The organism is Peribacillus sp. B2I2, from assembly GCF_041261685.1.
Lineage (GTDB): Bacteria > Bacillota > Bacilli > Bacillales > DSM-1321 > Peribacillus.
Genome location: NZ_JBGCCB010000001.1, coordinates 636,888 through 694,558 on the forward strand (window position 1 = coordinate 636,888; position 57,671 = coordinate 694,558).

Below are 57,671 nucleotides of genomic sequence, written 5' to 3' on the forward strand. Positions count from 1 at the left end.
TCTATTCCTTGTTATTCAGAAACACTAAACTTAAAAACAATGGTTCATACTCGTCCAATAGGTCTACATCCTTCTATAGAATTAGAACCAACAAACCACCCATTATCCTTAGAGCAAAGAGAAGGAATTGGATTTAAAAGAATAAAGCAGATAGCAGAAGATTTGTGTAATGTAGAAGAAAAATAATAACTCTGCTTAATGAACTCCCTCAGTTTAATAGATAATGCTCACGAATACTCGCTTATTCGCAGGATTTCAAACCACATGGTATAGGTTGCTTTAGATGAACGAAAGAGATAGGACCGTTTTGATAAGATGAGGGCAGATTGAAATAGGGGATCTGTTGAAAATCCCATATTATTACATATACTGCACGCATTCTCCACGCTGCCCCTGGAGGCTTTCCCTCCCATGTCTCAACGGGTCATAATCCTATGCCCTTTCATTCCTTCGTCATGCCTATCCAAGGGGTGAAGGCCGGTTTTGCTAACGGAACGGGTCATTGCCCTTTTGTTCATTACATCCAGTACTTCGTGCTTTCTTTGAAATCCTACGAATAAGCCAACTTTCGTTAAATAACAATGTGAATGTAAATTTACGCTGCTAGTTGTTCAAGTGGGAAGATCATTTCCGGTTTATAGGTAGAGCCATTACGAGCTATCCCTACTAGGACACGGGCGAGTTTTTCACAAAGTTTCATGATGGATTTCATTTTCTTAATCTTCTTCACTTTAACATTATTCGAGTGTAGGGCTTTAAATTCAGGGTTATTCATCACTAGACTCATGGTCGCAAGGAAGAGGTAACGCCGCAGGCGTGATCTTCCACGTTTGGAAAGAACAATTTGGCCTTTCCACTTCCCAGAGCTTGCTTCAGCGAGATGCAATCCTGCATGACGAAGGAGCGCATTCCCGTGAGCGAACCCACTCAGATCTCCAGCTTCTCCTAAGATTCCCGCTAGTGAAATCTCGCTGATTCCTTTAATGGCAAGTATTTGCTTAACGAATGGAATCTGTTCCAAGACCTTTGTGACTTCTTGCGTCACTCTTTCGAGTTGGGATGAAGCGAGATCGTATTCCTCTAATAACTGTCCCAAGTGAAGTTTATACGCATCAAGGGCTTGTTTCGTACCAATTGAACGCTTGGCCAATACAAGCAGGGAACGGGCTTTTTTATGCCGGAATGTCGCTTCATACATGATTTCCAACCGGTTACGATATCTTGAGGCTGTAAGGAACATAATTCAGCTGGGGTAGGAAAGAGGCGTAGGGTTGCGATTGCCCCTTTACATGATACGTCTTTAAACACTTGCCGGAGCTCGGGAAAGACAACATCTACCCAGCGATTAATTTGGTTGATGGAGCTAACAAGACGCTTAACGATCACATCTCGGTTAGCCATAAGGACACGAAGTTTTTCAAATGATTCTGAAGTTGAACAAACGAAGGCATAGTAGCCATTCTTCACCATATCAGCGATGACAAGGGCATCTTTTTTATCACTTTTGGATTGCGTATTATCACGATTTTCTTTGTTTCTTTTGACATGGTGAGGATTGACGGTGACGACATCTATGTTTTGTTTGACTAGCCACTTTGAAAGGTTTATCCAATAATGTCCGGTAGGTTCCATTCCGACTATCGTTGTGTCTAGGTTTTTCGTTTGTTTTAGTTCCTGGATCCAGTTTAGTAATCGAGTAAAACCCTCTTCGTTATTTTCAAAAGACAAGGGTTTCCCGACCACAATGCCCCGAAAGTTTACAGCACGGGCCACGTGTACGTGTTGGGCAATATCCACACCAACAACTAGATGTTGATCCGTAATTCTCTCAATTAGTTGATTTTGTTTGTTTTGCATTTTAAAATTCATAGTAGGGCTTCCTCCTTAAGACTTTGAGTTAGATTGGTCTCTATCTCTATACTCGTATCTTACTGAGGGGCTCTATTTTTTTCAAACCTGATATTTAACGATCTACAGGAATGCTAACGGGTGCATTAGTAAAAAATTGAAGGGTGATTAATAATTGAGAAATCCAGTAAAGATTCAGGCCATTATTGAAGAATTGGAAATGCAGTTTGATGAGTCTCGGACATTTTTAAATGTAAAAACTGGTGAAATCATTTCAGTAACTTTGGATGACTTGAGAGCAGCTGAAGATGAAGAAGAATTTGGGCATTTACCTGAGTGGGAACAAGAAGATAGAAAAGTTGCTAATGATGTATTTGAAAACTTTGAGAATTACAAGGAACTCCCAACAAAATATGAAGTAAATGAATATGAGATTATAGAAGACTTTTGCTTTACTGTTAGTGATGAAAGAAAGCAAGATAAATTATTAAGTTCAATTAAGGGGAAGGGTGCTTTTAGAAGGTTTAAGGACAAAATTATTGACTTTGAAATGGAGAACCAATGGTATTCTTATCGTGACGAACGATATAAACAAATTGCGATTAAATGGTGTCTAGACAATAACATAAACTTTATTGATGATTAGACTTTAAAAATGTATGGCACGAGACCTATGGCTGAACAAAGAGCTGTCTTTAAGGCAGCTTTTTCGTGCGCCCGGCAGGGGTGCAATCTATAGGGTGAAAGTCCCGAACCATGAAGGCAGTAGTAGTGGTTAGCTTAATGCAAGGGTGTCCACGGTGACGTGGAATCTGAAGGAAGCAAGCGGCAAACCTTCGGTCTGAGGAACACGAACTTCATATAAGGCTAGGTATCATTGGATGAGTTTGCGAAACAAAACAAAGTCCTTACTGCCGAAGGTGCAGATAGATGGAGGGAAAGATTGCACTCTTACCCGGGGAGGTCTGATGACAGCCAAGTACACTTGGTAACCTGTCCAGTGATGGACAGCTGAATCATCAGAAGTCAGCAGAGGTCATAGTACTTGTCTACTCGAGAAGATAAGGAAGGACCGAACAGATTAAGGAGGATGAATACTAGGCGTTCGTTATCTGCGAAGAAGCAAACAATTCCTAACGGAACTTATTTGAAGGAAGATGTGGTGAATACACGGGGAACTTCAAAAGGGTGGAGCAGATAAAGGCACAAATAGACCATTTATCCACGTAGAAAGGATATCAACGATGTTAATGGAACAGATACTAGAGAGGGAAAACTTAATACAGGCATTGAAGCGTGTAGAAAGAAATAAGGGAAGCCATGGTGTAGATGGAATGCCGGTTCAAAACCTGAGACCGCACCTCGCAACCGAATGGTACAACATGAAAACTGCCCTTTTACAGGGTACCTATCAACCGAAGCCCGTCCGTCGTATCGAAATCCCGAAACCAAACGGCGGAGTTCGGCTATTGGGTATTCCAACCGTTCTAGACCGTTTCATTCAACAAGCCATTGCCCAAATATTAACCAGGATATATGACTCAACCTTTTCGGAGAATAGCTATGGTTTTCGCCCTAACAAACAAGGGCACCAGGCGGTTCGAAAGGCAAAGTCCTATATAACCGAAGGTTATACATGGGTAGTGGATATGGACTTGGAGAAGTTCTTCGATAAAGTGAATCATGACAAGCTCATGGGAATGTTAGAGCGGAAAATTGAAGATAAACGAGTTCTCAAACTGATTCGTAGATTCCTTCAAGCAGGCATTATGATAGGCGGACTTTTTCATAAAAGTGAGGAGGGAACTCCGCAAGGAGGTCCGTTAAGTCCTTTATTATCTAATATCATGTTAGACGATTTAGATAAAGAACTAGAGAAACGCAATCTTCGATTCGTAAGGTATGCGGATGACAGTACTATCTTTGTGAAGACACGAAAAGCCGCCAAACGTCAATGGGAAATATCTCAAGCTTCATTGAAAATAAGCTGAAGCTAAAGGTCAACTACGAGAAGTCGAAGTATGATCGCCCTTGGAACAGAACGTTTCTCGGTTTTAGTTTCACGAAGTCAAAGAAGAACCCGAAGGTTCTACTGGCTAAACAAACGGTGAAGAGAGTAAAGAAACGAATCAGGGAAATGACCTCGAGAAAATTACCGAAACCCATGAAACTCCGAATAAATAAGTTAAAGCAATACCTTAGAGGTTGGATGGGTTATTTCGCCCTCATTGATACTCCGAACGTTTTGAAGAATTTAGATTCATGGATTCGAAGAGACTCAGGATGTGCCTATGGAAGCAATGGAAATTGCCAAGAACGAGAGTGAGGAAACTCAAAGGATTAGGCGCCCCATTTGGAAAAGCGTATGAATGGGGAAATAGCAGAAAGGGTTATTGGCGCATAGCGCATAGTCCTATTCTAGACAAAACCCTTAATAATGTTTATTGGCACCACCAAGGGTTAGTAAATCTATATGAACGATATACAAAACTACGTCAGACTTAAACTGAACCGCCGTATACCGAACGGTATGTACGGTGGTGTGAGAGGTCGGAGGCTAGGCGCCTCCTCCTACTCGATTTTATGGAACTAAAGGGACAGTTTAGTTGAAGTAGTGATAAAATAAAGGGGAAATTAGATAATATGAAAGAAGTGAAGGTTTTGATTAAATATAAATGCCTCCATCATGTAAGTCTTACTGTGACAGATTTGGAAAGAGCAAAAGAATTTTATGGTAAAACTCTATGTTTAAAAGAAATACAGCGTCCTGATTTTGATTTTCCAGGTGCCTGGTATGAAATAGAGGGACATCAACTGCACTTGATAGTCGATCCCTCTTCACAGACGATTCGTAAGGATAAAAGCTTATCCAGCAGAGAAGGTCACTTTGCCCTTAGAGTCGATAACTACTATGACACTCTTAAATGGTTAAAGCAGAATGAAGTTGAAATCCTTGAAAAACCATACGGAAAAAGTGGATTCGCACAAATTTTCTGTGCTGACCCAGACGGTAATTTGATTGAACTAAATGTTAATCAAAACAATCTATGAGTAATCTAAGATAAAGGCTGCCATTACTGAGTCTTTTCTTATTGAAGAAACGGGGCAGGATAGTGGAACAAAATGCCTTTTTTGAGGATGGAGGATAATGGGAACCAATAATGTAGAATCCATAAAAATTAGATCTATAATGATAGAGGATTAAAATTTTTTAAAAATAGACTTTGCCTTATTAAAGATAATAATAATGAAAGGAGGAACTAAATTGGGAGGAACTGAATTTGAATATGTTTTAGATCACGTTGGAATTGCTGTTAGAAGTATTGATGATGCTCTTCCCTTTTATCTTAATGTATTAAATGGAGTATTAGAGGACCGTTATACAAGCGATACACCTGGTGTTGAAGTACACGTTGCTGTTGTCAGAACTAATGATAAAGTAATTGAATTATTGGCACCAACCAACAAGAACTCTCCAATGGCTCGGTTTATAAAGCAACGAGGAAAAGGGGTACATCATATTGCATATCGAGTTGACGATTTGGACAAAGCAATACTCGAGGCAAGTACAAATGGAGTTCGTTTTCTAGAGGACACACTACGTACAAACACACGTGGAAGAAGGCTCATTTATGTTAATCCCGCATCAACTGATGGAACTTTGATTGAACTTTGTAACTATCCAAATAATTAAAGAAAATTTTTTATCTTAATTGGTAAAGGAAATTCAAAGCAACAATTGGGGAATTAACGTGAACTTTAAATAATCTATTACGCTGTTCAACTAACAGGTACGTTAACTTAAGATCAGAACTGTCTATAAGGCAGCTTTTTCATAGTCTACTATTAGGGCAGGATAGTTCCTTAAGAATGAAAAAACCTAAAATCACCATAACGAAGACTTATTTTTAGGGGGAAAAACATGAGCCTTAATCATGGTTTTATCTTATTTCCAAGACACCTGAAATAATAGATTTTTGGATGTAGAGAGAAAGAAAAAACAGTGTCATCGGCAGTGTTGTGATACATGATGATTTGATTCAATACATTATTGACTCATTAAAATGGATTCTAAGTAAAAAAACATCATTGCGATGGACTCCAAGTGGCTGAAGTATTAACTATCATGGAGTAACCCTTAAACGAATAGCAAAACCAGTTGAAATGGATGAAAGCATACCTTTTCTTTCATCCAATGTTTCGAATTACATATTGGGCGAAATCATCAATGTTAGTGGCGGAAGATGGCTTCTGATAATTGGGAGTTTTTCCGAATGCGTTATTATGCAAGCTGTAAAAAAGAGACCAAAATAAAGTGGTCTCTTTTATTTGTTCAAATATCATTAAAAAAGGTCTGTCCGGAAAAGTCGAATTCAGCCGAAATTGGGCCAGTCCTTTCGATCTTAATGCAGTGTTTTCACTTCTTCATATCCAGTTGTGAAAAGTACGAGAGCAGGTGATGAATTGCTATCTGCATCTTTTCTACCTGTTGCATCGATTATAAGTTGTGTAAGCTTCCAATAATCCTATCGGTCCTTGGACCCACCCTATGGGGTGTGTCCTATTAGGGATACCTGAATGTCCCTTTATGATAGCAGCTCGAAAGGATCAAATACGCAGTTTCATACTTGTTTTATTTTTACCATCACTTAAACAATATTAGGAAAAACATCCATAATTATTATTCAAAGAAAATAATATTTATTCTAAAAATTCATATTATAATACTTTATTCTTATGCTATATTATAGGGAGAATTATTTATTATCACGTATAATCTAAGAAGTGGAGTGATTTGAATGAAGAAACTTGGTTTACTTAGTATGTTTTTGATTTTATCTATCTTTATCTCGGCTTGTGGAACCAGTGATGAAAAAAATGCAGGTGAGGAAAAGAAACCTGAAAAGGTATATAAAGTTGGTGTTGATACAACTTATCCTCCTTTTGAATTTAAAGAGGGGAACGACTATAAAGGTATTGATATTGAGTTAATCAATGCAATAGCGAAAGACCAGGATTTTAAAATCAAATTGTCTCCTATGGATTTCGGTGGAATCATTCCAGCGATGCAAGCCAATCAGCTTGATGTGGCCATTGCGGGAATGAGTATTACGGAGGAAAGAAAAAAGGTAGTAGATTTCTCAACACCGTATTTTGATGCAGGATTAACAATAGTTGTTAAAAAGGATAATACAAGTACTAAAACGGTTAAAGATCTTAAAGGAAAGACCATAGCAGTGAAAAAAGGGACAACAGGTGCTAAATATGCACAGGATAATGCTACGAAACTAGGGATTAAAGTTGTTCAATTTAATGATAGTCCAGCAATGTTCCAGGAAGTGGCCAACGGTAATGCGGATGCTCTTATAGAAGATTACCCGGTTATCTCCTATGCAATCGCCCAAAAAGATCTTGGGTTGAAGATCGTAGGTGACCGTTTGAATGGTGATCAGTATGGGATTGCTGTATTGAAGGGGCAAAACAAGGATTTATTGAAGAAAATAAATGATGGTCTTGCCAATATTAAAAAAGACGGCACGTATGATGAGATTATAAAAACGTATCTTGGTGAATAAATTCATGATCAATAGGCGCGCATAAAGCGCGCTTTCTTTTTCAAAGGGGTGAAAGGAATGGATATAATTGTTGCGGCATTGCCTATTTTATTAAAAGGACTTCAGGTGACACTTTATATCTTTGTGATTGCCATTATCCTAGGTTTTTTGATTGGTTTAGTGGTGGCCTTGCTGCGACTTGCCCCGATCAAGATCTTGAACTGGATTGCAAAGGTTTATGTGGATGCTATACGGGGGACACCGTTCATTGTGCAGTTGTTTTTTATCTATTTTGGTGTAAATTCTTTAAATTTGATTTCTTTGAACAGTACAACAGCAGGAATTATTACCGTTGCAATCAATGCAGGGGCATATTTTGCTGAAATAATAAGGGCAGGAATACAATCCATCGATAAAGGACAAACGGAAGCGGCAAGATCCATCGGGTTCACGGGTACTCAAACAATGAGATATGTCGTGCTGCCGCAAGCCTTTAGAAGGATGCTCCCTACCATTACGAACCAATCGATCATCAGCTTGAAAGATACTTCTCTATTATCCGTCATTGGTATAGCGGATTTAACTCAGCAAGGTCAGATTCAAGCTTCGGCAACCTTTGAAGCATTCAAGGTTTGGCTGGCTGTAGGTGTGATTTACTTTATCATCATTTATTTGTTAACCCTTATTGCTAATTTCATTGAAAGGAGGGTACAAGTTCGATGAGCATCATTACTGTAAAAAACCTGAGAAAATCATTTGGAACTGTCGAGGTTTTAAAAGATATTAATGCAGAAGTGCAAGAAAAGGAAGTAATTTGCGTAATAGGCCCTTCCGGATCTGGAAAGAGTACATTCCTGCGTTGCCTGAATCTCCTTGAGGAGGTTACGGGCGGTGAGGTGGTCATTAACGGACATGATATAACCGATCCTAAACGGAAAATCAATATTAACAAGGTCCGGCAAGAAGTTGGAATGGTTTTTCAACATTTCAATCTATTTCCTCATAAAACGGTGATGGAAAACATAACGTTGGGCCCTATTAAAATTCGTGCCACCGATAAAGCGGAAGCGGGAAGATTAGCGCTTGAGTTATTGGATAAGGTTGGTCTCAAGGAAAAAGCAAATAGCTATCCAGGGGAACTTTCCGGTGGACAAAAGCAACGGGTTGCCATCGCAAGGGCATTAGCGATGAATCCGAAAATCATGCTATTTGACGAACCGACTTCGGCACTTGACCCTGAAATGGTCGGGGATGTTTTAGAGGTAATGAAACAACTTGCTAAAGAAGGCATGACAATGGTCGTGGTTACGCATGAAATGGGCTTTGCTCGCGAAGTCGGGGACCGGGTCATATTCATGGATGGAGGGTATATTGTCGAAGAAAATGAACCGAATCAACTATTCGGTAACCCTCAGCACGAGAGAACCAAGGCATTCTTGAGTAAAGTGCTTTAACGGAATGCGAGTGTGGGATTGCCTGTAATAAATTAGTATAAGTATTGCCGGCATTGAAGTGGATTATGAAAGAAGTTGTGCATAAAGTGTGGACAAAGAAATGCGGGAAAACCCAAACGCATAAGCCTTTCCCTTATCTTTGTGCATAACTTTTTTTAGAGTAAAATAAGAAAAGAAACCTATGCAATCAACACCTGCATAGGTTTCTTTTTTATTTACTTGGAACCGTAACTAATCAGGTTCGTCATGATTCGATATCCGCCTGGAACCTGACCTTGAATTTGCCTGTATAGGACCAGGTTAGTGTAGAGGTAGGTGCCTTTACCGTATTTAGCCATGAGGATTCCGCCATCAAATGGTTCTTCATTCGGATCAGCCATGGAAATGAATGTTTCAAACCGTTCGTCCCATTTCATTGGGAAGTACAATCCTCTTTCTTGAACCCAATTGTTCCAATCGTCCGTTGTTATTTTGTTTGGATAGTTAAAAAGCGCTGATTCTGGTTTAGACACGTTGACCGTGGCATTTTCATCGGTTACCCGCCAGCGAATGGAAGGATTCCCGAGGGTAAGTGGATATGGGGCAGTTTTCTGGGCATCCCATCCATCACCCGGTTTATGGTACTGAACGACGAGATGACCGCCGTTTTCCACATATTCAAGTAAGCGCGCGTTATTTGCCTTTAGATCTTCCCTGGATAGATAGGCACGTATGCCTGTAACGATCGTGTCGTATTGGCTTAAATCACCTTCAGCTAAATCAGCTGCAGTTAACTTTGTGATGTTAAGGCCAGCGTTGCTTAAGTAATCTGCCACTTTATCAAATCCACTCTCAATGTAACCCACTTTTAATGAAGCTGGCATCAAAAGCTCAAATGCAACGGTATTGATTGCAGCTGGATATCGGTAATAGAAGGTTCCGATATGGTCATAGGAAATCTCCTGAATGGTTGAATCAAAGGTTTTTCCATTGACCGTGGCAACTGCCTTAACCTGAAATTCACCATTTTGAATTGCCTTCGGTGGTGTTAGAGTGAACTTCACTTGTTTTTCTTCTGATTTTTCATTAAATGATACGGTGGTTTTTTTGGGATGAACTTCCCAATTTTCAGGAATTTTTAAAGCGACCTTTGCTGCTGTTTTTCCTTTTGTATAATTTTTCAAGGTTACGGTCACTGGTATTTTTTCTTTTACATCTGATGTATTTACCACGATATCTTCAGGGGATAGGTTAAGACCAACGTCAGGAAGGACAGCAATCGTTCCATCCAATTCTTCCATGATGGCGGTTTTGGTGCTGCCGTATTTATAAGAAATGCTGGTTGTAATTGTTGATTCATCATAAGCATGATAATAGGCTGCATCTTCAGGGACTTCGACCTGGTAGGTTATTGTCGTTGATTTATTTGGTGCTAGATTGACTTCTTTAGCTTTTGTTTTAGCCTTCCATCCTTTAGGTACGTTCAATGCAGCAGCGACTTTTTTCAATGTTTGTTTCCCGTTATTCCTCACCGTTATGGTTACGTTCGTATTCTGGCCTTTTGTAAGGATCATTGACGCTGCTTTAGCTTGAACATCCAGTCCTGAAGAGACATAACTGACATTTTGTAATTGCTCTTCTTTTAATGAGAGCTTATGAAGTAAGTCGTTTTTCATGGCAGGGCTTAGCTTTGCCTTTTTGATTTGCGCAGTAATTGAACGAACATTGGCGAGAGCCGTTTGGGAAGTTGAAAAAACCAGTTTATCATTTGGATAAGCTTCAATAACAGCATCTAAATTCCGTTGTAGATATTTAAATTCACCTTTTAATTTTGATGCTGAGCGAGGGAGTTTTTCAGCCCATTCAGTAAAATCATAAGGTATGCCTGCAAATAGGTCCGACTGGCTTTTTGTATCAACGGCGCTTTGCTTCAAATCTAGATGGACCTGGCGCGGTGCTGCAGGGATATCAGAGCCCATGCCTTGGCTTTTATGCAGATACCGGGATTGTTCTCCAAGCTGTGGGTAAGTCATACCGTATATTGGATCATATTTACCGATTTCAATCGAAGTGGTTGCTTGATCTGCGGAGGAAACAGGTAAATATAACTTTTTCACTTGCCATACCAATAGACCTTGTTTCAATTGTTTTGGAAAAACAGTAGGATCAGCGGCATCCTTAAAGGCACGTTCGCTTAAGATTGTCATTGTTCGATGATGTCCATGCTGGGTATCATCATTTTGGAAGGATGGCATCAATATATCAGGCTGATACGTCCTAATAAAGCGGATAAGCCGTTCATACGTGAGTTCCTCGCCCCATTTTCCCAATGTTTCCTCTGGTGTTTTAGAGAATCCGAAATCATAGATGGGATCAGAGGTTGTTTCACTTAGATGATAGGCCTTAACTCCGGTGATTTTTGCAGCTTCTATCATTTCCCTTGAACGGATGATTCCAAGAGCATTGTCCAGTTCATCCCCAATTTCATTTTGTCCTCCTTCACCCCGGTTTGCAATCAGGCTGGATGTCTTCACCCCTAACCCTCTCGATAGATAAGCGAGAAAGTCACTGCGCTCATCATCAGGATGGGCACCGCTGTTTAAGAATGTCACGGTCGTCTCGAGTGGCTTGACCGCATTCCATAACTCAACTTTGGCTTCCTCCGGATTTGCAGCGGAACCTCCAAACGGCAATAATGCAAGAACTAGCAAAAGGGAAAGCAACGATAAAAAAGCTTTTTTCATTTTCTTTTAACCCCCTTCAACCTTAATAAAATACCCAAGCTTTTGTGAAGAAAAAAATGTAGGTTAGTAATATTTTCTAACTAACCAGATGAAAAAACTTATCTAATAAATAGCACTAATGGTTATAAATGTAAATAATTCGAAGTAACTATTAAAAGGTTAGTATTTAAAATATTCAGTATTATAACTTGTGCGCAGATTGTATTTAAGTTATATTTTTACTTAATTAGGAAGATTTACTAACTAAATGATGTAAGGCCGTGATGTGATGAGTTTTAAAAGAACACCCAGTCATCAAAAATACGTTAATAAAAAAAGAATCATTCAATGCATCCAAGAATGTTCACCCATATCGAGAGCTGAAATCGCCGTTAAGCTTAAGCTAAGTAAACCGACCGTTTCCCTGGCCGTGGATGAACTTATACAGGAGAAATGGGTATTTGAGAAAGGGATAGGAGAATCCTCTTCTCAAGGTGGAAGGAGGCCTATCCAGCTCTTTTTCAATGAGAAGGCTGCCTATATCATAGGGGTTGATATTGGCGGAACGAAAGTGAAAATCGTTTTATGTGATTTAATTGGCAACATCCTTGCCGAAGCTAGTTTTTCAACAAGCACTTATTTACATTCAGGTCTTCTTAAACAAATGGCGATTGAAACGGAACGGTTAATTGCAAAGAAGCAGATTGGAAAGGACAGGATATTAGGGATGGGAGTCGGGATTCCTGGTATAACGCAAACGGCAAGCGGATTAGTCATAGAGGCACCGAGTTTAGGGTGGGTACAGTATCCGTTTATAGCCGAAGCGAAAAGGTATTTTGATTTCCCCATTTTTCTCGACAATGATGTAAACGCGGCTGCGCTTGGAGAACAATGGCTGGGTAATGCACAAAATAAGCGGAATTTACTGTTCATTGCGGTTGGCACGGGGATAGGAAGCGGCATTATCTTGAATAATCAGTTATACAGAGGGGCATCCAGTGCAGCTGGGGAAATGGGATATATGGTAACTGATAAAGAGGATATGAAGCGTGAATTCAAGCCGGTTTTCCATAGGTACGGCTATTTGGAAAGTGTCGCAGGTGGAAAATCGATTGGCGGTCAATTTACCAGAGCTGTTCTTAAGGATCCTCATCATTTTTTATTCGAACGGGCCCAATCTTCCGAACTATCGGGGGAAGATGCTTTTTTGTCCGCAAAAAAAGGAGACACGACAGCGATGGCCGTCATTAATGAAGCCATCGAACATTTAGCCTGCGGAATTGTCAATGCGGCTAGTTTGCTAAATCCAGAGGTGATTATTTTAGGAGGTGGTGTATTAAATTCATCTGAATACATTTTACCTAGAATTCGGGAGATCGTTGATCGATATCTTCCAAGTTTAGTAGAAATGAAAACTTCTCAATTGGGAGAAAACGCAGGAGTATTAGGGGCGGTTTCCCTATTCTTAAGGGAACATGATGGCATTTTGAATTTTCGTGATGAGGGGGATTATTTATGAAATATAGGAAAAAGTCGCTTGTTTCAGTTCTGGTCTTATCGGCAGCACTATTGATTTCAGGATGTAATGGTTCAGATACGAAAACGAATTCGGAGTCTGGCGGTTCCAAGGGAGAAAAAGGTGAGTTGGAAGATAAAATCGTCGTTTATTCTCCGCATGGCAAAGATATTTTATCGAAGTTCGAAAAGCAGTTCGAAGATAAATATGGTATTGATGTTGAGTGGCTTGATATGGGGTCCCAGGAAATCCTTGACCGTGTTCGATCAGAGAAAAATAATCCGCAGGCAGACGTTTGGTGGGGAGCACCTTCCACGAACTTCAATCAAGCAAAGGATGATGGGCTGCTTTCTGCTTATAAGCCTACCTATTCCGATAGTCTCGAAGAAGGATTCCACGATCCGGAATGGTATTGGACGGGAACGAGCCAGACACCGGAAGTCATCATGTATAACAGCAAAGAACTGTCAAAAGACGAAGTGCCGAAAGATTGGGATGAGCTGCTTGATCCGAAATGGAAAGATGAAATCATCATCCGCTATCCGTTGGCCTCCGGAACGATGAGGACAATTTTTTCTGCGATGATCTATCGTACGTATAAGGATACGAATGATCCCCAAGAAGGATATGACTGGTTAAAGAAGCTCGACCAGAACACGAAAGAATATTCAGCGAACCCGGAAATGATGTATAACAAGGTAGCTAAAGGTGAGGGCTCCCTTTCCGTATGGGCAATGCCGGATGTTGTCATGCTGAAAGAAAATAAAAATTATCCGTTTGAGTTCGTCATTCCAGAAAGCGGAACGCCCGTATTGACAGAAGGTATCGCCATCGTTGAAGGTGCCAAGCATCCAAAAGCGGCTGAAGCCTTTTATGAGTTTGTCAATTCACCAGAAGCCGCAAAAACTTTGGCAGAAGAATTTTACAGGATTCCGACCAGAAGTGATGTGAAGGATTTACCGGAATGGATCACGGAAACCGAAATTAAAGCGATGGATATCGATTGGAATGCATTCCAAAAAAATGGTGATGAGTGGATGAAATATTGGGACGAAAATATAAAAAGTGGAGATAAAGAAATTAAAGAATAAGGAAGTGTCGTTGGATGGCGTCAATAAAAATGGAGAATGTCCAAAAAGCCTTCGGGAAAACGATAGCTGTTGACCATTTAAATCTGGAAATCAAAGAAGGAGAGTTTTTTACCTTTCTTGGTCCAAGTGGCTGCGGTAAAACGACAACGCTTCGAATGATTGCCGGTTTTTATTATCCAACAAAAGGTATCGTCCGATTTGGCGACAAAGATATGACGCGTGTACCTCCGGAGAAAAGAAATACAGGCATGGTATTTCAAAACTATGCCCTCTTTCCCCACATGACTGTTTTTGATAATGTTGCATTTGGTTTGCGTGTGAGAAAAGTTTCTGCAGCTGACTTAAAGAGGAGAGTGCTGGATGCCCTCCAAAAGGTAAGGCTGGAGAGCTACTCGAATCGTCAAGTGAGCCAGTTGAGCGGAGGACAGCAGCAGCGTGTTGCCCTTGCAAGAGCACTGGTCATTGAACCGGAAATATTGTTGTTGGATGAGCCATTAAGTAATCTGGATGCCAAGCTTCGTGATGAAATGAGGGTAGAAATCTTAAGACTGCAGCGTGATTATAAGATTACCACCATTTATGTCACACATGATCAGGCTGAAGCATTATCCATGAGTGATCGGATCGCTGTGTTCAATTATGGTGTATGTCACCAGGTCGGGACGCCGGCAGAAATTTATAATCAGCCGGCCAATGACTTTGTGGCGAGTTTCATAGGTGAGATTAATCTATTGCCCGTTAATGTGGAAAACGTTCAACAAGAGAATATAGCGGTTACCCTTAAAAACAGTGAACAACCGTTTAAATTCAATGTACAAAATCCAGATAGGGAAGGAAATTCAATTCTGCAGACCGATAATGACCTTGCTGTTTCGATTCGTCCTGAAGCAATCAGAATTCTGGATGTGGCCGAAGAGGGAATGAATATCTTTAAAGGTAAAATCCATTCTGTCCAATTCTTTGGATCTGTTGTAAATGTCATGGTGGATGTTCAAAACGTGTTATTAAGGGTGGACGTATTTAATACTCATGAATTTGGATACTTTTATCAAGGGAAGGAAGTGCATGTCCAACTTCCTGAGAAACAGCTACGCCTTCTCCCTGTCATTAGCGGTGATGCACCATGATTAAAAATCGTGACACCAGATTGACGATTTGGCTCCTTATTCCAGTTGTATTGGTGCTCGTAGCTTATGTACTCTACCCATCATTGAGAACCTTTATAGAAAGTTTGCAAAAAGACGGATCGATATCCCTCGGAAATTATCAGGACTTCTTCGTACAGGAATCGAAAACGAACTTAGAGGCTCTATGGAATTCCGTTTATATATCCGTATTGAGTGTATTGGTCAGTGCCTTGATTGGCATTCCTCTCGCAATCATTTTTAACCGTTATGATTTTCCAGGGAGAAGCTTCTTTTCATCAGCAGCGATATTGCCGATTGTCCTTCCGTCGTTGGTGGGGGTTATGGCCTTTATGTTTTTATATGGAGAATCGGGATTAATCCCAAATGCCATTAAGGATCTGTTCGGTCTTGATAAAGTTCCATTTAAAATTGGCGGGGTATCGGGAATACTGATCGTGCATGCCTATACGATGTATGTATATTTTTATATGACCGTATCCGCTGCAATCAATAAAATTGATCCGTCCCTAGAAGAAGCTGCTTATAACTTAGGCGCAAATAAATTTAAGGTATTTTGGAAGGTGACATTTCCATTATTAACACCTGCCATCGTGGCCGCCTCTTTACTTGTTTTCATGATATCGATGGCTTCATTCAGCGCCCCGTTTTTATTGGCTGGGGGGTACAGGGTATTAAGCTTGCAAATTTATTTTTCGAAGATTAATGGTGATATGGAAATTGCCGCCACTCAATCCGTCATTCTATCCATTGTTTCGATTTCATTTCTATTATTCATGCGTTGGTATCAGAATAGGAAAGATTACCGCATGGCTTCCAAAGGAATTGGGGCACACAGGAATGAAGTGGAAAATCCGTTTATGAAATGGGTGATGGTCGTAACGGGTATCATCGGCGTAATTATTCTGCTTTTACCTCACTTTACGATTCTATTGCTTTCACTTGTGCCGGATGGAACCTGGACATTCCAAACGTACCCAACAGTATTTAATGTGGAAAATTACCGGCTATTGTTTGAAGATCCCAATATCTTTAAACCGTTACGGAATAGTTTACTGATGGCCGTAATTGCCACACTGGCAAATCTGGTGTTTGGGGTCATCGCGTCCTATGTTCTTGTCAAACGGAAATTCGTAGGGAAAAGCTTTGTTGATATTCTAGTCATGATTCCTTGGGCGTTGCCTGCAACGGTCATAGGGATGAACTTGATATTCGCATTCAATGAACCTAGCGTTTTTTCTTTCGGTCAAATATTGGTAGGAACATTTTGGATTTTGCCACTTGCCTATTTCATCAGACATATTCCACTCGTTGTCCGCTCGACTAACGCCGTTCTGGAGCAGCTCGATGACTCGATTGAGGAAGCGGCCAGAAACTTGGGGGCAAAGTGGTTTTATACCTTCAGAAAGGTCATTTTACCGATTATCATGCCTGGTGTTTTATCAGGGACATTATTGGCATTCATTGAGTCTGTAGGAGAATTTCCAACGTCAGTCTTGTTGTATACGATTTCAAACAGACCCATATCCATTGAAATCATGAATCAGCTTCGGATGTTCAATATGGGGCAGGCAGCTGCCTATGGGATGATTCAAATCACGCTTATTGTTATCGTTCTCTTTATTTCGAACAAGTTTTTTGGAATCAAAGCGGAAAAAGCTTTATAAATCGGAGGTTTAAAGATGAGTAAGCTTGAAGAATTTATCAAAAATGAAGGTAGTGTTTTTCCCGGTAAAACATATGCGGAAGAGCTTCTAATGCCAGTTTTTAATGATCAAAGAGATTACTTATTTCATGTGATGTTCGATATTCATCGAGCACATGTCATTATGCTTTCGGAACAAAAGATCATTAAAGAAGAAGAGGCGAAAACCATGCTGGATGGGATTCGGAAAGTGGCCCAAACAGATCTCACCAAGCTGACCTATCAGCCTCAATTCGAAGACTTATTTTTCATGATGGAGGCAAAGGTCGGTGAGGAAATTGGTCATGAGCTTGCAGGGAAAATTCATATCGGGCGTAGCCGTAATGATATGGGAGTTGCGATGTACCGGCTAGTTTTGAGAGGTCATCTGCTCCAATTGATTGGTTATGCAAACCAATTGAGTGAGGGATTCTTGGTGCAGGCAGAAAAACATACAGAAACATATATTACTGGTTACACACATACCCAACCGGCTCAGCCGACTACATTAGGCCATTACTTTTTAGCCATTTATGATGTTCTCCAAAGGGATATTGGCAGGTTATGGGCAGCCTTTGAAACGGTGAACCAATCCCCTCTGGGCGCGGCTGCGTTAACGACTACTGGTTTTCCAATCAGCCGGAACCGTACCGCAGAACTGCTTGGGTTCGATTCGGTTATTGAAAATTCCTATGACTCGATAGGTGGGGCCGATTATTTATTGGAAACCGCAACTGCCATCATGACGTGCATGGTCAACACTGGAAGGTGGATTCAAGATTTCCTGCAGCATGTGACAAGGGAGTTTGGTACATTTCATGTGGCAGATCCTTATGTTCAAGTGAGCAGCATCATGCCGCAAAAAAGAAACCCAGTATCAATTGAACATTCCCGTTCGATTGCAAGCAGTGCGTATGGTGACGCACTCGCTGCCATGAACATGATCCACAACACACCATTTGGTGATATCGTCGATACGGAAGATGATTTACAGCCGCATTTATATCGAGCCTTTTCGAATGCGGGCCGTGTCATGAAACTGATGTATGCCGTCATATCAACTTTGAAAGTGAATGAAGAACATACAAAGAAAATGGCAGCAAAATCTAGTATAACGGTTACTGAATTAGCGGATACCCTATCAAGAGATTACGAGATATCATTTAGAAAAGCCCATTCCATAGCCAGCCATATTGCAAAACGGTCGATAAGTGAAGGGAAAGAGCTATATGATTGGGACACACAAGACATAAACAAGATGATAAATGAATTCGTTTCAGTGAATATAGCAGAAGATGAATGGAAAAAAATAATCTCTCCCGAATACTTTGTGGAGATTAGAAGCATTCAAGGCGGGCCCAGCCCGAAAGAGGTTTTGAGGATGATTGTATATAGAAAACAAAAACTGGAACAAGAGTTGCAGGAATATAAGGATATGGTCAAAGCATTGAATGATGGAAGGAAGGCTTTAGTGGATTACTGAAGTTATCAGGTAAAAAGGAAATGAGTTTTATTAACGGGCATGGAACTCACGAGTATTTGCTCCAAATTCACGAGTAAAAGCGTGAAACTCACGAGTATTTGCTCCAAATTCACGAGTAAAAGCGTGGAACTCACGAGTATTTGCTCCAAATTCACGAGTAAAAGCGTGAAACTCACGAGTATTTGCTCCAAATTCACGAGTAAATGCATGGAACTCACGAGTATTTGCTCGAAATTCACGAGTAAATGCATGGAATTCACGAGTATTTGCTCCAAATTCACGAGTAAATGCGTGAAACTCACGAGTATTTGCTCCAAATCACGAGTAAATGCATGGAACTCACGAGTATTTGCTCCAAATTCACGAGTAAATGCATGGAACTCACGAGTATTTGCTCCAAATTCACGAGTAAAAGCGTGAAACTCACGAGTATTTGCTCCAAACTCACGAGTAAAAGCCAGAATCTCCTGAAAAGAGTATTTTTTTGTTGTCTTGGAAGCAATACGAAGCATTTTATCTGCTAACTGCGAACCTAATATAAGGCGGAATGTTAATGTCAAATAGATTTCAGTTCGGTTTCATCCTGATTTTAATAGCTTTCGTAATATCGATTACTTTTAGCTTTAACCCTAAATTATTAATACCTAAAGGATATGATTTAGCTACTGATGGTCTGGTAGTAGCCAGAACCTTGATGATTATTTTTTCGTTGTATTTATTAGTTAAAATAGGGGATTTGATTATAAACAAAAAAGAGTAGTAGTCTAAAATGAGACTTCCTATAATCAATCTTGAGAAAAAGGACATTATGCTTTGGATGTCGATTATAAAGGAAGGCTCAGTCTTTTGACTGAGCCTTCCGATGCTCTTCTAATGTTTCTTTATCCAAAATAAACAGCCAATGAGCGCTTCATATATCGTTAACGGATTTAGGTTCCAACTGAACCGCGTGCTTCCTGTAAGCAAGACTTACTGTTATCATCACAAGGAAATTGATTGCCAAGGCAATGATTCCGACATTCAAATCTTTTGCTGCTTGTGGCAAGGATGGAAACAAGGTCCCTATTGTTGAATGACTGAGTGTAATGCAGATTACGATGGCTAATCCGGTGACGATGCCGGCGATTGCGCCATATTTATTGATTGGATTATTCTTCTTCAGACTAAAGAGAAGGGAAGGGAATAGCTGTGTAATGAGACTGTATCCCATGAGAATTAATGCTGACATCGTTTCGCCGCCGTTTAAGGTGAAGTAGACGGCTATAAGGGCAATGATGGGAACAAGGAACTTTGCCAATCTTACAACGTGCCGATCGGATACTGTAGGTGCGAATTCCTTATAGACATTTTTCGCGAGCAGTGTAGCGACGCTCATCAAAAGCATGGATCCAGGCACCAATGCGGTCAGCAATCCAGCTCCGCCGATTATGCCTATGAACCATGGATCAAAGGTCTCGATCGAAAGGCGCAGCAATGAGAGGTCTGCATCTGCCCCAACGAGTCCAGGCACTTTCAATATAGCTGTAAACCCTACAAAAAAGACGAATAACAGCATGAGCGTATATAAAGGGCTGATGATGGCATTTTTTCGAAATACCTTCCCGCTGCGCGCTGAATAAACAGCGCTGAAAACTTGGGGCCACATATAGAAACCGAATACAAGCAATATTACCGTGGAGATAAACCATGAAACGCTAAGTCCCTGCTCAGGGAACTTTAGAAAACCGGGTTTTGCCGCATCAATCGCTTCAAACATCGGCTGAAATCCACCAAAGTAATGAATGGGCAGATAAATCCCTAAGAATCCTATAATGGCAATCATCATGATATCTTTAATGACTGCTGTCCAAACTGAACCGTGTATACCGGATATCATCACATAAATGGTAAGGCTGATTGCCCCCATCCAAACCGCTGCAGACATTGAGATGGCACCATAAGAAGCTTCTGAGACAATGATCCCCAAACCTTTCAGCTGCACGACGATCACTGGAATCATCGACACCACACCGACAAGCGCAGCCAAAATTCCTAAACTAGGACTCTTATATTTGCTTACAAAGAAATCGGATTGAGACATCAGTTTATTTTCTTTGGCATATTTCCATATTTCCGGAAGGAGCCAATAGGATAATACGTAAGACAAAGTAATGTAAATAAGAACATATAGAGCGGGTGCGCCCTTGCCATAAGCCCAGCCGCTGCCGCCAAGGAAGGAGAAGGTCGTATAGATTTCCCCAGCCATCAGCAGAAAGACGAATATTGCACCAAAACCACGTCCGCCCACCGTCCATTGTTCCAAGTCCATATCTTTTCCTTTTGAAGAGCGAATGCCTAAAAATATCGACAGAAGTAAAAATGCTAAAATGATTAAGAGAGCAATATTCATTCCTGGTCACCTTCCCGATTCCTGGGATCCAGCTTATACATGATGCCCAAGATGCCAGAGGTAAGGACCACCCACATAGCCATCCAGAACATATTGAAAGGCATCCCTAATACATAAGGTTCTATTCTATTAACAAAAGGTAGAAATCCTAGTATGCCTATGAAAGGAACTAGAGTAAGGATATATATATTCTTCATTAAACAAACCCCTCCGTATTAAATAAAGTGAAACGTCCACCAATGGGGTTTTTCTTCAATGCCACTGATGGATGGGTGAACCAAACGGGGAAGGGAAATTCATACATGATTGATTTCCCTTCTTTTACAAGTTCCGATGATATATATTAGCTTACACTATTTCGATATAAAATTTAATGTGGTTGCTTGATATATTTTTAGCAACCGAGTCCACTGATGGAAAGTTGAAGTGTTTGTTGAAATGGATAAAGCCTTGAATTCATATTGATTTCAAGGCTTTATCCGTTTTCTATCTTTTTTTCTGGTAGTTATATAGTATCACCAAGAGTATGAACCAGATTGGCGTCATGAGCAGTGATAGCCGTGTAGCTTCAGCGAATAGCATAACGATAAGGATGAACAGGAATAATCCTAAAATGACGTAATTGATAAAGGGTGTAAAAGGAGCCTTGAAAGTTGATGCGGCTCTTAGGTCAGGCCTTGTTTTCGAATATTTGATATGGGAGATCAAGATTATGCTCCATACCCATATGAAACAGATGGCACTGATGGTCGTCACAACGGTAAATGCCTGTTCCGGTATCAGTTTGCTTAATAATGCCCCAAGTGATACAACGATTGTTGATGTAAACAAGGCATTGCTTGGAACAGCCTGTTTATTTAATTTTTCCAGTTTAGCAGGGGCTTCGCCACTCCTGCTTAACGTATAGAGTATTCGGCTTGTTGAAAATAAACCGCTGTTGCATGCAGAAGCAGCAGATGTCAAAACGACGAAGTTGATGATCCCTGCAGCTACAGGAATGCCGATTAACGCAAAGACCTCTACAAATGGGCTGCTCGTGGAATCCAGTTGAGTCCATGGGTTGACGCAGAGAATGACGAATATGGCACCCACATAGAAAAGTAAAATCCGGACAGGGATTTTATTAATGGCAGACGGAATGTTCTTTCTCGGGTTCGCCGTTTCTGCTGCGGAAACCCCGACCAATTCGACACCTACAAAGGAGAAGACGACCAACTGTAAAGATAACAGGAATCCGGAAATGCCATTGGGGAACATGCCTCCATGATTCCATAGGTTCGTTAGGGAAACCGTTCCGGTATTGGTATTGAAGCCGATGATCAATAAGATGATACCTACGATAATCAAGGCGATGATCGTGATTACTTTAATGATGGCAAACCAGAATTCCAATTCGCCAAATAACTTAACGGTCAATAGGTTCAATCCTAACAGGATGACCAGGCATATTAGAGCCGGAATCCATTGAGGGATATCGAACCAGTATTGTATATAGACACCGACAGCTATGATATCGGCCATTGCGGTCATGATCCAACAGAACCAATAGGTCCAACCGGTCACGAAGCCAGCCCATGGACCGACATATTCGGTTGCGAATTCAGTGAATGACGTATACCCTGCATTGGATAAGAGCAATTCGCCTAGGGCCCTCATCACAAAAAACAAAGCAATCCCTATTATCAGATAGGAGAAGATGATGGATGGACCTGCCAATTGTATGGCTTTTCCGGATCCTAAAAATAAACCGGTACCAATTGTTCCTCCTATTGCAATCAGTTGTACATGACGATTTTTTAAATCTCTTTTTAATTCTTGTTTAGCCAATTCGTACGCCCCCGTCTTTTATGGTCTTGATAGTGAATGATTTCAAACCTGCTTGGTCTTGGAGAGAGGGACGTGATTTTTCGCCCAGCTTGCATTTCCCAATGGCTTTTTTCACGAGTGTTGTTTCCGTCCAATCACAAAGTGGACAATAAAAAAAGAGATTGGATAATACCAATCTCTTAAAGGGTTCAGAATAACAATTTATCATTCGTTACTCTTCTGTCCTTTTGCCTGAGATTGTGAATCCTTCGGCGCTGCATCTTGTACAGTCTCTCCAGAAGCTGCTCCTGCTATAGTGTCATCCATAGCGTTCATCGCTTGCTTGTATGCGGTTGTGTGAAAATGTCAGTCAGTGATAATCTTCCACTGCTAAATCATTCATTATACTTATAAAATAATATTGGAATTCTATCATTTATTTTTTCGGAGGTCAACAAATTTTTGCATTTACAACACTTCTTGAAATGGTTTAAATTTTTATAAACATTCACTTGCGAAGGTTTGAATGGGCTCCAATCAGAAGTGATTGTTTCCTGCTCTTTTTGTACTATCACTATTATAAAATACTGATCATCACTTTTTTAAAATGATAATTTTTGATTGGGAATATCAACAAGATATTTTTGGCAACTGTTTATTTGAAAAATACATTTGTATTTTTACAGAATATTTACTATTATAAGATAAGAAAACAAAATTAAAGTGTTATGCAAATGATTAGGATAAAGCATTTTTAACCGCAATAATAATAGAGAGTCGATTGGTGGAAAGGATATTAATATCCTTTCCGCTAATATTGCATCTGGGGGAGTTAAACATGTCAAATAAGGAATTAAAGAGAGGGCTGGAGGCACGTCATATTCAAATGATAGCCTTGGGCGGAACCATCGGGGTTGGGTTATTCATGGGATCGGCGAGCACGATCAAATGGACTGGGCCCTCTGTAATGCTCGCTTATGCCATCGCAGGTATATTTATATTTTTCATCATGCGCTCTATGGGGGAGATGCTATATTTAGAACCGACTACAGGTTCTTTTGCAACCTTTGCGAGCAGCTATATACATCCTTTGGCTGGTTATATGACTGCTTGGAGCAATTGGTTTCAATGGGTAATCGTCGGAATGTCCGAAATCATCGCCGTTGGAATGTATATGCAGTATTGGTTCCCGGAGTTACCGGCTTGGATACCAGGTGTGGTCGCCATGATCATCTTGGGGGCGGCAAACCTCATTTCCGTAAAATCTTTCGGGGAATTTGAGTTTTGGTTTGCGCTTATAAAAATAATTACGATTGTATTGATGATCATTGCCGGTTTTGGCCTTATTTTCTTTGGCATAGGGAATGGGGGGGATGCGATTGGATTATCGAATCTTTGGGCAAATGGCGGCTTCTTTACGGGAGGTTGGACAGGATTCTTCTTTGCGCTTTCCCTTGTCGTGGCTTCCTATCAAGGCGTTGAGCTTATCGGCATCACAGCCGGAGAAGCGAAAGATCCAACAAAGACCGTAACAAAAGCGATCCAATCAATCATATGGCGCATTCTAATTTTCTATATTGGCGCTATCTTCGTCATCGTGACGGTTTATCCTTGGGATAAACTGGATGACATCGGAAGTCCATTCGTTTCAACCTTTGCTAAAATCGGTATCACTGCAGCGGCAGGCATCATTAACTTTGTCGTAATCACTGCCGCAATGTCTGGATGCAACAGTGGGATTTTCAGTGCAGGGCGTATGCTTTACACTCTAGCATTGAATGGCCAAGCTCCTAAAATCTTTGCAAAAGTATCTAAAAATGGAGTGCCGGCATATTGTACGATTGCTGTATTATTAGGATTGGGCATCGGGGTTATCCTGAATTACCTTGCACCGCCGCAATTATTCCTTTATGTGTACAGTGCGAGTGTTTTACCCGGGATGATTCCATGGTTTGTCTTACTTATCAGTGAGCTTAAATTCAGAAAGGTAAATGCTGTTGAAATGGAAAAACATCCGTTCAAAATGCCGTTGGCCCCTTACAGTAACTATGCGACAATTGCCTTTTTACTGATGGTGCTGGTTGGTATGTGGGTCAATCCGAGTACCCGGATTTCCTTGATTGTCGGGATCGTTTTCCTAGTCTTGGTCGCAGCGAGTTATTACCTGCTGAAAATGGATAAACGAACTCCATTGGATGTTAAATCCGATGATGAGATTTCTGGATAAGGTACGAAAGCATAAAGCGTTAAAATACTTTTTAAAAAGCCCTTCTCTTGATCGAGAGGGGCTTTTTTTTTTGTGCGCCCGGCATGGGTGCAATCTATAGGGTGAAAGTCCCGAACCATGAAGGCAGTAGTAGTGGTTAGCTTAATGCAAGGGTGTCCACGGTGACGTGGAATCTGAAGGAAGCAAGCGGCAAACCTCCGGTCTGAGGAACACGAACTTCATATAAGGCTAGGTATCATTGGATGAGTTTGCGAAACAAAACAAAGTCCTTACTGCCGAAGGTGGTACAGAGTAAATGAAGCAGATAGTTGGAGGGAAAGATTGCACTCTTACCCGGGGAGGTCTGATGACAGCCAAGTACACTTGGTAACCTGTCCAGTGATGGACAGCTGAATCATCAGAAGTCAGCAGAGGTCATAGTACTTGTCTACTCGAGAAGATAAGGAAGGACCGAACAGATTAAGGAGGATGAATACTAGGCGTTCGTTATCTGCGAAGAAGCAAACAATTCCTAACGGAACTTATTTGAAGGAAGAAGTGGTGAATACACGGGGAACTTCAAAAGGGTGGAGCAGATAAAGGCACAAATAGACCATTTATCCACGTAGAAAGGATATCAACGATGTTAATGGAACAGATACTAGAGAGGGAAAACTTAATACAGGCATTGAAGCGTGTAGAAAGAAATAAGGGAAGCCATGGTGTAGATGGAATGCCGGTTCAAAACCTGAGACCGCACCTCGCAACTGAATGGTACAACATGAAAACTGCCCTTTTACAGGGTACCTATCAACCGCAGCCCGTCCGTCGTATCGAAATCCCGAAACCAAACGGCGGAGTTCGGCTATTGGGTATTCCAACCGTTCTAGACCGTTTCATTCAACAAGCCATTGCCCAAATATTGACCAAGATATATGACTCAACCTTTTCGGAGAATAGCTATGGATTTCGCCCTAACAAACAAGGGCACCAGGCGGTTCGAAAGGCAAAGTCCTATATAACCGAAGGTTATACATGGGTAGTGGATATGGACTTGGAGAAGTTCTTCGATAAAGTGAATCATGACAAGCTCATGGGAATGTTAGAGCGGAAAATTGAAGATAAACGAATTCTCAAACTGATTCGTAAATTCCTTCAAGCAGGCATTATGATAGGCGGACTTTTTCATAAAAGTGAGGAGGGAACTCCGCAAGGAGGCCCGTTAAGTCCTTTATTATCTAATATAATGTTAGACGATTTAGATAAAGAACTAGAGAAACGCAATCTTCGATTCGTAAGGTATGCGGATGACAGTACTATCTTTGTGAAGACACGAAAAGCCGCCAAACGTGCAATGGGAAATATCTCAAGCTTCATTGAAAATAAACTGAAGCTAAAGGTCAACTACGAGAAGTCGAAGTATGATCGCCCTTGGAACAGAACGTTTCTCGGTTTTAGTTTCACGAAGTCAAAGAAGAACCCGAAGGTTCTACTGGCTAAACAAACGGTGAAGAGAGTAAAGAAACGAATCAGGGAAATGACCTTGAGAAAATTACCGAAACCCATGAAACTCCGAATAAATAAGTTAAAGCAATACCTTAGAGGTTGGATGGGTTATTTCGCCCTCATTGATACTCCGAACGTATTGAAGAATTTAGATTCATGGATTCGAAGAAGACTCAGGATGTGCCTATGGAAGCAATGGAAATTGCCAAGAACGAGAGTGAGGAAACTCAAAGGATTAGGCGTCCCAATTGGAAAAGCATATGAATGGGGAAATAGTAGAAAGGGTTATTGGCGCATAGCGCATAGTCCTATTCTAGACAAAACCCTTAATAATGTTTATTGGCACCACCAAGGGTTAGTAAATCTATATGAACGATATACAAAACTACGTCAGACTTAAACTGAACCGCCGTATACCGAACGGTATGTACGGTGGTGTGAGAGGTCGGAGGCTAGGCGCCTCCTCCTACTCGATTGCCTTTGTGGATCAATTGTTGGAAATCACGAGTAAAGCTGAAGAATTAACGAGTGAACCTGCGATGAATCATTTTCTGGAAAATACTCCAAATGAAAATGCAGCAATTTGGCACCAATCCATACGGGTCGCTGGTCGTGCGGACCCAAATGAAACGGCTTTTTATTATCGGGATGCCATCATCGCCCGGGAGTATCTGGCTACATGGACCAATCCAGAAGAAGAGCGGGAAAACATCCAGTGGATCAAGGAACTTAAATGCGCTTTGGCTTCATATAATTGGCCGGATACTCTCATCAAAAATTGGCCAACTGCGTACTATGGAGAAAAATTCAAACGGCTTCGAGAAGTGAAAACGAGGTATGTAAGATCCATACAATACGTTTAAGTTCCCTCAAAGCATACCCCCATTAAATAAGTGGTGTTGAAAAGGCTTGGTTGGACCAAAAACATCCGTTATAAAAAGGCCTATTCCTAAATTTGGATATAGGCCTCTTTCATCTTGTTTTGAATCAATTAATCGAGATAATACCTAAAATCACTCTGCTTGCGGAGCTTGTACTGTACTGTAAACCTGATTTACGGAAGATTGGGCTTGTGCGATTTCTTGAGCAGCTTGTTTAATGGCTTCTTGTGCCAAAGTTGGATCAGAGGAAGATTTTTCTATTGCTTGTGAAAGTAAGGTTTGCGTAAGGGTAACGTTTGCTTTTGCTTGATTTAATTGATTGATATCAATTTGTTGTTGAGGCATGTAGTTTCTCTCCTTATGTCATAATTTGAATTACTCCATTAGGATGACCTTTCTTTTCTTTTTTATAAGGAGAAAAAATATATAACGTAGACAGGAAAGACTGAAACTGCCAAGTCCATTGGGATAAACAATTTAAATAAACTATGCAAAATTTATCGCGCAATCCGGAAAAAAGATACACCCTTAGGATTGAAAAACGGGAAGAAAGAGAATGAAATTATTAGTTTTATTTACTTAGAATCCTTAAATTTTCATCTGTATAAATAGTATTATGTTCCTTGAATATCATATTGTATGAAATCGCAATAAATATATCGTGACTTGTTGGTTGTTCAGTTAATTAAATTACACTTTACTTATTGGTTTTATAAGATTAAAATCGGAGAAAGAATTATTATAAAAGATGAGCTGATTGGACAACCAAAAGCTCCTGAACGCGATAAGCGAACAGGAGCTTTTTGCGTTCATTTTGGAAAAAGGAGTTGGGGAGATGAATATTGATCATATTGAAGCTTTTATGTATGTTGTTCATTTTAATAGTTTTCATAAAGCAGCAGAGGCACTGTTTTTATCACAGCCGACGGTTTCGGCAAGAATTAAGACGCTTGAGAGTGAACTCGATTCAGAACTATTTGAGAGGCAAGGGAGAGGGATTATTTTAACGGAAAAAGGGAAAGCGTTCATTCCATTTGCGGAACAAATTATTCGTACCTTTCAACAGGGGAAAAAACAGTTGAAAACAGGAAGCGATCTGGAGGAAATAACGATAGGGGCTAATATCATTACATCACAATACTTTATTCCATTTGCTCTTCCTCTATGGAAAAAGGAAAACCCTAATTTACGCTTTAAATTTATTTCAGCAACCAATGATGCATTAATTGATAAATTGCTTCAGAAACAGGTTGATATAGCATTTATGAAGGATGTTACACATAGTGGTCTGCAAAATCACAAGACCCTTGATAATTCGATACGTTTAGTAGTGTATCCAGGACATCCATTTCAAGTTGAAACAGAGCTAACGGTGCAAGTATTAGCTATGGAGCCGTTGGTATTTTTTGAGTGTGGTGCGTTTGATTGGAACCACGTTCATAAAATTTTTGAAGTGTCTAATGTAGAGCCGCGTATTGAATTTCAGGTTGATCACTTGGAAGTGGCGAAATCGCTAATTCTTAGCAGAAGCTGTATCGGATTTTTACCGTATTTATGTATTAAAAAAGAGTTAGAACAGGGAACTTTGGTTGAAGTTGATGTGTCACATTTAATCAAGATAAAGCAGCACATCTATCTGACTCATTTAAATCACGGGATGGAAGCACCCTTACTATGGAATGACATTCTTTTATCAATTCGGAAATTTGAACAAGACCATCATCAATTACAGACACAATCTAATTGATAGAAATTTTCTATCAATACAATATTTTTTCCTATTAGTTAAACCATTGCCATTAACATGCTTTAGGTGTTAGGATAAATCAAAATTATTAAATTGTTATTATTCATATCAGTATACTTTGAATTAAAGCGGAGGAGAGAATATGAGTTATAAGCTTGGCATTTTAGACCAGAGCCCGATATTTCCAGGAACTTCAGCCTCTGATGCACTCCAGCAAACCATTAAGCTGGCGAGACATGCAGAAGAGTGGGGATATACCCGTTTCTGGGTATCAGAACATCATCATGCCGAAAAGCTAGCGGGATCTTCCCCGGAAGTATTGGTATCATATTTATTAGCCCAAACAAAATCTATTCGGGTAGGGTCCGGAGGTGTTATGCTTCAGCATTATAGTCCATATAAAGTGGCGGAAAATTTTCACGTGTTATCAAATCTTTCGCCTGGCAGAGTTGACCTTGGCATTGGAAAGGCACCGGGTGGTCTCCCCTTATCAACGAAGGCGCTACAATTTGGTACTGTTAATGATGGAAAAGATTTCGAAGAGCGGTTATCTTTTTTACGAAAAATAATTGAAAATTCGATTAATGATAATCACCCGCTTTCAGGTATTCAAGCGACGCCACTCCCTTCAAAAAAGCCAAAAATGTTTCTGCTTGGTGCAAGTGCTGACAGTGCCAGGCTAGCAGCCAATCTGGGTATAGCTTATGTATTTGCTCGATTTATCAACAGTAATGAGACTGTATTCGAAGATGCTGTACGCATTTACCGAAGTATCTATCCAACTGGGAGCTTTAAGGTATCAGTTTCAGTGATTGCTGCTCCTTCACAACAAGAAGCAGAACAGCTAGCAGGTGACCAAAGGATAGTGAAAGTTCATCTCCAAAGCGGTCGTTCTGTTACGGTCCAAACCTTAGTGCAAGCAGAATTATTTGGGAAGCAGTCTGGGGAGTCTTACGAAATAGAAGAACAAGATTCCAATATTATTGCTGGAACTCCCTCTTACGTAAAGGAAGTCCTAACAAATTTACATGAAAAATATGGGGTAGATGAGTTTATCCTACATACACCGGTAGTAAAAGAAGGAGAAAGATTCCGATCTTTTCAATTGTTGAGTCCGCTTCAATTAGCCTTACCTGGAGAAAAGAACTTTGTGAGCCAAAATTAAGAAGTCAGCAAGCTAAAAACCGATTAATTAAAGGAGGAGTATTGATGTCTGAGCAGAGAAAGTTGAAATTTGGAGCGCTTATTCATGGAGTTGGAGGGAGTATATCTGGTTGGAGGCATCCTGACATTCAAACCGATGCCAGTGTTAGTCTTGAATTTTATAAGGAGCAGGCCCAGAAGGCAGAAGAGGGAAAGTTCGATTTACTTTTCATTGCTGACGGTTTATTCATCAATGAGAAATCCATTCCGCATTTTTTAAATCGATTTGAGCCACTTACCATTTTATCCGCACTTGCTGCTTTCACATCACGAATAGGGCTTGTCGGAACTGTTTCCACCTCATACAGTGAACCATTTACCGTAGCTCGGCAATTTGCTTCACTTGATCACATTAGTCATGGTCGTGGCGGATGGAACCTTGTTACTACACCTCTTGAGCGTACCGCCTTGAACTATAACAAAACGATCGAAGAACACCCTGATCATGCCAAACGCTATCGGATAGCATCAGAATATATACAAGTTACCAAAGGGCTTTGGGATTCATGGGAGGATGACGCGTTTACTCGGGATAAAGAGTCCGGTGAGTTTTTTGATCCTTCTAAAATACATCAATTAAATCATATAGGAGAATTTTTCTCCGTGCAAGGACCACTCAACATTGCTAGATCTAAACAGGGGCGGCCTGTCATTTTTCAAGCAGGTTCATCAGAAGCTGGCAAAAATCTGGCGGCTAAAGAAGCGGATGCAATCTTTACAGGTCAACTAACATTGGAAGATGCCAAGAATTTTTATCAAGATGTAAAAAACAGGGCTATTGCATTCGGGAGAAATCCTGATGAAATTGTTATTCTGCCAGGTATAGCGCCAATCATTGGTGCAACTGAGGAAGAGGCAGAGCACAAATATCAAGAACTCGCTAACCTAGTATCTATAGATAAGGCGCTTGACTATTTGGGACGATACTTCGATCATCATGATTTTTCTCAATATGAACTGGATGCGCCTTTCCCAGACCTAGGAGACATCGGAAAAAACAGTTTCCGAAGTACGACTGATCGCATTAAAGAGGAAGCCAAGGAGAAACAGTTAACGCTCCGTCAGGTAGCACTTAAGGAGACGACACCTCGGACTTCTTTTATTGGAACTCCAGAGAAAGTAGCGGATTTGATTCAGCGATGGTTCGAAGAGAAGGGTGCGGACGGGTTTATCTTTACTTCAAGTGTTCCAAATGCTTTAAGTGATTTTGTATCTTATGTGATTCCTATACTTCAGAAAAGGGGAATATATCGTACTGAGTATGAAGCAGAAACATTAAGAGGCAACTTGGGGCTTCCATTCCCGGAAAATCGTTATGCGAAAGAAAAGATTAATCAATAATTGAAGAATCATTTAAAAAATAAGGAGGAATACGAAATGGAAGAAGCGTTATCTGTCGTCGTTTGGTCAAAACAAGGATGTCACTATTGCGAAGAAGTTAAACAATACTTAAAAGAAAAGGAGATCGCTTATCAAACGGTGGATGTTACCAATCATGATGAACGGCGAGATATTTTAGAAATCAAATATGGTGTTCGGTATGTGCCTATTATTGAAATTGGGCGAGGTAACGTATATGAGAGTGTTACGGAAATTGGCATACCTTATCTTGAAAAAGTACTCGAACGATTACAATAAAAAAAGACGCGTGTTAATCCGAGTATATAAGTAGAAATAGCTGATTTAAAAAGTTGAATTTTCAACCATGACAGTTTTTATGACTTATTCTTCAATCCTGAGAACTGGAGGATGTTAGTAAAGTAGGAATAAATGAAAAATTGCTGATTTAAATCCGACTATTCTTGTGTAAATAATATGTTATAGAAATGGGGAGTTAATCATGACACAGCTAATCCGTCTTGCTACTGTAAAGGATGCTCCAGAAGTGCTAAACGTCACACTTCGGGCTTATGAACCAATTAGAGAATTGAATATTAACTTTCTGGCTGCGACAGCTGATTTGCAGCTAGTGACGAATAATATTAGGCGGAATCTCACTTATGTTTTAGAACAGGAGGGTCAAATTGTTTCCACTGTGACAGTTCGTCATCCATGGAATGATCCTGATCATTTCAGTCCGTACCCATTCATTTGGTGGTTTGCAGTCGACCCCCTATACAAACAAAAAGGTATAGGCTCAACTTTGTTAACCTGGGTGGAAGAAAATGTACTTCGGAAACAGGTGAAAGCGCCGGCCGTCTATTTGGCGACAGCTGATCGTCATCCTTGGCTTGTTTCCATTTATGAAAAAAGAGGCTATGAGATTTTTGCTGAACGAGATCACGATGGAGAAAAAATTGTGTATCTTCGTAAAATTCTAGATGAAACGCTGTATCGCATTATTGAAAATAAAGAACCAATTGTTAGTAATTAAAAACGTCGGGGGAATTTGAGATGAAAAAAACATTATTTATTGTTATGGCACTGCTACTTACTTTTTTGGGAGCTTGCTCTTCGAAAGAAACAACAAGTAATGCTAAATCAAGTTCTGGAGATTCAAAAAATAACAAAGTTCAGAAAATCATTGTCGGAACAGGGACGCAATTCCCGAATATTTGCTTTTTGGATAAGAATGGTAATCTGACAGGTTATGATGTCGAGTTGGTTCGTCAAATCGATGAAAAGCTGCCAGAATATGAATTTGAATTTAAAACGATGGAATTTTCTAATCTATTATTAAGTTTAGAAACGAACAAAATAGATTTTGTTGCTCACCAAATGGAGGTGAATGATGAACGAAAAGAAAAATTTCTATTTAATAAAGAACCATATAATGTCTTTCCCCTTCAAGTTACAGTTCATCAGGACAACAATGATATTCACTCCATTAAAGATCTAAAAGGAAAAAAAGCGATCGTGAGTGCAACGAGCAATTCTGCTGTTTTTCTTGAAAAGTATAATAAGGAAAACAATGCCGGGATCGAAATTGTCTATTCTGGCCAGGGCGTAGATGATACGAAGAATCAAATCAAAACTGGTCGGGCGGATGCTACCATTACTACACCATTTGCAGTCGACTTCTTAAATAAACAAGCAGATGCACAGCAAAAGGTTGTGGGTGAGCCACTTCTTAATTCAAAAGTATACTTTTTGCTAAGAAAAGACGAAACGCCTTTACAGAAGAGAATTGATGAAGCACTTGTGGAGCTGAAAAAAGATGGGGTAGTTAGCGAACTAAGTAAAAAGTGGCTGGGCGCAGACTATTCAGTAGGATTTTAATTAGATAGTAGTAAGCGCGGAGGTGCTAAAGCATGGGGAAAGCATTTGATCCTTCATTAATCGTCGATTTCATTCCGACGTTAATATATTATCTTGGAGTAACATTGCAAATTCTGGCAGCATCCGTTTTATTAGGAATGGTCATCGGGATAGCGGCAGCCATCCTGAGATTATTTCGTATCCCTGTTTTGAATCAATTTGTCATTTTGTATATTTCATTCATTCGGGGAACGCCTATTTTAATACAATTATTTCTAGTTTTTTATGGACTGCCTGCAATCCTTTTATTCATTAATATTGATATTTCAAGAATGGATGCTCTATATTTTGTCATTATTACTTATGCATTAAGTAATGGGGCGCATTTCGCAGAAATATTCCGAGGAGCGATTAAGGCTGTCGATTATGGGCAAACGGAAGCAGCCTATTCTGTTGGTATGAATAATAGTCAAAGTTTTTTTCGGATTGTGCTTCCTCAGGCAATACGGATTGCTTTTCCGAATATCGCAAACTCTATTATCGGATCCTTGAAGGATACCTCACTTGCCTTTACCATCGGCGTAATGGATATGATGGGTAGGGGAGAGACATTAATTGCTGCAACTGCACATGCTCTCGAAGTCTATCTCTCATTAGCTGTTATCTATTATGCAGTCGTGCTATTGTTTGAGAAAATATTCAGACTTTATGAAAACCACATTAATCGACATCAAACTGTTGATGTGTCTGTTACTGGATAACAAAGGGAGGAGGGAAGGACTTGACGATTGATATTCTATTTATTTGGACTGCTTTTAAGGAGATTATTAAAGCACTTCCGATCACACTTATCTTAACGATGCTTCCTCTTCCTGCAGGTTTTATTATCGGTCTCGCTGTTGCCTTGATTAGGATATATAAAGTGAAATTTCTATGTAGAGTTGCAAATGGTTATGTTTCCTTCTTTAGAGGAACACCGATTATCATGCACATAATGCTTATTTATTTCGGTTTTCCATTATTAATCGATCAAATTTCTAAGAAATTTGATTTGGGTATACAATCTAATTCCATTCCGATTATTTTATTTGTCTTAACCGCCTTATCGTTGAGTGCGGGTGCTTATTTATCAGAAATATTCAGATCGGGAATTATCAGTGTCTCCATTGGCCAAATGGAGGCAGCCTATTCCGTGGGTATGAATTCGTTTCAAGCCATGACGCGAATTGTTTTGCCACAGGCCATTGCTCAGTCCATCCCGAATTTCACGAATATTTTCATTGGATTTCTGCATACGTCATCCATTGCTTTCATTGTATCGCAAAAAGAAATGACAGGAGCAGCTAATATTGTTGCATCCACCAATTTGAAATTTTTGGAGTCTTTTATCGCTGCTGGTTTAATTTATTGGGGTCTCACAATCATTGCAGAAGGTCTTTCGTTTTTAATTGAGAAAAAGGCCACAGCCTATAATCGAGGAGGAGTACAATGATTTATTTAAAAGATATAAAAAAATCATTTAACCAGCAGCCCGTTTTAAAAGGTATTAATTTGAAAATAGCTAAGGGAGAAGTAGTTACCATTCTTGGGCCAAGTGGTTCTGGGAAAACAACCTTGCTTAGATGCTTGAATTTTCTGGAGAAACCAGATGAGGGAATGGTTCAAGTAGGAGATATACAGGTGAAGTCTAAGAAGGCGACAAAAAGGGAAATCTTGTCCCTTAGAAGACAATCGGCGATGGTTTTTCAGCATTATAACCTATTTGCTCATAAAACTGTTTTGGAAAATGTAATGGAAGGCTTAATTGTTACAAGAAAATATAAGAAAGCTCAAGCGAAACGGGAAAGTGAGCTGTTGTTGGAAAAAGTAGGTTTAGGAGATAAGCATAACCATTTCCCTTCACAATTGTCAGGAGGGCAACAGCAACGTGTTGGAATTGCTAGGGCACTTGCTTTAAATCCGGAAGTCATTCTTTTTGACGAGCCAACGTCAGCACTCGACCCTGAGTTGGTTGGGGAGGTGCTTTCTGTCATAAAAGCAATTGCACAGGAAGGCATCACGATGGTAATTGTAACCCATGAAATGAGTTTTGCTAAAGAGGTATCGGATCGTGTTCTATTCATGGATGGCGGGGTCATTGTAGAAGAAGGGTCACCATTGGAGATTTTCAATGCTCCAAAGAAAGATCGAACACGACAATTTTTAAACCGGATATCAAGAGATTTTTCCTTATCGTTTTTAGAAGAAAAGGTCAATTAAAGGAAGGAGCCAAAGGAGAACGTATGATTAATACAATCGTAGTCGATGAATTGATTGAAGAAGATAAAGAGACGGTGCGCCGCTTATTGGTAGAAAGTTATCAACAATATGAACATGAATATTCGAACCCGGAAGCTTGGGAAGGATATTTAAATAATATTGAATCCTCGGTGGATAATCCACATGTTGATAAGGTGTTGGTTGCAAAGTGCAATCAGGATATCCTTGGTACATTACAGCTTTTTCAGTCATCTGAAAAAGCATATGAAAAGCCGGAACTTGAGATTTTTTCACCAATCATTCGGTTGTTGGCCGTTCATCCCGAATCAAGGGGACGCGGTATCGCACAGGAATTATTAAAAGCTAGTGTAAATTATGCAAAATCGCAAGGTGCGTCCAGTTTGTATCTACATTCCACTGATAAGATGCATAAAGCCATTAAACTATATGAATGGTTTGGCTTTAAGCGGGATCGAACGAAAGAATTTCAAAATCATGATATTTTGGTAAAATGCTATCGCTTAGATTTTTAGAAGGAGGCGACTGTATGAGTCGAGAGCTGGAAAAGCGCTTAATATCGATACGGCGCCATTTACATCAATATCCGGAGTTATCAAATGAAGAATTCGAAACGACAAAATCGATTCAAAAGTGGCTCGGGGAAGAGGGTATTGAGATCCGTAATACAGTATTGAAAACAGGTGTATTTGCAGATATAAAGGGTGGTAAACCCGGACTTACCGTAGCCATAAGAGCGGATATCGATGCTCTTCCGATTGAGGAACAAACTGGGCTTCCATTTGCTTCGAAAGTAAAAGGAGTAATGCATGCGTGCGGCCATGATTTCCATACCGCAGCCGTTATTGGCGCTGCTTACCTTTTAAAAGAATGTCAATCAGAGCTGAACGGTACCGTGCGATTGATTTTTCAACCTGCAGAAGAATCAGGTGGGGGTGCGGCGCATGTGATAAAAGATGGTCAAATTGGCGATGTAGCGGCCATAATTGGGCTGCACAATAAACCGAATTTACCTGTTGGGACTATAGGGATAAAAGAAGGTCCGTTAATGGCGGCGGTGGACCGTTTTCAAATTGTTCTTCAAGGTAAGGGGAGTCACGCGGCCATCCCTCATAGTGGAAAGGATCCAATAGCAGCGGCGGCCCAGCTTATTACGGCTCTTCAAACTATCGTCAGCCGGAATGTTTCCCCACTAGAAAGTGCTGTGGTGAGTGTAACGAGAATAACAGGGGGAAACACTTGGAATGTGATTCCCGGTAACGTCACACTAGAAGGAACGATACGAACCTTTGAATCTACAATCCGCGAAGAAATAAAGGATAAGTTTTATTCGATTGTGAATCATATCGCCGCTGCTTTTTCACAGGAAGCTACGATTGATTGGTTTCCTGGGCCCCCCGCGCTACATAATCATCCAGCTGTCACAGAGATGGCAAGCAGGTCTGCTTTGGGGCAATCATTACATGTAATCAATCCAGAACCTTCAATGGGTGGTGAAGATTTCGCTTATTACCTTCAACATATCCCCGGTACCTTTGCCTTTTTTGGTACAAACGGAAACGAAGATTGGCATCATCCAGCTTTTACTGTTGATGAAAATTCCATTATTAAAGCCGCTCATTTTTTATTTGAAAGTGCCAAGGATTTATTATATAACCATGGTAAGTGGTGAATATACATGACAAAGGTGCCAGACACGATTTCGTGCCTAGTACCTTTGTTGTTGTAATTCCAAAGGTTTCGTTCCAACTTGATTTCAAGCATAGTCATGATGCGAACGTTCCCCCCATTTTACCTTCCATACATAGCCACTCTTCATTCTTTCATTCCAGCTTTTCATAGACTCCTCTCTCCTTTTCTCTTCCTCTCAATGATGAATCTTATTTTGATAGCGGTAAGAAGAATAGATCTCAAACCATGATAGGCGAGAGCATGGTTAATTATTAGACAAAGGCATTCCAAATTCATAAGCAATTGATAGAATTTTTTTATCAATTAAATAAATTTTTCTATCAAATAAGGTGTTGTCAAGTGCTTGTTTACAATGTTAGGATGAATTTCAATTACATTAAAACAACTAATTCGATTTGTTAACTCGGTATTAATGATTGGAGAGATGTCATATGAGTTTTAAGCTTGGAATATTAGATCAAAGCCCCATTTTTCCTGGGAATTCGGCAGTTGATGCACTTAAGCAAACCGTAAACCTAGCTCAAAAAGCTGAAGAATGGGGATATACCCGTTTTTGGGTATCGGAACATCATCATATGGAACAAGTTGCTGGATCTTCACCGGAAGTATTAATTTCTTATTTATTATCGAAAACCACATCCATTCGTGTAGGTTCGGGAGGTGTCATGCTTCAGCACTACAGTCCTTATAAAGTCGCTGAAAATTTTCATGTTTTATCCACTCTTGCCCCGGGCAGGGTAGATCTTGGCATTGGTAAAGCACCAGGTGGATTTCCTTTATCAACAAAGGCCTTACAATTTGGAACTGTAAATGATGGAAAAGATTTTGGGGAACGTGCATCCTTATTGCAAAAGTTTATTGAAAATTCGATTAATGATGATCACTTGCTCTCTGGTATTCAAGCAACACCGATACCGCCTGAAAAGCCAGAAACCTTTCTGCTTGGTGCAAGTTCAGACAGCGCTCAACTAGCCGCTAACCTCGGAATGGATTTTGTATTCGCCAGATTTATTAATAGTGATGATACCATGCTGTATGAAGCGTCCTCTGCTTACCGAAGCAAGTACCCAGAAGGTCGTTTTATCGTATCAGTAGCGGTTGTGGCAGCTCCTACCCAACAAAAAGCAGAGGAGCTGGCAAGCGAACAAAAACTATTTAAAGTTCATCTTCAAAGTGGCCGGACGCTGACAGTTCAATCACGTGAGCAGGCTGAGTCATTTGAGAAGCAGGCGGGTGAAGCTTACGAAATAGAAGAGCAGAGCGCAAGTGTTATTGCTGGGACTCCAGGATATGTTTACGGGGTTTTAAAGGAACTTCAGAAAGTTTTTCAAGTGGATGAATTTATTTTGCATACACCGCTTCGAACAGAAGCAGAACGGATTCAGTCTTTTCAGTTGTTGAGTCCGGTTCTCTTAGGGGAAGAGACTGTCATATAGAAGGAAAAGAAAAGATTCCAGCGGGCATGAAGCAGCTGATAAATATTTGTTATTCCAATATAAAAGGATAAAAAGAGGAGCGAGAAACATTGAAGAATATTAAATGGCTGTCCGTAACGGTTTTAACAGTAGTATTGCTGATATTGGGAGCTTGTGGAAGTAATGAGCAAACATCATCGGAGAGTAAAGGAGACAAGGATGAGGAAGTGACTTTGAAAATTAGTGCAGCCTCAATACCACATGCAGAAATTTTAGAGTTTGTCGCACCGGATTTAGAAAAACAAGGCGTGAAACTGGATGTAGTGATTTCTACGGATGGCATTCAAACGAATCAACAAACAGCAGACAAAGAATTGGATGCAAACTTCTTTCAACATACCCCGTACTTAGAGCAAGTAAATAAAGATAGTGGTCTGAATTTGGTTAATGTGAAGGGTGTACATATTGAACCATTTGGTGTCTATTCCAAAAAAATTAAGTCTATAGGTGAATTGTCAGACGGAGCGAAAGTAGCCGTACCGAAAGATCCAGTAAACTTTTCGCGATCGTTACAGCTTTTTGCGGCAAATAATATCATTGAGTTGGATGCTTCTAAGTCAGGGGGTTATACGATTGAGGACATTACAAAAAATGATAAAAAAATAGAATTCATTCCAGTAGATTCCCCTCTTTTAGTTCACTCGCTAGATGATGTGGAAGCATCGGCCATTAATACAAACTATGCTCTGGAAGGAGGGTTAAAACCTCTCGATGATGCACTGATAATTGAAGGGAAGGATTCACCATATGTTAACATTTTAGTTGCTCGTCCAGACAATAAGGACGATAAAGCGATCCAAAAACTTGCGAATGCATTAACGACGGAAAAGGTCAAAGAATTTATTTTAGATCAATATGAAGGAGCCGTCGTGCCCGCGTTTTAAGGGGGTTTCTATACCAAGCTAGTTAAAAAGAGGAGGTGGCCACTTTGATAGAATTTCGCCGGGTTTCAAAAATTTTTGATGACGGGGAGAAAAAAATTGAAGCGTTAAAGGAGATTAATATAACCGTTGAAAAAGGGGATATATTCGGGGTTATCGGTTTTAGTGGAGCCGGAAAAAGTACACTCATCCGAACTGTGAATCTACTGGAATATCCTACTTCAGGTGAAGTGATTGTAGAAGGAAAAGATCTTGCCAAGATGTCTGAAAAAGATTTGCGTGAAGCTAAGAAAAATATTGGCATGATTTTTCAGCATTTTAATTTACTTAATTCCAAAACAGTCTTTGATAATGTGGCGATGCCATTATTGTTAAGTAAAAAAAAGAAAAAAGAGATTGAAGAACGAGTTAATGAGATTCTCCGCTTTGTTGGTCTAGAAGACAAAGCAATGAACTATCCAAATCAGCTATCAGGTGGACAAAAGCAGCGTGTCGGGATTGCCCGTGCTTTGGCTACAAACCCTTCGATTTTATTATGTGATGAAGCAACATCGGCATTGGATCCACAAACAACAAAATCAATCCTGAATCTGTTGAAACGGATAAATGAAGAATATAAAATTACCATTCTAATTATCACGCACGAAATGGAAGTGATTAAAGAAATTTGTAATCGGGTTGCAGTGATGGAGGATGGGAGCGTGATTGAATCAGGAAATGTGATCGATATTTTTGCCCGTCCGCGAACAGAAACAACTCGTAACTTCATTCGATCGGTTGTTCGCGATGAAGTGCCATCAAGTGTTTATGGATTGCTCAATGAGGATGCCTATTTCAGCCGGATTTTTAAAATTGATTTTTTGGGATTGAGCTCTGGGCAGCCTATCGTTTCAAAAACAGCGAAGAGGTTTAATGTGGAAATAAACGTTCTGTTCGGCAATATTACTGAGTTACAAGGCATCCCATTTGGTAATTTAATTGTTGAAATAATAGGAAATGAAGATGAAATTGATCGGGCATTACAGTTTATAAAGAGTCAAAATGTCAAAGTGAAGGAGGTGACGAACGATGGAAGTAAGCCAAGAGCTCATTTTAAACGCCTTGTGGGAAACGCTGTACATGGTTAGTATTTCACTTTTTTTTGGAAGCATCATTGGAATATTCTTAGGCATTTTATTGGTTGTAACAAGAAAAGGTCATATTTATGAAAATAGATTTATTTTTTCTATAGTGAATCCGATTGTAAACATTTTCCGGTCGATTCCGTTTATTATCTTGCTTGTGGCGATTATTCCATTTACAAGACTAATTGTTGGTACGTCGATTGGTACGACAGCAGCAATTGTGCCACTAGTGCTTCATATTGGCCCATATATCTCAAGACTTGTGGAGAATTCATTATTGGAAGTGGATGAAGGCATTATTGAAGCCGCGAAAGCCATGGGAGCAACGCCGTTACAAATTATTTTCAAGTTTTTAATGCCTGAAGCTTTTGCGTCATTAATTCTAAGTATAACAACTGCAACAATTGGTTTAGTGGGCGCTACAGCAATGGCAGGAGCTATAGGTGGCGGTGGACTTGGAGATGTAGCGATAACATATGGTTATCAACGCTTTAGCACTATTACGATATTCGTCACCGTTGTAATTCTAGTAATTGTTGTTCAGGGAGTACAAAGTTTAGGAAATATATTCGAACGGAAAATTAGAAGAGTGTAGTGGCGGTAGTTTACAGAGGGGGAGTGGAATGAATGATGAAAAAATGTATTTTACCTATACTGCTTATCTTGGGGGTGTTATTGGCAGGTTGCTCGAGTGATTCAACGAATGCAGGAGGGAAACAAACGAAAGTGAAGGTAGGGATTAGAAATTCTGAACTTCGAACATGGGAATTTTTAAAGGAACAGGCTGAAAAAGAAGGGGTGGAAATTGAAATTGTTAATTTCTCATCGGCTTATGATCCGAACGAAGCGCTGGCAGAAGGGGATATTGATATCAACGCCTTTCAACATGTTGCCTATTTAGATTCATTTAATGCGAAAAATAATACAGACATCGTTCCAATTGGGACTACAATTATTGCTCCTCTCGGTTTGTATTCAAGCAAATATAAATCGGTGGAAGAGATCCCAAATGGTGCACAAATTGCTGTGCCCAATGACCAAGCTAACTGGGGAAGAGCTTTATTGCTATTACAAGAAGCAAAACTCTTAAAGGTTGTGGATGACTTTGACGGGAATGGTGGACAGGACAAAATAAAGGAAAATCCGAAGAAAATCAAAATTGTTCCTGTCGATGGTGCCAGTGCCCCACGTGTGATGGAAGATACAGCTGGTTCGGTGATTAATAATGGAGTTGCGGTAGAAGCGGGACTAAATTTAAAAGATGCTCTTATTTATGAAAGTAGTACTGCAAAGCCTTATATTAATATCATAGCGGCTAGGAGTGAAGATCAAGACAATGAAATTTACCGAAAATTAGTTGATCTCTATCAATCAGAGAAAACGGCTAAATTTATTGAAGAAACTTACAATGGAAACTATATTCCAACATTCATTACCTTGAAAGAATTGAGCAGTTATAAGGAGATATATTCTAATAAATAAGGAAGGAGAGATTAGAATGGCTCAAGACAGAAAGATGAAGTTAGCTGCTTATCTGATTGGAACAGGTATGCATGTTGCGTCGTGGCGGCATCCGGCATCAAATCCGAATGCAAGTATTGATGTGAAAGCTTTGCAAAGACTCTCGAAAATTGCGGAAAAAGGGAAATTTGACCTTGCCTTTGTGGCAGATAGCTTGGCCATTAATCATGAATCGCATCCTCAAATACTTAATCGATTTGATCCGATTGTACTAATTACAGCATTAGCTGCAGCGACAGAAAAAATCGGCATTGGGGCGACAGCTTCTACAACGTACAGTGAACCATATGTACTCGCTCGCCAATTTGCTTCTGTTGACCATATAAGCGGCGGACGGGTGGGATGGAATGTTGTTACTACAGCTGATGCGACCGGAGAGACGGCCTTGAATTTCAGTCGTGATAAACATTGGGCACATGATCATCGTTATGAACGAGCGGAGGAGTTCATCGACGTTGTCCAAGGATTATGGGATTCGTGGGAAGATGATGCGTTTGTGCATAACAAAGAAACGGGACAATTTTTTAATCCTGATAAAGTGCATGAGCTTCGGTATAAAGGCAACTATTTTTCGGTAAAAGGTCCGTTGAATATTGCACGTTCGGCGCAGGGGCAGCCGGTTATCATTCAAGCGGGTGCGTCTATACCAGGGCAGCGGTTAGCCGCTCGAACAGCCGAAGTCGTTTTCACCCATTGGGATAACATTGAAGAATCCAAACGATATTATCAAGAATTAAAATCGTCTTTAATGGATTTTGGAAGAAGCGTGGAAGAGCTCCACATCCTTCACGGCATTTCCCCTATTATCGGAGAAACCGAGGAAATTGCCATTCAAAAATACAATAAACTCCAAAGTCTCGTCGACCCTTATGAGAGTTTGAAATTCGTTTCTGGTTATATGGGCAACGTAGATTTTTCAAAATATTCTTTAGATACACCAGCGAAGGATGTTGAATTTCCATCAGTAAATAGCATACAAAGTAACTTTAATGAAATGAAGAAAATTATTGGTGAAGAGGACATAAAAGTGGGTGAATTATATGCGAGATTTTTCAGTCCTGCCAGACGAGATAGATTTGTCGGTACACCAACACAAGTAGCTGATGAAATGGAGGTATGGTTTACTGAAAAAGCTGCAGATGGCTTTATGCTTCAATTTCCACTGTTACCAGGCGACTTAGAGGATTTCGTCGAGAAGGTTGTTCCAATTTTACAGGAGAGGGGTTTGTTCCGTTTGGACTATGAAGGAGACACTCTCCGTGATCACCTTGGATTAAAGAAACCAAAAAATCGCTTTGTTAATGAAGAAATAGCAAATTATTTGGAATAAGGGTTATCTCGCATTTTCATTAGAAGCCATTAAATTCATATATATGGTGAGGACAAAGGAATGAGGGACATAGGAGAAATCCCAGTCCCTCAAATTCTTTTCTCCTATCCATATACATAAATGTTTCTTGCTAATAAGCTAGTTAAGTTTAGCCTTTTCCTGCTTGGAATCCTGGATATTTGGTCATTCCGCCGTCAGCATATAAGGTCATGCCCGTTACGTAGCTTGATTCAGCGGAAGCTAACCAAGCAGCACAAGCGGCAATTTGTTCCGGTTTTCCGATATATCCCATCGGAATCAGGTCGATGACTTCTTGTTTAGCTTTTGGGTCATTGAATTTTTCGGCATTGATTGGTGTGTCGATTGCGCCAGGAGAAATATTATTAATGCGAATCCCCTTAGGGGCATATTCAAGTGCAAGGGTTTCTGTCATCATCTTCACTCCACCCTTACTTGCTGCATAGTGGACAAAATGAGGCCAAGGAATCCGGTCATGAACGGAAGACATGTTAATGATATTCCCCTTAATACCATGATCAAGCATATAACTGATGGCTTCCCTGCTAGCCAGGAACATACCCGTTAGATTTACATCGATGACTTTCTGCCAATCTTCAAGTGTCAATTTTTCACTTGGCACTTCATTTTCAATACCGGCATTGTTGATCATGATGTCGATTGTACCAAAGGTGTCCACAGCGAATGAAAGCAATTTCTTCACATCCGCTTCCTTTGAAACGTCTCCTTGAATGGCTGCGGCTTTCCCGCCGGCAGCTTCAATCGTCTTGATGATTTCCTTATGGTCGCCATTTTCAGTGTGATAATTCAATACGACATGTGCTTTTTCTTTACCGAACCTTTCGGCCATGGCTTTTCCTAACCCTTTTGCCGCCCCAGTGATCACGACTACTTTTTTCTCTAAATCTTCATACATCAATTATCTCTCCTTTGACTATTCTTTTGTAAAGCCGATCATGATTGCGCCAGTAATTACGAGTACACATCCGATGATGACGAAGGCCATTTGCTTTTTGGACTTTTTCTCTCCTAAAAGAAAGATGCCGCCTAAAGTCGAAATGACGATTCCCATTTGGGAAAATGAGAAAGCGATGGCAACGCCCACTTTTGGATTAGCGAGCAGGAGACCGATATTGCCGATTGCCCACATGATTCCAGTTAGAATATTTCGTCCGGCATACTTATTAAACGGTTTATGTTTGATGGAAAGGAGCAGGGCAGCTAGGAACATGCCAATTGCTTGAGGCAGGATCGCCGACCATCCGTCAACTTCATTCCATCTGACTACAATGACATATGTAACATAACCCACTGTTGAAATGGCAAGATAAAAAATCCCTTTTTTCATGCTACCTGCTTTTTTGTTATCACCATCGCCGTAGCTCGTCAGCAAGACACCTGTAATCAAACAGATTATTGCAACAATGCCGATGATGACTGTAATCCTGTCATTCCATTCCCTGAAAATGATAACCGCAAAGAATGTATTTCCTAGAATTTGCAGTCCTGTTGAGATTGGAACGGTTTTCGATACCCCGATTTCCTTGACGCTATTGAATTGAAATAACTGCCCGAATGCCCAGCCTATCCCGGAAATGATGCCGACAATCCACACTAGACTGTTCCATTCCGGCGGATTGATGAAAGACATCATGATGGCGAACAGTAATGACCCGATTGTAATGCCAAGCGTTTGATTATAAGAGTTGCCTCCGAGTTTTTCGGAAACAAGCACTAAGCTGCCCCATGTCAATGCAGGGAGTAGCGCAAAGAGAAAACCTTCCACAAAATTTCATCTCCTAAACTAAAAAACAATGTTTTAATAAATATAAAATAGGTAGTTACCAAGCTATTGAATGTATTTAGAGTTTTCCCTCTACACGGGAAAGAAAACATGGTTTTAATTTACCAATTTGTTATTTTATTTTTCAGTGTGGAAACAATGAAATAATAATTGGTTTATGGTACTTTTAATGTAAAAATAGTTAGGAGAAATAGTATGACGACACTGAATGAATGGTTTGAAAAGGGGATTCCTGCTAAAGAATTTGTATCTTCGATGAAAGTTCATAAAGAAAACGTACAATCGATTCAGGAGGGCTTTTCCATTTCTGCAGAGGACCAAGGGTTCTTTGATGCATTAAAGACGAAGGAACTTAGAGCCATTGTCATTACTGAAGACTGGTGCGGAGACGCGATGATGAATATTCCTATATTGCTGAATATATCTGAAGCGGCAAATATTGAAACTCGCATGGTTTTACGAGATCAAAATCTTGAACTGATGGATCAATACTTAACGAATGGAACAGCGCGTTCGATCCCCATCTTTATATTCATTGATAAGAATGGTGAAGAAAAAGCTGTTTGGGGACCTCGTGCACCAAAGGTACAAGAGTATGTAATGGAGTTGAGGTCTGACCTGCCTGCCAAGGATGATGAACGTTTCGAGGCAGAGCAAAAAGAAGTTATTAAAAAGATAACAGCAGCTTTTTCCGAAGAAAAGCATCTATGGGACGAAGTATACAGCAGTATCAAGGAAGCTTTGGGGGGAATTTGAATTTTAAGGATGACTCTTGCTGCTGCCAACGGATAGCTTCATTTTTGACCTGATAATTGCCGTCAAGCAGATAAAAAATGTAGGGTTTCTTCCATAATGAAGGAGCTGTTCCAAGGTCATGGCACCATGGTTTTGGAACAGCTTTTTCATTTTTTATGATTCTGGAATAATTGTAACGCCGATTGTTCGAATAGGAGAGTCTTGTTTAGCACTTTGATTCGTAGCTTTGTAGTATTTTAACATTAAATCGTTCAATTCATTTTGGAAGTTAATAAAGCTTTCATCATCAAGCTTTAGTTCTAAAAGGGAAAAGGTTGAACCATCCTCTGCGCAGTCTCTTTCTTCTAATTTATTAAGATAGTTTTGATATTGAGTCATAAGGGATAATTGATAATAAGAAAAATAATTCACCTTTTTCTCATTAGAAGATTTTTTCCATTCTTCCCCGCTAAGTCGCGCTTCTTCTTCATTTAAAACATAGTATTTTTCGGAAACGGATCTCACCTTTTTCTCTTTTACAATGCGAATGACCCCTGAATCCAACAGAACCTGTATATGTCTATATAATGTTGCTTGGGGTACATCTTTAATGACTTTTAACATTTCCAATGGTGTTAAGCCATTTTCCCTGTTTCTCATTAAAGCTTGGGTAATCTTTATTCTTACAGGATGCATTAAAATTTCAGCTTTATTAATCATCTTATTCTCCTCACATTGGAAATTATAACTGGATAAGTTTCAATCAATTTTAATGTTGACCATGAATAATAAGTTTAATTCATCATATATTGTAATGTTTGAATCATTTTCATTTATAAAAATGACACGGTTTGAAAAATAATAATACAGAAATATTTTTTCGAAGTAAATAATAAGCCTTTTCAAATAAGTGTAAAAAAATAATGTCTTCATGAAAAAAATTTAATAAATAACACTATATTTTTATTATTATTCATTGTGATAATATTATCATTATAAATAACAATAAAAACTAAAACAATATTTTATTAAAGAAAAAAATAGGTGCAAAATTCCATTTTTCATGTTATCATTATCGATAATGATAATAATATTTCGTTTTCAAAGGAGTGGTATATATGGAATTGCATTATGGGTGGAACGAATTGAAAGATATTGATTTCATGTCTATTCTGCCGATTATTTTACCGGTAATTGCTATTGGAATGATTTTAGTGCTTATAGCATTAATTGATTTATACAGAAATCGAAAGACGAGGAAAAATGTTTTATTGTGGACACTCATCATTATTTTTGCAAATACTATCGGTCCAATTCTGTACTTCGTTATTGGTAGAAAGGACAGTGAAAGAATATGAAATTAGAGATTAAAAATGTTACAAAAAAATTCAAAGAAAAAACAGCGGTCAATAATTTTTCAATGGAACTGCAATCAGGGGAATGTGTTGGATTGATAGGGCCAAATGGGGCTGGTAAATCGACACTAATAAAAGTGATTTCAGATATTATAGATCCAAGTATGGGAGAAGTATTGCTTGATGGTAAGAAAATTTCAAAAATGAAAAAGGAAATAGGCTATTTACCACAATACCCAAACTTCTTTCAATGGATGACTGCCAAAGAAACCCTCACTTTCATGGGGCAGCTCTCAGGTATCAAGAGGGAAGAATTATTAAGCGGCATTCCAGAGATATTGTCGAAAGTGGGGTTGAGCGGGGAAGAGAATTCCAAGGTGCGGACTTTTTCTGGCGGAATGAAACAAAGGCTTGGAATTGCACAGGCGCTGTTACATAAACCAGCATTGATTGTCATGGATGAACCGGTTTCTGCATTGGATCCAATCGGCCGGAGAGAAGTGTTAAATATAATAAAAGAAATAAAGAAAGATACGACAATTTTATTATCGACACATATATTAAGCGATGCAGAAGAAATATGTGAGAGATTTGTCATTATAAAGAGTGGGGAAAAAATTGAAGATACAACAATGTCAGAATTACTAAACAGGAATAGCGGAAACAAAATTAATGTCGACATAACCTCTAAAAGTCAAAAATGGATTGAAAACGTTAAAAGCTTGAACTTTGTAAAAAGTGTAGAGGTAATGGGAAATAAATTGAAGATAGAAGTGGAAAATATTGAGTCAAACAAGAATATGTTACTGGCGAATGCGCTGGAGCATAATGTTGATCTTGTAAGGTTCGAAATAGATAACGATACATTGGAAGAGATATTTTTAAAATTGGTGGTAGAAGAATGAATAATTTTACCGTTTTAGCGAAAAAGGAATTTGTTCAGATGGTACGTGAATTTAAAGTGATTTGGCTTCCACTTGCATTTATTTTTTTAGGGATAACTCAACCGGTTGTAAGCTATTATTTACCTTCAATATTAGAAGCTCTGGGTGGGGGCCAAGGTATCACCATTGATCCAAGCATGGCTGCCCAAACAGGCGGCGAAGTTCTTGCTAGTACATTAGGGTCTCAATTTGATCAGCTCGGAGTCATGATCATCATCGTTTCCATGATGGGGGTCGTACAATCTGATAAAGCAAATGGGATGCTGGCTTTCATTCTTACAAGGCCCGTGACGGTTGTATCTTATATAAGTGGGAAAATCATTTCCAATTATCTGTTTGTTGCCTGCAGTGTAGCATTAGGATACTTGGTTTCATATCTGTATGCAGTTTTTTTGTTTACGAGTGTTGATTTTGTGAATTTAATAGTGGCTTTGTTGTTCTATCTGCTGTGGATTTTATTTATCGTTTCATTCACGACGATGATCAGTACCATTTTTAATAGTCAGGGCATCATTGCATTAATTTCGATAGTATTTCTTCTCGGCTGCAGAATGATAGTTGGTTTAAGCCCGGTTATAGATAATGTGAATCCAGCAAGCATGAGTAAATATGCGATGGAAGTATTGATTTTAGGTACCGTCAATACACAGGCGATTTGGGGTGCATTAGCGGCACTTGAATTGACGGCACTAACGATATTGGTAACGAACATATGGATTTCAAAAAAGAAATTCCATAACGAATAAGTTAGGGTATGAAAGAAAAATATATCGACGAAATCTACAGTTATATCTCCGAAAATAAAAATATATCGACGAAATCTACAGTTATATCGACGATTGAAATGAAAAAGGACTGATTTTTAATTCAGTCCTTTTTAAATATGGGAATGTGGAAATTTCAATCCGTTCCGTGAGTCCATACATATCGGACAGAATCATTAAATGAGAAACATCGCGACTATCGTAGTGACTGTTAAACCAATGGTTACCGGCAGCAAATTCCTTCGAGCAAGTTCAAAGGGACTGACGTTACAGATTGCAGCGGCTGGTATCAGTGCCCATGGAATCAGGGTACCTCCGCCGACCCAAATCGCGGTTATTTGCCCAAGTGCGGTCAATGTGGCGGTTCCGCTTCCGATTGCCGTTCCAAATAGTTTGGCGACCGATCCGGCTAAAGAAATGCCTGAGAATCCCGATCCATCCAATCCAGTGATGGCACCAATTCCCGTTAATGTGACAGCGGCTATTTCTTTCGTTAAAGGAACGGAGGCCGCTAATGCGGCACCGAGGTCATTGACGATGCCGAGGGATGTTTTTGGTAAATAGTCCCCGATGATCTGATTGAATCCAGAATCACCTAAATAGAAGAATGCAGCGATTGGTATGACTGGTCCGAATACTTTGAAGCCAAATTGAAAACCCTGAATTAAATAGGCCGTTGATTTTTCAAGTCCTTGTTGTTTATGTGCGGCAAGGGATAAAATCAGCAAAATGAAAACGGCTGTACCGCCAACCAACGCCGTTGCATCTCCGCCTTGGAGCTTCAAAATCGACAATGCCACAACATCCAACAGAAAGGCGATCGGAATGAAAACGGCAAAAAACTTCTTTTGTCCCAGTGTGAGCAGATCTTCACTGATTGTTTGATCTTGGACGATTCCCTCATTATCCGCCGCCTTGATTCTTCCAAGTTTCATATCCCGCTTTAAAAGGAGAAAGGCGGAAAGGGTGGTAACGACCCCCATTGTAATGACAAGGGGAATACTCGCGGCGATGACATCACCGACTGGTATTGAAGCGGCATCCGCAGTTAGTTTAGGTGCAGCTTGAATGATGAAGTCCCCTGATAATGCTATTCCGTGACCAAAAAGGTTCATCGCCATCGCCACGCCTAACGCAGGTAAACCAGCCCGTAATGCAACAGGGAGCAAAACAGCCCCGAGTAAGGCAACGGCCGGTGATGGCCAGAAAAACCAGGATATGATCATCATGACGATCCCGATTACCCAAAAGGCAAGTGTAGGATTTTTAATGAATTTAGCAAACGGTGCAATCATGACATCATTAATGCCGGACTTCGTTAAAACCGTGCTCATGGCAACTATGATGGAAATGATTAATATCGTGGACATTAATTCCGTGATTGCGAAAATGAAGCTGTTGAATATCCCGCTTATGGAGGATGCTAAACTGCCTGTAGCCACTAAAGCCAAAAGGAAAATACCAATTATGCAGATGAGGGTAGTATCACGACGTTTTACCATAAACCCGATTATCAATGCAATGAATATAACATAAATCCAATGGAGTGCCGTTAATTCCATCTCCATGATCCGTCCCCCTCATATATATGCCTAGTTACAGATTATGAAGGAGGTACGGGGTGGTGAGTTGTTTCATAAATTTAAAGGCTTATCTTTTTTTTAGATGTCACGATCATTCGCGGAATCTACTAAAATAAAAGAGGACGGAATAAAACCGTTCCTCTTTTATTTGTCATCAGATAAGTTGATTATTGACTAGAAAAAGCTTGAAAAGGAGCAAAGCGTACTCAACAGTCATATCTTCTTCTTTTATATGATATTCTCCCACTATAAGACCGAACTCTCCGGATTTCTGGTAATTCTCCTCGTCTATTTGTAAGTTGTGAAAAATTTCCAAGAAACATCCACCACCACCCGAACCCTCTAATATGTAGGATTAAGATTCTAGTTGAAAGGGGCTTTTAGTTTTCTAATCTACATTTTTGTATTGTTGTTTTTCGATACAAAACAAAATACGGCTATTAATAATAGGATGACTGGAAAAATAAAAAAGCTTCCATTATATTTTATTGAATGATCGACTTTTAAACCATACAAATAAATGAATAGTATAAAAGAAACAGACAATGCTATAGTGCCAGTTAAAAATTTCATAAGAATACTCCTTTTGTACCAATTTGTATTTAAAAAAATGTATACTTGGATTATACAGAATATTATGGAAAAAGGGGAGGGTGTTAAAAATGATAATTAATAACCGAAAGTTTTACTTCCAACTTCTTAGTATTTTGAGTCTGTTTATTTTATTGATTAGTTCTGCGAATTTATCCAAGGTTACAGCAGACTCTGAAGAAGATTCTAATGTTGAATTAGAAGGAGCGAATGTAGAAACTAACAGTGGACACTCCGTACAACTTAACAAAAGATGATGGGACATTAATTTTTTTTGATACAGAAGAAGATTACAGTGAATATTTAAATTTTAAGAATCAAAATATCGTTTCTAGGTGCGCAACATGTAATAAAACTACAACAACAACAATTACTACTAATACAACAAGAGAAAAATGGGTAAACTACCACCCTCTAACAAATGCTTGGGTTAAAGCAAGTAGTTATACTATTTCCCGTGGAAAATCTTATACTATTTCTGGTTCTTATAGTTATGGTGGGTTTAATGTGGGCGTTAGCATATCACATAACACTTCAGTTTCTGCAACAATCTCAACTAATTCAAAAAAATATAGTAGATTAGGTGTATGGTCAGATATTACTTTCAAGAGATTTAAACACGTAGTAAAAAATCCTACTGGAAAGATTATAAATACTTATTATTCAAATACTGCACATGGTGTAGGTGCTCCTTATATAAAAGTTAAATATAAATAAGATATAATCAATTAAGTTTAATCTACTTTAAATTCTAGAGATGCACTTTAATTGAAAAGATTCTTTTGCATGCAATCCCCACGCCCAAGCCAGTTAAACCGGCCCGTAAAACAACGGGAAGAGAGAACAGGCCAAAGTGAGTTGTTTCATGAATTTAAACGCTTATCTTCTTTATTTTCAACATTACTTCAAGTATTCTTAATTTGAATAGTAACTACTGTAAATGAGGGATAAGCCGTGAAGGAAATATATAGTGATGTCATACAATTTCGGGGTACACATTATGAGTTTGGATACATGCAAGGGGAGGAATTAAAAGATTCACTAACGGTAAAAAATCGTGAAGATCAGTGGAAGATCCGGCAGCCTCGGTTTACGGTTGAAGAGGAAGAGGTCAAGAAGGCGATTACACAATTTGCCCCTGGAGTTTGGGAGGAATTACTGGGGTTGCAAGATGCGCTTAAATGGCCAATTGAACGCGTGTTGCAGGAGTTCGGGGGATACCGTTTGGATTATGTTCGGTCGGGGTGCTCCATCATGACAGGCGATGATTATCTGATTCGCAATTATGATTACCATCCAAAGACATATGAAGGGCGCTATGTCTTATTCCAGCCAAGCGATCGAGGGTATTCAAGCATCGGCCCGAGTCAGCGAGGGACTGGCCGGATGGATGGAATGAACGAAAAAGGTTTGGTGATAGGCTATAACTTCATGAATCGCAAGAACCCTGGTGATGGGTTCATTTGTTGCATGATTGGCAGGCTGATTGTTGAATCTTGTGCGAACGTTCAGGAAGCGGTCGCGATGTTGAAGGAAATCCCGCATCGTCATTCTTTCACTTACGTCGTCTATGATAAAAGCGGAAGTACCTATATTGTGGAAACCTCTCCGAGAAATGTAGAGGTGCGCACGTCAAATGCCTGTACCAATCATTTTGAAATCATGAAACATGAAAATCGTAACCATCTTATCGATTCGAAACGCCGATTGGAAATTATACAAGATCATGAAGGGAACCTTTCATCTGCCTACGATGCTTATAGGTTGTTTAATGATACCAATCAAGGCGTCTTCTCGGATTTATATAGCAGCTGGGCGGGAACGATTCATACATCCGCTTATTTACCTAAGGAGATGAAAACCTGGATCGCTTTGGGTGGGAACCAGGAGCCGACTTCAATAGATTTTGCGAAATGGCTCGAAGGGGAAGATGTTGAGTTAGAACGAATCAAAGGTGTAATTGATACGGATATTCCCTTCGTGCACATGGATGAGGGAGCGAATTGGTTTCGGAATTGAACGTCTTTAAGTAAAGTTGAACCCCTTACGTTGTTAACAGGCCCAATCCTTGGATTGGGCTTTTGCAAGTTTAATTTTAGGAAACGGTTCCTGGTACTATTTATTAGTGGATCTTCCAGTAATATAATATGATAGAGTAACATATTTTGGATTGGGGACAAGAAGCTGGAAGTCTGTTTGTGTGTCGTTCTTGTACAATGAATGAATAAGGGGATGAGCGAATGTTTTCGACAGCTATTGGTTGGTTTCGGTTTATTACAATAATTGAGGGAATTTCATATGTTCTATTGCTTGCCATTGGTATGCCCATTAAGTACATATTGGATATTGGGGAAGCAACACTCATTTTGGGCAGCATCCATGGTTTCTTATTTGTCGTGTTTGGGCTTTTACTGCTCTATGTGAGCATTATATCAAAATGGTCCTTTTTAAAAATGGCGTTGATCTTCATCGTTTCATTCATCCCGTTTGGGAATTTTGTAATCGATCGCAGGCTATTGAAGCAAAGTTAAATGATAAGGGGCATGCTCTAATATCGTAATTATTAAGTCCTTTGATGGTGTTTGAAAAATTCATAATGAAAAAACGTCTTCTTTTCAAAAGAAGGCGTTTTTTTATGGATTTAAGCTTGCTGTAAGGTTGGCATAACCATGCTGTAAGGATGGGCATGTAAAGTATAAGTATCAACAAAATTAAGAGGTGAAACAAATGGAACCATTATTAAAAGTGGATAATATAAAAAAAACTTATGGTAAATCAAGTGCTGCCTACACAGCGTTGGAAAATATATCTTTTGATATTCATGCAGGAGAGTTTGTAGGGATCATGGGACCTTCTGGGGCAGGGAAATCGACGTTGCTTAATATGTTAGCAACTATTGACTCGCCAACTGAAGGGGAAATTTATATGAATGATACGAGCATTCACGATATGAAGGGAGCTGACTTAACAGATTTCAGACGTGATAATCTCGGTTTCATCTTCCAGGATTACAATTTGCTCGACTCTTTGACTGTGAAGGAAAATATATTATTACCACTGGCGATTGCGAAAATTCCAGCGAAAGAAATTACTATCTTAGTGAATCGCATTGCAAAAGTATTTGGGATTGAGGATTTATTAGCTAAATATCCATACCAAATTTCCGGTGGCCAGAAGCAAAGAACAGCTGCAGCCAGAGCACTGGTGACAGAGCCGGCACTGATCCTGGCAGATGAGCCAACAGGTGCACTTGACTCAAAATCTGCGACAGGTCTGCTCGAAAGTTTAAGTGAACTGAATGAAAATAATAATTCCACCATTATGATGGTGACGCATGATGCTTATGCCGCAAGCTTCTGCAGGCGCATTATTTTCATCAAGGATGGTACGCTTTCAACAGAAATTTACCGTCGTGGCAAAACACGTAAAGCTTTCTTCCAAGAGATTTTGGATGTCCTTGCAACAATTGGAGGTGAGGTAGATGACGTTATTTAGTCTAGCGAGAAAAAATATTGCACGAAACCTCTCCCAATATTTTTTATATATCGCATCGATGGTTTTTAGCATTATCATCTACTTCACATTTGTAACATTAAAATATAGCGACACAGTTGCAGAACAAACGGCTTCATCACAAAAATTAGGTTCATTAATGAGTGGTGCGGCAGTCATCCTGATTTTCTTCGTTGCCATTTTCATTGCCTATTCAAATTCATTCTTTATGAAAAAACGTAAAAAAGAAGTGGCATTATATGCATTGCTTGGCGTACGTAATCGTCAAATTGGTTTTATGCTCTTCTTTGAAAACCTATTGCTTGGTTTGGTTTCATTAGTTGTCGGGATTTTCCTTGGATTCCTTTGTTCAAAAGGATTCATGACGATTTTGATTTATTTAATGGGCTATGATGTCATAGCACCATTTACTTTTTCGGGATCTGCAGCATTGAACACCTCAATCGTATTTCTTATTATTTTCTTGGTGACATCATTCCAGGGTTATCGTTTAATTTATCAATTTAAACTAATTGATCTATTCCATGCATCGAAAAAAGGGGAAGCAGCCCCGAAGCCATCAATGATTGTAGCCATTCTGGGAATTTTCCTGATTGTCATGGGTTATTGGTTGGCGATGCAAGATCTTTTTACTTCTAAAGTGTGGGAAAAGGTCGGGTTTTTAATGACAGCACTCATTATATTGACAACAGTTATTGTCGGTACGTTTCTCTTGTTTCATAGCGTGACAGGCTTTGTGCTAGCCGTGATTAAGAAAAATGAAAAATGGCTATGGAAAGGCCTTCATTTAATGACGATCTCGCAACTGCTGTATCGCATTCGGGGTAATGCACGTACATTGACCGTAATTGCGGTGTTAAGTGCTACAACGGTAACGGCCGGCGGTGCGGTTTATGGTCTTTATTACAATGCAAATGACCAAGTTATGACCGTTGATCCGAATACCTTCATGTATCAGCTATCGGATGCAAAAAGCGATCAACAAGTGAGCGCTGTATTGTCAGATACAAAGTATGATGAAAATATTGAAGCGCTATCTGTCACATTTAATACGAAAGAATTAAACATGCCATCAGCATTCGATAGCTCTGATAAAAGGATTTACACGGTTATCGACGAAAAAACATATAACAAATTAGCGGAAGTTCAAGGCAAGGAAGCACTGCTTGTGAATAATGACAATGCAGTCATTTTGGATATTGGATATGACAAAAGGTTCTCACCTATATATAAGGACAAGACCATCACGACAGAAAACAACACGGCAATCACATTCCAAAGTTTTAAGACACAAACAGTTTTAAATGCCGGAACAGCAGGCATTGCAGTGGTAGTATCGAATGATCAATTTAAATCATTGCAAAAAGAAGGGGAATCCCTAAAATATCGTGTTATCGGTGTTGAACAAGCTTCCAAGGATTTATCAGAAAAAATTGCAAAACAATTACCTGAAGAAGCGCTATTTTCCAGTGCCCCTCAAGATTTCCAAACAAGTATCGAGGGTGTGGGCTCATTGCTCTTTATCGGAAGTTTTCTTGGTCTGGTTTTTTTAGCTGCAACAGGCAGTATCATTTACTTTAAAGTTCTAACTGAAGCAGAGGAAGATAAATCTCAATACAATATGCTTCATAAAATGGGCGTTAACGCAAAAGAAATGCGGAAATCCATTGCATCACAAGTATTCGTAATCTTTTTCGTACCACTGGCAGTGGGGTTATTACACAGTGCAGTTGCTTTAAAAGCCTTCTCGGGCTTATTGATGATGGAGCTGGCAAAACCTGTGTTGATCTGGATGATTGCTTATACGGTTATCTACGGTCTGTATTATTTCTTAACGGTAGCTTCCTATAATCGTATTATCACACAAAATAATAAAACAGAAGGATGATCGAGATGAAGAAATTTCTTATGGTAATTGGTATTTTATTTATACTGGGAGCGGCAGGAGTCTTCGCGCTTACTAAAATAGACTTAAACCGTATGAATGCCGATAATTATTATTTGCAAATTATAGAGGATGGGGTAAAACATGAAACCAAACTTGATGATGGTTCAGTGATGACCTACTATTCTTATAAACTGGACGCAAAGAATGCAGATGGTGAAACAATACCACTAGAATTCACGGCACAAAAAAATCTTCGGAAAGATGCTTACTTGAAGATGTACGTGAAAAATGGTGATGAAGTTTCGTCATATGATGAAGTGAAATTTGAGGAAATTCCAAAAAAGGCACAAACAAAATAAATAGGGAAGTAGGGCTGTCTCCAATAAGTAAGAGGAGTACAGCCCTTTTCCTGTTAAGTAATATGTGCATTATAAAAGGATGGTAATGGTGGTTCCCTTATTTTCAACGCTAGTCAAATCAAGTTTTCCATTATGAGCCAGAATGATGTCTCTTGCAATGGCCATACCTAGTCCAGTCCCATGTGTACTGGCAGTATTCGTACCTCGATAATAGCGTTCAAAAACCTGTTCTAAATCTTCGGAGGGAATACCGCGGCCATTATCGGTAATGGTAATTTTGGTATGAAGTTCCGATTCTAGACGAATATCATCAATTTGTATTTGCACAATGACATTTTCCTCATTGTGCACGAGTGCGTTGTAGATAAAGTTAAAAATCGCCCGCTTCAGTAATTTTTTATCC

The 57,671-nt window shown here is 39.6% G+C and carries 58 protein-coding genes, 2 pseudogenes and 1 riboswitch (2 of these 61 cut by a window edge); of the genes and pseudogenes, 45 read left to right on the forward strand and 15 right to left on the reverse strand.

The genetic code is table 11. From position 1 onward, the window contains the following. On the forward strand, positions 1-186 hold the final stretch of the coding sequence (locus ABIE66_RS03180) for a DUF2199 domain-containing protein (protein WP_370013824.1). 339 nt of this gene lie to the left of the window's left edge; 186 of the gene's 525 nt are visible here — the last part of the coding sequence; its start codon lies beyond the left edge, outside the window; it ends in the stop codon at positions 184-186. 409 nt (positions 187-595) lie between these two features. On the opposite strand, the pseudogene ABIE66_RS03185 reads toward ABIE66_RS03180, so the two are convergent. Then, a pseudogene (locus ABIE66_RS03185) lies at positions 596-1,869 on the reverse strand (IS110 family RNA-guided transposase). A gap of 154 nt (positions 1,870-2,023) precedes the next feature. Between ABIE66_RS03185 and ABIE66_RS03190 the strand changes: the two are divergent. From ABIE66_RS03190 to ABIE66_RS03220, 7 genes and pseudogenes are all read left to right on the forward strand, one after another. Continuing rightward, positions 2,024-2,494, forward strand: a complete 471-nt coding sequence (locus ABIE66_RS03190; protein ID WP_370013825.1) for a UPF0158 family protein — start codon at positions 2,024-2,026, stop codon at positions 2,492-2,494. Between the two features lie 598 nt (positions 2,495-3,092). After that, positions 3,093-4,353, forward strand: a pseudogene (gene ltrA, locus ABIE66_RS03195) (group II intron reverse transcriptase/maturase). A gap of 156 nt (positions 4,354-4,509) precedes the next feature. Further along, positions 4,510-4,899 (forward strand): VOC family protein, encoded by a 390-nt coding sequence (locus tag ABIE66_RS03200; RefSeq protein ID WP_370016969.1) that lies wholly within the window; start codon positions 4,510-4,512, stop codon positions 4,897-4,899. A 214-nt stretch (positions 4,900-5,113) separates the two neighbouring features. Further along, positions 5,114-5,542, forward strand: a complete 429-nt coding sequence (locus tag ABIE66_RS03205) for a VOC family protein (RefSeq protein ID WP_370013826.1) — start codon at positions 5,114-5,116, stop codon at positions 5,540-5,542. 1,105 nt (positions 5,543-6,647) lie between these two features. Further along, the gene (locus tag ABIE66_RS03210; RefSeq protein WP_289323672.1) at positions 6,648-7,424 is read left to right on the forward strand and encodes a transporter substrate-binding domain-containing protein; all 777 of its coding nucleotides are present in this window, start codon (positions 6,648-6,650) and stop codon (positions 7,422-7,424) included. Positions 7,425-7,481: 57 nt separating this feature from the next. Then, positions 7,482-8,126: an amino acid ABC transporter permease gene (locus tag ABIE66_RS03215; protein ID WP_289323673.1), complete on the forward strand. Its 645-nt coding sequence runs from the start codon at positions 7,482-7,484 to the stop codon at positions 8,124-8,126. Continuing rightward, on the forward strand, positions 8,123-8,857 hold the full coding sequence (locus ABIE66_RS03220; protein WP_289318015.1) for an amino acid ABC transporter ATP-binding protein: 735 nt from the start codon (positions 8,123-8,125) through the stop codon (positions 8,855-8,857). Before ABIE66_RS03215 ends, ABIE66_RS03220 begins: the two co-directional genes overlap by 4 nt. A 215-nt stretch (positions 8,858-9,072) precedes the next feature. Here ABIE66_RS03220 and ABIE66_RS03225 read toward each other — a convergent pair whose 3' ends face one another. Next, a complete protein-coding gene (locus tag ABIE66_RS03225; RefSeq protein WP_370013827.1) occupies positions 9,073-11,580 on the reverse strand; it encodes an NEW3 domain-containing protein in 2,508 nt (835 codons plus the stop codon). Positions 11,581-11,848: 268 nt separating this feature from the next. On the opposite strand from ABIE66_RS03225, the gene ABIE66_RS03230 reads away from it, so the two are divergent. Genes ABIE66_RS03230 through argH form a run of 5 tightly spaced genes read left to right on the forward strand, consistent with a single transcriptional unit; the run spans position 11,849 to position 18,478 of the window. Continuing rightward, positions 11,849-13,078 (forward strand): ROK family transcriptional regulator, encoded by a 1,230-nt coding sequence (locus ABIE66_RS03230; protein ID WP_370013828.1) that lies wholly within the window; start codon positions 11,849-11,851, stop codon positions 13,076-13,078. After that, on the forward strand, positions 13,075-14,166 hold the full coding sequence (locus ABIE66_RS03235) for an extracellular solute-binding protein (RefSeq protein WP_370013829.1): 1,092 nt from the start codon (positions 13,075-13,077) through the stop codon (positions 14,164-14,166). Before ABIE66_RS03230 ends, ABIE66_RS03235 begins: the two co-directional genes overlap by 4 nt. 14 nt (positions 14,167-14,180) lie before the next feature. Continuing rightward, positions 14,181-15,293 carry an ABC transporter ATP-binding protein gene (locus tag ABIE66_RS03240; protein ID WP_370013830.1) on the forward strand — a complete coding sequence of 371 codons (1,113 nt, stop codon included), beginning with the start codon at positions 14,181-14,183 and terminating at the stop codon, positions 15,291-15,293. Next, complete coding sequence (locus tag ABIE66_RS03245; RefSeq protein ID WP_289323678.1) at positions 15,290-16,978, forward strand: ABC transporter permease; 1,689 nt, start codon at positions 15,290-15,292, stop codon at positions 16,976-16,978. The genes ABIE66_RS03240 and ABIE66_RS03245 overlap by 4 nt, the downstream gene beginning before the upstream one ends. Positions 16,979-16,993: 15 nt before the next feature. After that, positions 16,994-18,478: an argininosuccinate lyase gene (gene argH / locus ABIE66_RS03250; RefSeq protein ID WP_370013831.1), complete on the forward strand. Its 1,485-nt coding sequence runs from the start codon at positions 16,994-16,996 to the stop codon at positions 18,476-18,478. Positions 18,479-18,483: 5 nt separating this feature from the next. Here argH and ABIE66_RS03255 read toward each other — a convergent pair whose 3' ends face one another. Beyond that, on the reverse strand, positions 18,484-18,795 hold the full coding sequence (locus ABIE66_RS03255) for a hypothetical protein (RefSeq protein WP_370013832.1): 312 nt from the start codon (positions 18,793-18,795) through the stop codon (positions 18,484-18,486). Beyond that, positions 18,777-18,980 carry a hypothetical protein gene (locus ABIE66_RS03260; RefSeq protein WP_370013833.1) on the reverse strand — a complete coding sequence of 68 codons (204 nt, stop codon included), beginning with the start codon at positions 18,978-18,980 and terminating at the stop codon, positions 18,777-18,779. Before ABIE66_RS03260 ends, ABIE66_RS03255 begins: the two co-directional genes overlap by 19 nt. A 51-nt stretch (positions 18,981-19,031) precedes the next feature. Between ABIE66_RS03260 and ABIE66_RS03265 the strand changes: the two genes are divergently transcribed. After that, entirely contained in the window at positions 19,032-19,238 is a 207-nt protein-coding gene (locus ABIE66_RS03265; RefSeq protein WP_370013834.1) for a hypothetical protein, read from the forward strand. A gap of 150 nt (positions 19,239-19,388) precedes the next feature. Here the strand turns inward: ABIE66_RS03265 and ABIE66_RS03270 are convergent, their stop codons facing one another. From ABIE66_RS03270 to ABIE66_RS03285, 4 genes are all read right to left on the reverse strand, one after another. Continuing rightward, complete coding sequence (locus tag ABIE66_RS03270) at positions 19,389-20,867, reverse strand: sodium:solute symporter family protein (protein ID WP_370013835.1); 1,479 nt, start codon at positions 20,865-20,867, stop codon at positions 19,389-19,391. Further along, positions 20,864-21,064, reverse strand: a complete 201-nt coding sequence (locus ABIE66_RS03275) for a DUF3311 domain-containing protein (RefSeq protein WP_370013836.1) — start codon at positions 21,062-21,064, stop codon at positions 20,864-20,866. The genes ABIE66_RS03270 and ABIE66_RS03275 overlap by 4 nt, the downstream gene beginning before the upstream one ends. Positions 21,065-21,353: 289 nt before the next feature. After that, positions 21,354-22,694 (reverse strand): amino acid permease, encoded by a 1,341-nt coding sequence (locus ABIE66_RS03280; protein ID WP_370013837.1) that lies wholly within the window; start codon positions 22,692-22,694, stop codon positions 21,354-21,356. Further along, on the reverse strand, positions 22,687-22,902 hold the full coding sequence (locus tag ABIE66_RS03285; RefSeq protein ID WP_370013838.1) for a hypothetical protein: 216 nt from the start codon (positions 22,900-22,902) through the stop codon (positions 22,687-22,689). The genes ABIE66_RS03280 and ABIE66_RS03285 overlap by 8 nt, the downstream gene beginning before the upstream one ends. Before the next feature lies 1 nt (position 22,903). Next, positions 22,904-22,982, reverse strand: a riboswitch (glycine riboswitch). A gap of 529 nt (positions 22,983-23,511) precedes the next feature. On the opposite strand from ABIE66_RS03285, the gene ABIE66_RS03290 reads away from it, so the two are divergent. From ABIE66_RS03290 to ABIE66_RS03300, 3 genes are all read left to right on the forward strand, one after another. After that, positions 23,512-24,900 carry an amino acid permease gene (locus tag ABIE66_RS03290; RefSeq protein ID WP_370013839.1) on the forward strand — a complete coding sequence of 463 codons (1,389 nt, stop codon included), beginning with the start codon at positions 23,512-23,514 and terminating at the stop codon, positions 24,898-24,900. Positions 24,901-25,522: 622 nt separating this feature from the next. Next, the gene (gene ltrA / locus ABIE66_RS03295) at positions 25,523-26,785 is read left to right on the forward strand and encodes a group II intron reverse transcriptase/maturase (protein ID WP_370013841.1); all 1,263 of its coding nucleotides are present in this window, start codon (positions 25,523-25,525) and stop codon (positions 26,783-26,785) included. After that, entirely contained in the window at positions 26,754-27,248 is a 495-nt protein-coding gene (locus ABIE66_RS03300; protein WP_370013842.1) for a BBE domain-containing protein, read from the forward strand. Before ltrA (ABIE66_RS03295) ends, ABIE66_RS03300 begins: the two co-directional genes overlap by 32 nt. A gap of 150 nt (positions 27,249-27,398) precedes the next feature. Here the strand turns inward: ABIE66_RS03300 and ABIE66_RS03305 are convergent, their stop codons facing one another. Beyond that, positions 27,399-27,611, reverse strand: coding sequence for a hypothetical protein (locus ABIE66_RS03305; RefSeq protein ID WP_289323686.1), 213 nt, complete (start codon positions 27,609-27,611; stop codon positions 27,399-27,401). A gap of 324 nt (positions 27,612-27,935) precedes the next feature. Here ABIE66_RS03305 and ABIE66_RS03310 point away from each other — a divergent pair, with 324 nt between their 5' ends. From ABIE66_RS03310 to ABIE66_RS03395, 18 genes are all read left to right on the forward strand, one after another. Then, positions 27,936-28,112, forward strand: coding sequence for a hypothetical protein (locus ABIE66_RS03310; RefSeq protein WP_289323687.1), 177 nt, complete (start codon positions 27,936-27,938; stop codon positions 28,110-28,112). Continuing rightward, complete coding sequence (locus tag ABIE66_RS03315) at positions 28,102-29,013, forward strand: LysR family transcriptional regulator (RefSeq protein WP_370013844.1); 912 nt, start codon at positions 28,102-28,104, stop codon at positions 29,011-29,013. The genes ABIE66_RS03310 and ABIE66_RS03315 overlap by 11 nt, the downstream gene beginning before the upstream one ends. Before the next feature lie 142 nt (positions 29,014-29,155). Next, entirely contained in the window at positions 29,156-30,178 is a 1,023-nt protein-coding gene (locus ABIE66_RS03320; RefSeq protein WP_370013845.1) for an LLM class flavin-dependent oxidoreductase, read from the forward strand. 44 nt (positions 30,179-30,222) lie between these two features. Continuing rightward, positions 30,223-31,557 carry an LLM class flavin-dependent oxidoreductase gene (locus ABIE66_RS03325; protein ID WP_370013846.1) on the forward strand — a complete coding sequence of 445 codons (1,335 nt, stop codon included), beginning with the start codon at positions 30,223-30,225 and terminating at the stop codon, positions 31,555-31,557. 36 nt (positions 31,558-31,593) lie between these two features. Next, complete coding sequence (locus tag ABIE66_RS03330; protein ID WP_289323691.1) at positions 31,594-31,854, forward strand: glutaredoxin family protein; 261 nt, start codon at positions 31,594-31,596, stop codon at positions 31,852-31,854. A gap of 202 nt (positions 31,855-32,056) precedes the next feature. Beyond that, entirely contained in the window at positions 32,057-32,590 is a 534-nt protein-coding gene (locus tag ABIE66_RS03335) for a GNAT family N-acetyltransferase (RefSeq protein ID WP_370013847.1), read from the forward strand. 20 nt (positions 32,591-32,610) lie between these two features. After that, positions 32,611-33,435, forward strand: coding sequence for an amino acid ABC transporter substrate-binding protein (locus tag ABIE66_RS03340; protein WP_370013848.1), 825 nt, complete (start codon positions 32,611-32,613; stop codon positions 33,433-33,435). Between the two features lie 32 nt (positions 33,436-33,467). Further along, a complete protein-coding gene (locus ABIE66_RS03345; RefSeq protein WP_370013849.1) occupies positions 33,468-34,175 on the forward strand; it encodes an amino acid ABC transporter permease in 708 nt (235 codons plus the stop codon). A 20-nt stretch (positions 34,176-34,195) separates the two neighbouring features. Then, positions 34,196-34,906, forward strand: coding sequence for an amino acid ABC transporter permease (locus tag ABIE66_RS03350; protein WP_370013850.1), 711 nt, complete (start codon positions 34,196-34,198; stop codon positions 34,904-34,906). After that, on the forward strand, positions 34,903-35,673 hold the full coding sequence (locus ABIE66_RS03355; protein WP_370013851.1) for an amino acid ABC transporter ATP-binding protein: 771 nt from the start codon (positions 34,903-34,905) through the stop codon (positions 35,671-35,673). The genes ABIE66_RS03350 and ABIE66_RS03355 overlap by 4 nt, the downstream gene beginning before the upstream one ends. 23 nt (positions 35,674-35,696) lie before the next feature. Next, positions 35,697-36,206, forward strand: coding sequence for a GNAT family N-acetyltransferase (locus tag ABIE66_RS03360; RefSeq protein WP_370013852.1), 510 nt, complete (start codon positions 35,697-35,699; stop codon positions 36,204-36,206). A gap of 14 nt (positions 36,207-36,220) precedes the next feature. Next, positions 36,221-37,363 (forward strand): amidohydrolase, encoded by a 1,143-nt coding sequence (locus tag ABIE66_RS03365; RefSeq protein WP_370013854.1) that lies wholly within the window; start codon positions 36,221-36,223, stop codon positions 37,361-37,363. 451 nt (positions 37,364-37,814) lie between these two features. Beyond that, positions 37,815-38,819, forward strand: coding sequence for an LLM class flavin-dependent oxidoreductase (locus ABIE66_RS03370; RefSeq protein ID WP_370013855.1), 1,005 nt, complete (start codon positions 37,815-37,817; stop codon positions 38,817-38,819). 89 nt (positions 38,820-38,908) lie between these two features. Then, positions 38,909-39,742, forward strand: coding sequence for a MetQ/NlpA family ABC transporter substrate-binding protein (locus ABIE66_RS03375; protein WP_370013856.1), 834 nt, complete (start codon positions 38,909-38,911; stop codon positions 39,740-39,742). A gap of 44 nt (positions 39,743-39,786) precedes the next feature. Further along, a complete protein-coding gene (locus ABIE66_RS03380) occupies positions 39,787-40,866 on the forward strand; it encodes a methionine ABC transporter ATP-binding protein (protein ID WP_370013857.1) in 1,080 nt (359 codons plus the stop codon). Continuing rightward, entirely contained in the window at positions 40,808-41,458 is a 651-nt protein-coding gene (locus ABIE66_RS03385) for a methionine ABC transporter permease (RefSeq protein WP_370013858.1), read from the forward strand. Before ABIE66_RS03380 ends, ABIE66_RS03385 begins: the two co-directional genes overlap by 59 nt. Positions 41,459-41,493: 35 nt before the next feature. Beyond that, the gene (locus tag ABIE66_RS03390; RefSeq protein ID WP_370016970.1) at positions 41,494-42,345 is read left to right on the forward strand and encodes a MetQ/NlpA family ABC transporter substrate-binding protein; all 852 of its coding nucleotides are present in this window, start codon (positions 41,494-41,496) and stop codon (positions 42,343-42,345) included. A 16-nt stretch (positions 42,346-42,361) separates the two neighbouring features. Then, positions 42,362-43,714: an LLM class flavin-dependent oxidoreductase gene (locus ABIE66_RS03395; protein ID WP_370013859.1), complete on the forward strand. Its 1,353-nt coding sequence runs from the start codon at positions 42,362-42,364 to the stop codon at positions 43,712-43,714. A 148-nt stretch (positions 43,715-43,862) separates the two neighbouring features. Here ABIE66_RS03395 and ABIE66_RS03400 read toward each other — a convergent pair whose 3' ends face one another. Further along, complete coding sequence (locus ABIE66_RS03400; protein WP_289323703.1) at positions 43,863-44,648, reverse strand: glucose-1-dehydrogenase; 786 nt, start codon at positions 44,646-44,648, stop codon at positions 43,863-43,865. 18 nt (positions 44,649-44,666) lie between these two features. Continuing rightward, positions 44,667-45,518 (reverse strand): GRP family sugar transporter, encoded by an 852-nt coding sequence (locus ABIE66_RS03405; RefSeq protein ID WP_370013860.1) that lies wholly within the window; start codon positions 45,516-45,518, stop codon positions 44,667-44,669. Positions 45,519-45,731: 213 nt separating this feature from the next. On the opposite strand from ABIE66_RS03405, the gene ABIE66_RS03410 reads away from it, so the two are divergent. Beyond that, positions 45,732-46,292, forward strand: a complete 561-nt coding sequence (locus ABIE66_RS03410; protein ID WP_370013861.1) for a thioredoxin family protein — start codon at positions 45,732-45,734, stop codon at positions 46,290-46,292. 153 nt (positions 46,293-46,445) lie between these two features. Here the strand turns inward: ABIE66_RS03410 and ABIE66_RS03415 are convergent, their stop codons facing one another. After that, the gene (locus ABIE66_RS03415; RefSeq protein WP_289323706.1) at positions 46,446-46,991 is read right to left on the reverse strand and encodes a helix-turn-helix domain-containing protein; all 546 of its coding nucleotides are present in this window, start codon (positions 46,989-46,991) and stop codon (positions 46,446-46,448) included. 398 nt (positions 46,992-47,389) lie between these two features. On the opposite strand from ABIE66_RS03415, the gene ABIE66_RS03420 reads away from it, so the two are divergent. Genes ABIE66_RS03420 through ABIE66_RS03430 form a run of 3 tightly spaced genes read left to right on the forward strand, consistent with a single transcriptional unit; the run spans position 47,390 to position 49,316 of the window. Further along, the gene (locus tag ABIE66_RS03420) at positions 47,390-47,629 is read left to right on the forward strand and encodes a PLD nuclease N-terminal domain-containing protein (protein ID WP_034305547.1); all 240 of its coding nucleotides are present in this window, start codon (positions 47,390-47,392) and stop codon (positions 47,627-47,629) included. Then, on the forward strand, positions 47,626-48,531 hold the full coding sequence (locus ABIE66_RS03425) for an ABC transporter ATP-binding protein (RefSeq protein WP_370013862.1): 906 nt from the start codon (positions 47,626-47,628) through the stop codon (positions 48,529-48,531). Before ABIE66_RS03420 ends, ABIE66_RS03425 begins: the two co-directional genes overlap by 4 nt. Then, positions 48,528-49,316 carry an ABC transporter permease gene (locus ABIE66_RS03430; RefSeq protein ID WP_289323708.1) on the forward strand — a complete coding sequence of 263 codons (789 nt, stop codon included), beginning with the start codon at positions 48,528-48,530 and terminating at the stop codon, positions 49,314-49,316. Before ABIE66_RS03425 ends, ABIE66_RS03430 begins: the two co-directional genes overlap by 4 nt. 194 nt (positions 49,317-49,510) lie before the next feature. On the opposite strand, the gene ABIE66_RS03435 is transcribed toward ABIE66_RS03430, so the two are convergent. Both ABIE66_RS03435 and ABIE66_RS03440 read right to left on the reverse strand, forming a co-directional pair. Continuing rightward, positions 49,511-50,902, reverse strand: coding sequence for a hypothetical protein (locus tag ABIE66_RS03435; RefSeq protein WP_370013863.1), 1,392 nt, complete (start codon positions 50,900-50,902; stop codon positions 49,511-49,513). A 169-nt stretch (positions 50,903-51,071) separates the two neighbouring features. Further along, positions 51,072-51,233: a hypothetical protein gene (locus tag ABIE66_RS03440; protein WP_370013864.1), complete on the reverse strand. Its 162-nt coding sequence runs from the start codon at positions 51,231-51,233 to the stop codon at positions 51,072-51,074. Between the two features lie 500 nt (positions 51,234-51,733). On the opposite strand from ABIE66_RS03440, the gene ABIE66_RS03445 reads away from it, so the two are divergent. From ABIE66_RS03445 to ABIE66_RS03470, 6 genes are all read left to right on the forward strand, one after another. Further along, positions 51,734-52,225 (forward strand): hypothetical protein, encoded by a 492-nt coding sequence (locus tag ABIE66_RS03445; RefSeq protein WP_370013865.1) that lies wholly within the window; start codon positions 51,734-51,736, stop codon positions 52,223-52,225. A 237-nt stretch (positions 52,226-52,462) separates the two neighbouring features. Next, positions 52,463-53,527: a C45 family autoproteolytic acyltransferase/hydrolase gene (locus ABIE66_RS03450; RefSeq protein ID WP_370013866.1), complete on the forward strand. Its 1,065-nt coding sequence runs from the start codon at positions 52,463-52,465 to the stop codon at positions 53,525-53,527. Positions 53,528-53,748: 221 nt separating this feature from the next. Then, positions 53,749-54,039, forward strand: coding sequence for a DUF3817 domain-containing protein (locus ABIE66_RS03455; RefSeq protein WP_289317979.1), 291 nt, complete (start codon positions 53,749-53,751; stop codon positions 54,037-54,039). Positions 54,040-54,235: 196 nt separating this feature from the next. Further along, complete coding sequence (locus ABIE66_RS03460) at positions 54,236-55,003, forward strand: ABC transporter ATP-binding protein (protein ID WP_289323712.1); 768 nt, start codon at positions 54,236-54,238, stop codon at positions 55,001-55,003. Then, positions 54,990-56,909, forward strand: a complete 1,920-nt coding sequence (locus ABIE66_RS03465; protein WP_370013867.1) for an ABC transporter permease — start codon at positions 54,990-54,992, stop codon at positions 56,907-56,909. The genes ABIE66_RS03460 and ABIE66_RS03465 overlap by 14 nt, the downstream gene beginning before the upstream one ends. Before the next feature lie 5 nt (positions 56,910-56,914). Further along, a complete protein-coding gene (locus ABIE66_RS03470; RefSeq protein WP_370013868.1) occupies positions 56,915-57,268 on the forward strand; it encodes a YxeA family protein in 354 nt (117 codons plus the stop codon). A 69-nt stretch (positions 57,269-57,337) separates the two neighbouring features. Here the strand turns inward: ABIE66_RS03470 and ABIE66_RS03475 are convergent, their stop codons facing one another. Beyond that, a protein-coding gene (locus ABIE66_RS03475; protein WP_370013869.1) for a sensor histidine kinase crosses the window boundary here: on the reverse strand, positions 57,338-57,671 show its 3' end. It continues 1,055 nt past the right edge of the window; only the last 334 of its 1,389 coding nucleotides appear in the window; the start codon falls outside the window, past its right edge — the gene reads right to left on this strand; the stop codon is at positions 57,338-57,340.

What these genes read in the sequence shown, in the direction of transcription:
- ABIE66_RS03315 (WP_370013844.1), top strand. Translation starts at nt 28,102, where the DNA reads ATGAATATTGATCATATTGAAGCTTTTATGTATGTTGTTCATTTTAAT.
- ABIE66_RS03240 (WP_370013830.1), top strand. Translation starts at nt 14,181, where the DNA reads ATGGCGTCAATAAAAATGGAGAATGTCCAAAAAGCCTTCGGGAAAACG.
- ABIE66_RS03270 (WP_370013835.1), bottom strand. Translation starts at nt 20,867, where the DNA reads ATGAATATTGCTCTCTTAATCATTTTAGCATTTTTACTTCTGTCGATA.
- ABIE66_RS03470 (WP_370013868.1), top strand. Translation starts at nt 56,915, where the DNA reads ATGAAGAAATTTCTTATGGTAATTGGTATTTTATTTATACTGGGAGCG.
- ABIE66_RS03340 (WP_370013848.1), top strand. Translation starts at nt 32,611, where the DNA reads ATGAAAAAAACATTATTTATTGTTATGGCACTGCTACTTACTTTTTTG.
- ltrA (WP_370013841.1), top strand. Translation starts at nt 25,523, where the DNA reads ATGTTAATGGAACAGATACTAGAGAGGGAAAACTTAATACAGGCATTG.
- ABIE66_RS03355 (WP_370013851.1), top strand. Translation starts at nt 34,903, where the DNA reads ATGATTTATTTAAAAGATATAAAAAAATCATTTAACCAGCAGCCCGTT.
- ABIE66_RS03325 (WP_370013846.1), top strand. Translation starts at nt 30,223, where the DNA reads ATGTCTGAGCAGAGAAAGTTGAAATTTGGAGCGCTTATTCATGGAGTT.
- ABIE66_RS03390 (WP_370016970.1), top strand. Translation starts at nt 41,494, where the DNA reads ATGAAAAAATGTATTTTACCTATACTGCTTATCTTGGGGGTGTTATTG.
- ABIE66_RS03430 (WP_289323708.1), top strand. Translation starts at nt 48,528, where the DNA reads ATGAATAATTTTACCGTTTTAGCGAAAAAGGAATTTGTTCAGATGGTA.
- ABIE66_RS03300 (WP_370013842.1), top strand. Translation starts at nt 26,754, where the DNA reads ATGAACGATATACAAAACTACGTCAGACTTAAACTGAACCGCCGTATA.
- ABIE66_RS03385 (WP_370013858.1), top strand. Translation starts at nt 40,808, where the DNA reads ATGGAAGTAAGCCAAGAGCTCATTTTAAACGCCTTGTGGGAAACGCTG.
- ABIE66_RS03290 (WP_370013839.1), top strand. Translation starts at nt 23,512, where the DNA reads ATGTCAAATAAGGAATTAAAGAGAGGGCTGGAGGCACGTCATATTCAA.
- ABIE66_RS03335 (WP_370013847.1), top strand. Translation starts at nt 32,057, where the DNA reads ATGACACAGCTAATCCGTCTTGCTACTGTAAAGGATGCTCCAGAAGTG.
- ABIE66_RS03395 (WP_370013859.1), top strand. Translation starts at nt 42,362, where the DNA reads ATGGCTCAAGACAGAAAGATGAAGTTAGCTGCTTATCTGATTGGAACA.
- ABIE66_RS03410 (WP_370013861.1), top strand. Translation starts at nt 45,732, where the DNA reads ATGACGACACTGAATGAATGGTTTGAAAAGGGGATTCCTGCTAAAGAA.
- ABIE66_RS03330 (WP_289323691.1), top strand. Translation starts at nt 31,594, where the DNA reads ATGGAAGAAGCGTTATCTGTCGTCGTTTGGTCAAAACAAGGATGTCAC.
- ABIE66_RS03245 (WP_289323678.1), top strand. Translation starts at nt 15,290, where the DNA reads ATGATTAAAAATCGTGACACCAGATTGACGATTTGGCTCCTTATTCCA.
- ABIE66_RS03220 (WP_289318015.1), top strand. Translation starts at nt 8,123, where the DNA reads ATGAGCATCATTACTGTAAAAAACCTGAGAAAATCATTTGGAACTGTC.
- ABIE66_RS03360 (WP_370013852.1), top strand. Translation starts at nt 35,697, where the DNA reads ATGATTAATACAATCGTAGTCGATGAATTGATTGAAGAAGATAAAGAG.
- ABIE66_RS03275 (WP_370013836.1), bottom strand. Translation starts at nt 21,064, where the DNA reads ATGAAGAATATATATATCCTTACTCTAGTTCCTTTCATAGGCATACTA.
- ABIE66_RS03460 (WP_289323712.1), top strand. Translation starts at nt 54,236, where the DNA reads ATGGAACCATTATTAAAAGTGGATAATATAAAAAAAACTTATGGTAAA.
- ABIE66_RS03305 (WP_289323686.1), bottom strand. Translation starts at nt 27,611, where the DNA reads ATGCCTCAACAACAAATTGATATCAATCAATTAAATCAAGCAAAAGCA.
- ABIE66_RS03320 (WP_370013845.1), top strand. Translation starts at nt 29,156, where the DNA reads ATGAGTTATAAGCTTGGCATTTTAGACCAGAGCCCGATATTTCCAGGA.
- ABIE66_RS03285 (WP_370013838.1), bottom strand. Translation starts at nt 22,902, where the DNA reads ATGATAAATTGTTATTCTGAACCCTTTAAGAGATTGGTATTATCCAAT.
- ABIE66_RS03465 (WP_370013867.1), top strand. Translation starts at nt 54,990, where the DNA reads ATGACGTTATTTAGTCTAGCGAGAAAAAATATTGCACGAAACCTCTCC.
- ABIE66_RS03400 (WP_289323703.1), bottom strand. Translation starts at nt 44,648, where the DNA reads ATGTATGAAGATTTAGAGAAAAAAGTAGTCGTGATCACTGGGGCGGCA.
- ABIE66_RS03425 (WP_370013862.1), top strand. Translation starts at nt 47,626, where the DNA reads ATGAAATTAGAGATTAAAAATGTTACAAAAAAATTCAAAGAAAAAACA.
- ABIE66_RS03420 (WP_034305547.1), top strand. Translation starts at nt 47,390, where the DNA reads ATGGAATTGCATTATGGGTGGAACGAATTGAAAGATATTGATTTCATG.
- ABIE66_RS03435 (WP_370013863.1), bottom strand. Translation starts at nt 50,902, where the DNA reads ATGGAGATGGAATTAACGGCACTCCATTGGATTTATGTTATATTCATT.
- ABIE66_RS03415 (WP_289323706.1), bottom strand. Translation starts at nt 46,991, where the DNA reads ATGATTAATAAAGCTGAAATTTTAATGCATCCTGTAAGAATAAAGATT.
- ABIE66_RS03370 (WP_370013855.1), top strand. Translation starts at nt 37,815, where the DNA reads ATGAGTTTTAAGCTTGGAATATTAGATCAAAGCCCCATTTTTCCTGGG.
- ABIE66_RS03225 (WP_370013827.1), bottom strand. Translation starts at nt 11,580, where the DNA reads ATGAAAAAAGCTTTTTTATCGTTGCTTTCCCTTTTGCTAGTTCTTGCA.
- ABIE66_RS03365 (WP_370013854.1), top strand. Translation starts at nt 36,221, where the DNA reads ATGAGTCGAGAGCTGGAAAAGCGCTTAATATCGATACGGCGCCATTTA.
- ABIE66_RS03455 (WP_289317979.1), top strand. Translation starts at nt 53,749, where the DNA reads ATGTTTTCGACAGCTATTGGTTGGTTTCGGTTTATTACAATAATTGAG.
- ABIE66_RS03215 (WP_289323673.1), top strand. Translation starts at nt 7,482, where the DNA reads ATGGATATAATTGTTGCGGCATTGCCTATTTTATTAAAAGGACTTCAG.
- ABIE66_RS03210 (WP_289323672.1), top strand. Translation starts at nt 6,648, where the DNA reads ATGAAGAAACTTGGTTTACTTAGTATGTTTTTGATTTTATCTATCTTT.
- ABIE66_RS03345 (WP_370013849.1), top strand. Translation starts at nt 33,468, where the DNA reads ATGGGGAAAGCATTTGATCCTTCATTAATCGTCGATTTCATTCCGACG.
- ABIE66_RS03230 (WP_370013828.1), top strand. Translation starts at nt 11,849, where the DNA reads ATGAGTTTTAAAAGAACACCCAGTCATCAAAAATACGTTAATAAAAAA.
- ABIE66_RS03235 (WP_370013829.1), top strand. Translation starts at nt 13,075, where the DNA reads ATGAAATATAGGAAAAAGTCGCTTGTTTCAGTTCTGGTCTTATCGGCA.
- ABIE66_RS03265 (WP_370013834.1), top strand. Translation starts at nt 19,032, where the DNA reads ATGTCAAATAGATTTCAGTTCGGTTTCATCCTGATTTTAATAGCTTTC.
- argH (WP_370013831.1), top strand. Translation starts at nt 16,994, where the DNA reads ATGAGTAAGCTTGAAGAATTTATCAAAAATGAAGGTAGTGTTTTTCCC.